This window comes from Nocardia sputorum (genome assembly GCF_027924405.1).
Taxonomy (GTDB): domain Bacteria; phylum Actinomycetota; class Actinomycetes; order Mycobacteriales; family Mycobacteriaceae; genus Nocardia; species Nocardia sputorum.
In genome coordinates, this window is sequence record NZ_AP026978.1 from 1,598,067 (window position 1) to 1,655,737 (window position 57,671).

Annotated in this window: 49 protein-coding genes and 1 riboswitch (2 of these 50 cut by a window edge); of the genes, 33 read left to right on the forward strand and 16 right to left on the reverse strand. The window is 69.6% G+C overall.

Annotation, left to right across the window (positions count from 1 at the left end):
- On the forward strand, positions 1-154 hold the final stretch of the coding sequence (gene recG, locus QMG86_RS07220) for an ATP-dependent DNA helicase RecG (protein WP_281878458.1). It extends 2,129 nt beyond the left edge of the window; the window shows 154 of its 2,283 coding nt (coding positions 2,130-2,283); the start codon falls outside the window, past its left edge; it ends in the stop codon at positions 152-154.
- Between the two features lie 64 nt (positions 155-218).
- On the opposite strand, the gene QMG86_RS07225 is transcribed toward recG, so the two are convergent.
- Positions 219-1,640, reverse strand: coding sequence for a short-chain fatty acyl-CoA regulator family protein (locus QMG86_RS07225; RefSeq protein WP_281878459.1), 1,422 nt, complete (start codon positions 1,638-1,640; stop codon positions 219-221).
- 147 nt (positions 1,641-1,787) lie between these two features.
- Here QMG86_RS07225 and QMG86_RS07230 point away from each other — a divergent pair, with 147 nt between their 5' ends.
- The 4 genes from QMG86_RS07230 (at position 1,788) to QMG86_RS07245 (ending at position 5,839) form a co-directional block, all read left to right on the forward strand.
- The gene (locus QMG86_RS07230; protein ID WP_281878460.1) at positions 1,788-3,311 is read left to right on the forward strand and encodes an MmgE/PrpD family protein; all 1,524 of its coding nucleotides are present in this window, start codon (positions 1,788-1,790) and stop codon (positions 3,309-3,311) included.
- 20 nt (positions 3,312-3,331) lie between these two features.
- Complete coding sequence (gene prpB, locus QMG86_RS07235; protein WP_281880812.1) at positions 3,332-4,240, forward strand: methylisocitrate lyase; 909 nt, start codon at positions 3,332-3,334, stop codon at positions 4,238-4,240.
- A 5-nt stretch (positions 4,241-4,245) separates the two neighbouring features.
- The gene (locus QMG86_RS07240; protein ID WP_281880813.1) at positions 4,246-5,370 is read left to right on the forward strand and encodes a bifunctional 2-methylcitrate synthase/citrate synthase; all 1,125 of its coding nucleotides are present in this window, start codon (positions 4,246-4,248) and stop codon (positions 5,368-5,370) included.
- A gap of 97 nt (positions 5,371-5,467) precedes the next feature.
- Complete coding sequence (locus tag QMG86_RS07245) at positions 5,468-5,839, forward strand: nuclear transport factor 2 family protein (protein WP_281878462.1); 372 nt, start codon at positions 5,468-5,470, stop codon at positions 5,837-5,839.
- Between the two features lie 290 nt (positions 5,840-6,129).
- On the opposite strand, the gene metE is transcribed toward QMG86_RS07245, so the two are convergent.
- Positions 6,130-8,400, reverse strand: a complete 2,271-nt coding sequence (metE, locus tag QMG86_RS07250) for a 5-methyltetrahydropteroyltriglutamate--homocysteine S-methyltransferase (RefSeq protein WP_434086197.1) — start codon at positions 8,398-8,400, stop codon at positions 6,130-6,132.
- Between the two features lie 148 nt (positions 8,401-8,548).
- Positions 8,549-8,778: riboswitch (cobalamin riboswitch) on the reverse strand.
- Positions 8,779-9,041: 263 nt separating this feature from the next.
- Between metE and QMG86_RS07255 the strand changes: the two genes are divergently transcribed.
- From QMG86_RS07255 to coaD, 3 genes are read left to right on the forward strand one after another with little or no spacing between them, the layout of a single operon-like run.
- Positions 9,042-12,446, forward strand: a complete 3,405-nt coding sequence (locus QMG86_RS07255) for a pyruvate carboxylase (RefSeq protein ID WP_281878464.1) — start codon at positions 9,042-9,044, stop codon at positions 12,444-12,446.
- Positions 12,443-13,006, forward strand: coding sequence for a 16S rRNA (guanine(966)-N(2))-methyltransferase RsmD (rsmD, locus tag QMG86_RS07260; RefSeq protein ID WP_281878465.1), 564 nt, complete (start codon positions 12,443-12,445; stop codon positions 13,004-13,006). Before QMG86_RS07255 ends, rsmD begins: the two co-directional genes overlap by 4 nt.
- A gap of 52 nt (positions 13,007-13,058) precedes the next feature.
- The gene (gene coaD, locus QMG86_RS07265; RefSeq protein ID WP_159838696.1) at positions 13,059-13,544 is read left to right on the forward strand and encodes a pantetheine-phosphate adenylyltransferase; all 486 of its coding nucleotides are present in this window, start codon (positions 13,059-13,061) and stop codon (positions 13,542-13,544) included.
- Between the two features lie 28 nt (positions 13,545-13,572).
- On the opposite strand, the gene QMG86_RS07270 is transcribed toward coaD, so the two are convergent.
- Positions 13,573-14,091 carry a GtrA family protein gene (locus tag QMG86_RS07270; protein ID WP_281878467.1) on the reverse strand — a complete coding sequence of 173 codons (519 nt, stop codon included), beginning with the start codon at positions 14,089-14,091 and terminating at the stop codon, positions 13,573-13,575.
- A gap of 381 nt (positions 14,092-14,472) precedes the next feature.
- Between QMG86_RS07270 and QMG86_RS07275 the strand changes: the two genes are divergently transcribed.
- From QMG86_RS07275 to QMG86_RS07320, 10 genes are all read left to right on the forward strand, one after another.
- The gene (locus tag QMG86_RS07275) at positions 14,473-15,219 is read left to right on the forward strand and encodes a DivIVA domain-containing protein (protein WP_159838893.1); all 747 of its coding nucleotides are present in this window, start codon (positions 14,473-14,475) and stop codon (positions 15,217-15,219) included.
- Positions 15,220-15,315: 96 nt separating this feature from the next.
- Entirely contained in the window at positions 15,316-15,945 is a 630-nt protein-coding gene (locus tag QMG86_RS07280) for a YceD family protein (protein WP_281880814.1), read from the forward strand.
- Between the two features lie 52 nt (positions 15,946-15,997).
- Positions 15,998-16,180 carry a 50S ribosomal protein L32 gene (gene rpmF, locus QMG86_RS07285; RefSeq protein ID WP_014987105.1) on the forward strand — a complete coding sequence of 61 codons (183 nt, stop codon included), beginning with the start codon at positions 15,998-16,000 and terminating at the stop codon, positions 16,178-16,180.
- 22 nt (positions 16,181-16,202) lie between these two features.
- Positions 16,203-16,916: a ribonuclease III gene (rnc, locus tag QMG86_RS07290; protein ID WP_281878470.1), complete on the forward strand. Its 714-nt coding sequence runs from the start codon at positions 16,203-16,205 to the stop codon at positions 16,914-16,916.
- A gap of 1 nt (position 16,917) precedes the next feature.
- A complete protein-coding gene (gene mutM / locus QMG86_RS07295) occupies positions 16,918-17,778 on the forward strand; it encodes a bifunctional DNA-formamidopyrimidine glycosylase/DNA-(apurinic or apyrimidinic site) lyase (protein ID WP_281878472.1) in 861 nt (286 codons plus the stop codon).
- A gap of 64 nt (positions 17,779-17,842) precedes the next feature.
- Complete coding sequence (locus QMG86_RS07300; RefSeq protein ID WP_281878473.1) at positions 17,843-18,424, forward strand: dihydrofolate reductase family protein; 582 nt, start codon at positions 17,843-17,845, stop codon at positions 18,422-18,424.
- A gap of 27 nt (positions 18,425-18,451) precedes the next feature.
- A complete protein-coding gene (locus tag QMG86_RS07305) occupies positions 18,452-19,489 on the forward strand; it encodes a PHP domain-containing protein (RefSeq protein ID WP_281878474.1) in 1,038 nt (345 codons plus the stop codon).
- 103 nt (positions 19,490-19,592) lie between these two features.
- Positions 19,593-21,119, forward strand: coding sequence for a PstS family phosphate ABC transporter substrate-binding protein (locus tag QMG86_RS07310; RefSeq protein WP_281878476.1), 1,527 nt, complete (start codon positions 19,593-19,595; stop codon positions 21,117-21,119).
- 737 nt (positions 21,120-21,856) lie between these two features.
- On the forward strand, positions 21,857-23,050 hold the full coding sequence (locus tag QMG86_RS07315) for a glycosyltransferase family 4 protein (protein WP_281880816.1): 1,194 nt from the start codon (positions 21,857-21,859) through the stop codon (positions 23,048-23,050).
- A 2-nt stretch (positions 23,051-23,052) separates the two neighbouring features.
- On the forward strand, positions 23,053-25,182 hold the full coding sequence (locus QMG86_RS07320) for an amylo-alpha-1,6-glucosidase (protein WP_434085552.1): 2,130 nt from the start codon (positions 23,053-23,055) through the stop codon (positions 25,180-25,182).
- A 337-nt stretch (positions 25,183-25,519) separates the two neighbouring features.
- Here the strand turns inward: QMG86_RS07320 and QMG86_RS07325 are convergent, their stop codons facing one another.
- From QMG86_RS07325 to QMG86_RS07355, 7 genes are all read right to left on the reverse strand, one after another.
- On the reverse strand, positions 25,520-25,975 hold the full coding sequence (locus tag QMG86_RS07325; protein ID WP_281878477.1) for a DUF350 domain-containing protein: 456 nt from the start codon (positions 25,973-25,975) through the stop codon (positions 25,520-25,522).
- Positions 25,976-26,039: 64 nt separating this feature from the next.
- Positions 26,040-27,203: a glutathionylspermidine synthase family protein gene (locus QMG86_RS07330; RefSeq protein ID WP_281878478.1), complete on the reverse strand. Its 1,164-nt coding sequence runs from the start codon at positions 27,201-27,203 to the stop codon at positions 26,040-26,042.
- Positions 27,204-28,022: a hypothetical protein gene (locus tag QMG86_RS07335; protein ID WP_281878479.1), complete on the reverse strand. Its 819-nt coding sequence runs from the start codon at positions 28,020-28,022 to the stop codon at positions 27,204-27,206.
- 31 nt (positions 28,023-28,053) lie between these two features.
- Positions 28,054-28,332, reverse strand: a complete 279-nt coding sequence (locus tag QMG86_RS07340; protein ID WP_159838716.1) for an acylphosphatase — start codon at positions 28,330-28,332, stop codon at positions 28,054-28,056.
- Positions 28,332-28,793, reverse strand: coding sequence for an OsmC family protein (locus tag QMG86_RS07345; RefSeq protein ID WP_281878480.1), 462 nt, complete (start codon positions 28,791-28,793; stop codon positions 28,332-28,334). Before QMG86_RS07345 ends, QMG86_RS07340 begins: the two co-directional genes overlap by 1 nt.
- Before the next feature lie 101 nt (positions 28,794-28,894).
- Positions 28,895-29,602, reverse strand: a complete 708-nt coding sequence (locus QMG86_RS07350; protein WP_281878481.1) for a response regulator — start codon at positions 29,600-29,602, stop codon at positions 28,895-28,897.
- A 28-nt stretch (positions 29,603-29,630) separates the two neighbouring features.
- A complete protein-coding gene (locus tag QMG86_RS07355; protein ID WP_281878482.1) occupies positions 29,631-32,177 on the reverse strand; it encodes a sensor histidine kinase in 2,547 nt (848 codons plus the stop codon).
- Positions 32,178-32,648: 471 nt separating this feature from the next.
- Between QMG86_RS07355 and QMG86_RS07360 the strand changes: the two genes are divergently transcribed.
- The 5 genes from QMG86_RS07360 to QMG86_RS07380 all read left to right on the forward strand — a co-directional run bounded on the left by QMG86_RS07360 (position 32,649) and on the right by QMG86_RS07380 (position 37,533).
- Positions 32,649-32,750 carry a potassium-transporting ATPase gene (locus tag QMG86_RS07360; RefSeq protein ID WP_195083923.1) on the forward strand — a complete coding sequence of 34 codons (102 nt, stop codon included), beginning with the start codon at positions 32,649-32,651 and terminating at the stop codon, positions 32,748-32,750.
- Positions 32,747-32,833, forward strand: coding sequence for a K(+)-transporting ATPase subunit F (gene kdpF / locus QMG86_RS07365; protein ID WP_281880820.1), 87 nt, complete (start codon positions 32,747-32,749; stop codon positions 32,831-32,833). The genes QMG86_RS07360 and kdpF overlap by 4 nt, the downstream gene beginning before the upstream one ends.
- Positions 32,834-34,504 carry a potassium-transporting ATPase subunit KdpA gene (gene kdpA, locus QMG86_RS07370; protein WP_281878483.1) on the forward strand — a complete coding sequence of 557 codons (1,671 nt, stop codon included), beginning with the start codon at positions 32,834-32,836 and terminating at the stop codon, positions 34,502-34,504.
- Positions 34,505-34,604: 100 nt separating this feature from the next.
- On the forward strand, positions 34,605-36,662 hold the full coding sequence (gene kdpB / locus QMG86_RS07375; protein WP_281880822.1) for a potassium-transporting ATPase subunit KdpB: 2,058 nt from the start codon (positions 34,605-34,607) through the stop codon (positions 36,660-36,662).
- 1 nt (position 36,663) lies between these two features.
- The gene (locus QMG86_RS07380) at positions 36,664-37,533 is read left to right on the forward strand and encodes a potassium-transporting ATPase subunit C (RefSeq protein WP_281878484.1); all 870 of its coding nucleotides are present in this window, start codon (positions 36,664-36,666) and stop codon (positions 37,531-37,533) included.
- Between the two features lie 32 nt (positions 37,534-37,565).
- Here the strand turns inward: QMG86_RS07380 and QMG86_RS07385 are convergent, their stop codons facing one another.
- Together QMG86_RS07385 and QMG86_RS07390 are read right to left on the reverse strand one after the other, a co-directional pair.
- Complete coding sequence (locus tag QMG86_RS07385) at positions 37,566-38,195, reverse strand: MBL fold metallo-hydrolase (protein WP_434085675.1); 630 nt, start codon at positions 38,193-38,195, stop codon at positions 37,566-37,568.
- The gene (locus QMG86_RS07390) at positions 38,189-39,274 is read right to left on the reverse strand and encodes an S-(hydroxymethyl)mycothiol dehydrogenase (protein ID WP_281878488.1); all 1,086 of its coding nucleotides are present in this window, start codon (positions 39,272-39,274) and stop codon (positions 38,189-38,191) included. The genes QMG86_RS07385 and QMG86_RS07390 overlap by 7 nt, the downstream gene beginning before the upstream one ends.
- A gap of 224 nt (positions 39,275-39,498) precedes the next feature.
- Between QMG86_RS07390 and QMG86_RS07395 the strand changes: the two genes are divergently transcribed.
- A complete protein-coding gene (locus tag QMG86_RS07395) occupies positions 39,499-39,924 on the forward strand; it encodes a DUF1707 SHOCT-like domain-containing protein (protein ID WP_281878491.1) in 426 nt (141 codons plus the stop codon).
- A gap of 52 nt (positions 39,925-39,976) precedes the next feature.
- On the opposite strand, the gene QMG86_RS07400 is transcribed toward QMG86_RS07395, so the two are convergent.
- Entirely contained in the window at positions 39,977-41,581 is a 1,605-nt protein-coding gene (locus QMG86_RS07400) for a hypothetical protein (RefSeq protein WP_281878493.1), read from the reverse strand.
- 432 nt (positions 41,582-42,013) lie between these two features.
- Between QMG86_RS07400 and smc the strand changes: the two genes are divergently transcribed.
- A complete protein-coding gene (gene smc / locus QMG86_RS07405; RefSeq protein WP_281878494.1) occupies positions 42,014-45,625 on the forward strand; it encodes a chromosome segregation protein SMC in 3,612 nt (1,203 codons plus the stop codon).
- Between the two features lie 12 nt (positions 45,626-45,637).
- Here the strand turns inward: smc and QMG86_RS07410 are convergent, their stop codons facing one another.
- Positions 45,638-45,799 (reverse strand): hypothetical protein, encoded by a 162-nt coding sequence (locus QMG86_RS07410; protein WP_281878495.1) that lies wholly within the window; start codon positions 45,797-45,799, stop codon positions 45,638-45,640.
- 368 nt (positions 45,800-46,167) lie between these two features.
- A complete protein-coding gene (locus QMG86_RS07415; protein ID WP_281878496.1) occupies positions 46,168-47,085 on the reverse strand; it encodes an NmrA family NAD(P)-binding protein in 918 nt (305 codons plus the stop codon).
- A gap of 169 nt (positions 47,086-47,254) precedes the next feature.
- Between QMG86_RS07415 and QMG86_RS07420 the strand changes: the two genes are divergently transcribed.
- The gene (locus QMG86_RS07420; RefSeq protein ID WP_281878498.1) at positions 47,255-47,965 is read left to right on the forward strand and encodes a TetR/AcrR family transcriptional regulator; all 711 of its coding nucleotides are present in this window, start codon (positions 47,255-47,257) and stop codon (positions 47,963-47,965) included.
- 118 nt (positions 47,966-48,083) lie between these two features.
- Here QMG86_RS07420 and QMG86_RS07425 read toward each other — a convergent pair whose 3' ends face one another.
- Entirely contained in the window at positions 48,084-48,473 is a 390-nt protein-coding gene (locus QMG86_RS07425) for a DUF2237 family protein (RefSeq protein ID WP_040836797.1), read from the reverse strand.
- A gap of 193 nt (positions 48,474-48,666) precedes the next feature.
- Between QMG86_RS07425 and ftsY the strand changes: the two genes are divergently transcribed.
- The 7 genes from ftsY to QMG86_RS07460 all read left to right on the forward strand — a co-directional run.
- Positions 48,667-50,160: a signal recognition particle-docking protein FtsY gene (gene ftsY / locus QMG86_RS07430; RefSeq protein ID WP_434086161.1), complete on the forward strand. Its 1,494-nt coding sequence runs from the start codon at positions 48,667-48,669 to the stop codon at positions 50,158-50,160.
- A gap of 339 nt (positions 50,161-50,499) precedes the next feature.
- A complete protein-coding gene (locus QMG86_RS07435; RefSeq protein ID WP_281878500.1) occupies positions 50,500-51,879 on the forward strand; it encodes an ammonium transporter in 1,380 nt (459 codons plus the stop codon).
- A gap of 5 nt (positions 51,880-51,884) precedes the next feature.
- A complete protein-coding gene (locus QMG86_RS07440) occupies positions 51,885-52,223 on the forward strand; it encodes a P-II family nitrogen regulator (RefSeq protein WP_159838907.1) in 339 nt (112 codons plus the stop codon).
- 144 nt (positions 52,224-52,367) lie between these two features.
- Positions 52,368-54,782: a [protein-PII] uridylyltransferase gene (locus tag QMG86_RS07445; RefSeq protein WP_281880824.1), complete on the forward strand. Its 2,415-nt coding sequence runs from the start codon at positions 52,368-52,370 to the stop codon at positions 54,780-54,782.
- Positions 54,783-54,903: 121 nt separating this feature from the next.
- Positions 54,904-55,218, forward strand: a complete 315-nt coding sequence (locus QMG86_RS07450; protein WP_236566590.1) for a hypothetical protein — start codon at positions 54,904-54,906, stop codon at positions 55,216-55,218.
- Between the two features lie 104 nt (positions 55,219-55,322).
- The gene (gene ffh / locus QMG86_RS07455; RefSeq protein ID WP_281878501.1) at positions 55,323-56,876 is read left to right on the forward strand and encodes a signal recognition particle protein; all 1,554 of its coding nucleotides are present in this window, start codon (positions 55,323-55,325) and stop codon (positions 56,874-56,876) included.
- Positions 56,877-57,060: 184 nt separating this feature from the next.
- Positions 57,061-57,671 carry the 5' portion of an amidohydrolase family protein gene (locus tag QMG86_RS07460; RefSeq protein WP_281878502.1) on the forward strand. It continues 484 nt past the right edge of the window, so 611 of the gene's 1,095 nt are visible here — the first part of the coding sequence; it begins with the start codon at positions 57,061-57,063; its stop codon lies off the right edge, out of view.

The following is a 57,671-nucleotide window of genomic DNA, read 5'->3' on the forward strand; positions in this document are numbered from 1 at the left end:
GCTGCTGGACGATCTCGAGGTGATCACCGCCGCCCAGGAATTCGCCCGGGCCGTCGTGGCGTCCGACCCGGGCCTGCGCAAGCACCCCGGTCTGGCCGGGATGATGCACGCGGCGGTGGACTCCGAGCGGCTGGAGTACCTGGCGAAGTCCTGACGCCGCTCGACGCGGCCGATCGGGGCGAGCTACACCGTGGACGAGCCCGAGCGCATCGCCACGGTCACCGCCCGAGACGCGGATAGGGCAGGTCGGTGCTGGTGTGCTCGGCGACCGCCAGCGGACTGCCGATGTGTGGGAAGGCCCGCTGCGGGCACGCGGGCCGCTCGCACACCTTGCAGCCGGCCCCGATCGGGACCGAGGCCGCCGGATCGTCCAACTGCAATCCGGCCGAGTACACCAAGCGGTCGGCGTATTCGACATCGCAGCCGAGGCCGATCGCGAAGTTCTTCGCGGCGGTGCCGAATCCGTGCGGGGCGATCGCCGCGGTGCGGGCCACCCACAGGTAGCGGCGGCCGTCGGGCATCTCGGCCACCTGGGTCAGGATGCGGCCGGGGTTGGAGAAGGCCTCGTGCACCACCCACAGCGGGCAACTGCCGCCGACCCGGGAGAAATGGAACGCGGTCGCGGACTGACGCTTGGAGATGTTGCCCGCCCGGTCGGTGCGCACGAAGAAGAACGGGACGCCGCGCTGGCCCTGCCGCTGCAGCGTGCTGAGCCGATGGCAGATGGTCTCGAAGCCGACTTCGAAACGCAGACCGAGCAGGTCGATGTCGTAGTGCAGTTCCTCGGCCGAGCGCAGGAATCGCCCGTACGGCAGGACCAGCGCGCCCGCGAAATAATTGGCCAGCCCGATCCGTGCCAGTGTGCGGGACTCGCCGCTGAGCGACGGGCTCTCGGCCAGCACGGCATCCAGTTCGGCCCCGTACAAGAGGAAGCCGAGCGTGGTGGCGATCTGGAAGGCGCGCTGGCCCGGCCGCAACCGGCGGGCGAGCGTGAGCGTCCGGGTCTCCGGGTCGTAGTGCCGTTTGGGAACGGTGCGGTCGGCGCCGTCGCCGCGCACCAGGACGGTGACCCCGGCGCGTTCCTCGGCGATGCGGGCGAGCTGGCGATCCAACGAGCCGATGGTGAGTCCGGAGTTCTCGAACAACTGTTCCGCGGCGATGTCGAGCTGCGGAATGTGGTTGTGATGGTCGTAGAAGAAGTCGCGCACGTCCTCGTAGGGCATGGGCACGCCGGGCGCGCCCGCCGGGGCGGAGACCCGCGCCGACAGCAGATCGAGCTGATCGGTGGCGGCGCGTAGTCGGCGATGCATCGCCACGACGATCCGGGCGACCTCCGGCTGGCGGGTGGCCAGCTCCTCCACTTCGGTCAGCGGGGCGGTGTGCCCGCCCGCGGCGTCGATGAGCACTTCGTGCAGGTCCGACACGAGACGCGCGTCGGAATCGGCGGCGAAGAACTGGACGTCCAGATCGAAGGTGGAATTGAGTTTCAGCAGTACGGGAATGGTGAGTGGGCGCTGGTCGCGCTCGAGCTGATTGAGGTAGCTCGGCGACAGATCCAGCGATTTCGCCAGAGCCGCCTGAGTCATCCTCCGCTCTTCGCGCAATCGCCGAAGCCGGGCGCCCGCATACATCTTGCGCACGTGCACGATGGTAGCTGCGATGATTCGCAATCATCGCAAAAACACGCGTTATTACCCACGAAAATATGCTTTTGCAAGGTGTTCAGCAATGTATTCGAGCTGCGTAGCGTGCGAAGAGAGGTTTTGCCGCCGTGTCGTGGAGGATGCATGAAAATACACACCGTACGAGCCCGTTCCGCCGCCGAGGAGTTCCCGCGCGCGGAGCATCTCGCGACGAAGATCGCTGAGGTGGCCGTGGACCCGGTCGAAGTCACCACCGAAGTCGCCGCGATGATCGTCAACCGGATCATCGACAACGCCGCGGTAGCCGCCGCGGCGCTGACGCGCCGCCCGGTGGCCGCGGCGCGCGCCCAGGCCACCGCGCAGCCCTACTCGCCGCGCGCAGGCCGCCGAGGCGCGACGGTGTTCGGTTTGCCCGTCCGGCAGCGGGTTTCGCCCGAATGGGCCGCTTGGGCCAACGGCGTCGCGGTGCGGGAGCTGGACTTCCACGACACGTTCCTCGCCGCGGAGTACTCGCATCCCGGGGACAACATCCCACCGATCCTCGCCGTCGCCCAGCATCTCGGCCGCGGCGGCGCCGACCTGATTCGCGGGCTGGCCACCGGCTACGAGATCCAGATCGATCTGGCTCGCGGGATCTGTCTGCACGAGCACAAGATCGACCATGTCGCCCACCTCGGCCCCTCCGTCGCGGCCGGCATCGGAACGCTGCTCGAACTCGACACCGAAACCATCTACCAGGCGCTCGGCCAGACCCTGCACACCACCACGGCGACGCGGCAATCCCGCAAAGGCGAGATCTCCAGCTGGAAGGCGTACGCTCCGGCGTTCGCGGGGAAGACGGCGGTGGAGGCCGTGGATCGCGCGCTGCGGGGCGAGGGTGCGCCCGCGCCGATCTGGGAGGGCGCCGACGGCGTGATCGCCCGGCTGCTCGGCGGGCCGGACGCCGCATACCGGGTGCCGCTGCCCGGGCCGGGCGAGGCCAAACGGGCCATCCTGGACAGCTACACCAAGGAACACTCGGCCGAATATCAGAGCCAGGCGCCGATCGATCTCGCTCGCCGAATGCGCGCGCGGATCGGCGACCTCGAGCAGATCGTCTCCATAGTGCTGCATACCAGTCACCACACACACGTGGTGATCGGCACGGGTTCCGGCGATCCGCAGAAGTTCGATCCGCACGCCAGTCGCGAAACCCTCGACCATTCGGTGCCGTATATCTTCGCGGTCGCGCTGCAAGACGGGAGCTGGCACCACGAGCGGTCCTACGCGCCGGAGCGGGCGCGACGGCCGGACACCGTCGCGCTGTGGCGCAAGATCAGTACGACCGAGGATCCGGACTGGACCCGCCGCTATCACGCCACCGATCCTCGCGAGAAGGCATTCGGCGCACGAGCTGTCGTGACACTGCGGAGCGGGGAGACGATCGTCGACGAACTGGCGGTCGCCGACGCGCATCCGCTGGGAGCGCGCCCCTTCGGCCGGACGCAGTACATCGCCAAGTTCCGGGCCTTGGCCGAGGGTGTGCTCGACGAGGACGAGCAGGAGCGTTTCCTCGACGTGGCGCAGCGGACGCCGGAACTGGCGCCCGGGGAGCTGGACCAGCTGAGTTTCACCGTATCCGAGCAGGTGCTGAGCCGGGCGCCGCGGATTCCGGAAGGAGTCTTCTGATGCGCGCGCCGGTGGGTACGGTGACCGGCCTGCTTTCGTCTGCGGCGAGCGCGGAACACAAGCGCGTGGCGTTCCGGGCCGGTCTGGCCTCCGGACGTATCCAGCGAATGCCGGGTGCCTTCGACCCGTTGGTGGCCCGGGTGATCCAGGAGATCGGGTTCGAAGGCGTATACGTCTCGGGCGCGGTGACAGCGGCCGAGCTGGCCCTGCCCGACATCGGGCTGACCACCCTCGGCGAGGTGACCGCGCGCGGGCAGCAGATCGCACGTGCGACCGAGCTTCCGGTGCTCATCGACGCGGACACCGGCTTCGGCGAGCCGATGAACGCCGCCCGCACCGTGACCCTCTTGGAGGACGCGGGGCTGGCGGGCTGCCACATCGAGGACCAGGTCAACCCGAAGCGTTGCGGGCACCTCGACGGCAAGTCCGTGGTGCCGGTCGAGGATATGGTGCGGCGGTTGCGCGCCGCCGTGTCGGCCCGGCGCGACCCGAACTTCGTCGTCTGCGCCCGCACCGACGCACGCGCGACCGAAGGATTGGCTTCGGCGATCGATCGGGCCAAGGCCTACGCGGACGCCGGTGCGGACCTGATCTTCGCCGAAGCGCTGGCCGACGCCTCGGAGTTCGCGAGATTCCGTGCTGCCGTGCGAGTTCCCTTGCTGGCGAACATGACCGAGTTCGGCAAGTCCGAACTGCTCCCGGCGCGCCTGCTCGAGGAGCTCGGCTACAACGCGGTCATCTATCCGGTGACCACCTTGCGACTGGCCATGCACGCCGTGGAGAACGGGCTACGCGACATCGACCGCACCGGGACCCAGGCCGCGCTGCTCGACCGCATGCAGCATCGGTCCCGCCTCTATGAACTACTGCGCTACCAGCGCTACAGCGAATTCGACGCAGGAATATTCACCTTCACCGTGAGCGAGTGAACGATATGACCGAGATCAAGAAGGGCCTGGCGGGCGTGGTGGTCGACACCACCGCCGTCTCGAAGGTGGTACCGGAGACCAACTCCCTGACCTATCGCGGCTACGCGGTGCCGGATCTGGCCCGGCACTGCGGGTTCGAGGAGGTCGCCTACCTGCTCTGGTACGGCGAACTGCCGGACTCCGCGCAATTGGAGCTGCTGTGCGGGCGCGAGCGCGCCCAGCGCCGGATCGATCGGTCCGTACTGTCGCTGATCGAGAAGATGCCCGACTCGTGTCATCCGATGGACGTGGTGCGGACGGTGGTGAGTTATCTGGGAGCCGAGGACCCGGAGGAGGATCTCACCGGCGCCCCGGCCCGGCGGGCGCTGCTGGCCAAGGCGCTGCGCTTGACGGCGATGCTGCCCACCGTGATCGCGGCCGACATGCGCAGGCGGCGCGGGCTGGATTTCGTCGCGCCGCACTCGCACTTGGGTTTCGCGGAGAACTTCCTGAACATGTGCTTCGGTGCGGTACCCGATCCACGCATCGTCAAGGCGTTCGAGACCTCTTTGATCCTCTACGCGGAACACGGTTTCAACGCCTCGACCTTCGCCGCCCGGGTGGTCACCTCCACCCGATCGGACATCTACAGCGCGGTCACGGCCGCGATCGGCGCGCTGAAAGGCCCGCTGCACGGCGGTGCCAACGAGGCCGTCATGCACGCGCTGCTGGAGATCGGCGAACCGGAACGAGCCCGCGAATGGTTGCGCGGCAAGCTCGCGGACAAGCAGAAAGTGATGGGGTTCGGGCACCGGGTCTATCGGAACGGCGACTCCCGGGTGCCGACCATGCGGGCGCAGTTGGCGCAGGTCGCGGCGGTGACCGGCGGCGAGCGGTGGCTGCGGGTCTGCGCCGCGCTGGAACGCGCGATGGACGAGGCCACCGGTATCAAGCCGAACCTGGATTTCCCGGCCGGTCCCGCCTACTACCTGATGGGCTTCGACATCGCCATGTTCACGCCGATCTTCGTGATGAGCAGGATCACCGGGTGGACCGCGCACATCATCGAGCAGGCGGCGTCGAACGCGCTGATCCGGCCGTTGTCGGAGTACATCGGCGTCCCGCAGCGCGAGCTGGCGGTCAGTCGCTGACCGGAGCCGCCGCCGGGTGCATCCCCTTCCGCGCCGAGCAATTGCTTGGTTGAATGTTGCCGTCCGGCGTCCCGGCAGCAGGAAGTGAGCAGAACCGATGCCCGATCCCGACGAACTCGTGCGTGCGATGTGCCGAAGCTGGTCCGACCCCGATCCGGATCGGATCAGCGCCTACTTCGCCGAGGACGCCGTCTACCACAACATCCCGATGGAACCCATCGTCGGCCGCGCCGCCATCCGCGACTTCATCGCGGGTTTCCTGACCACGTTCGATGCCATCGACTTCGACATCCACCACCAGATCGCCTCCGGCGCCGTGGTGATGAACGAGCGCACCGACACCCTCCGCTCCGCAGGCCGCGAGACCCCGCTCCCGGTCATGGGCTTCTTCGAAGTCGCCGACGGCGAGATCACCGTATGGCGCGATTACTTCGACATGGCCGCCATCAACCGAGCCTTCGGCCTGTAGACCGGCGGAAAATTCCTTCTCTTGCTTGGAACCGAATCAGGGGTGGGCGCGTCGAAAGTAGGCAAGAGGGGAAAGACGGTGTCGTGGTCGACTTGTGAGGAGGGGTAGCCGATGGAGCGTTGTTCCGGGTGTCATACGGCATGGCGACGGGGGATGCGGGCGCGGGCGCGGGAGTTGCCGGTGACGCGGCGGGAGGAACCGTGTGATCGGTACACCCTACGGCGGCGGCAGCCCCCGCGACCCGAGCCGGAATCCGATTGAAGGCGTAGCTGATTCGATCGGCGGTCAGGTCACCGTACCGCTGCCGCCGCGGCGACCATGTTGCGCAGGGAGGCTTCCACCTCGGTGCGTCCTCTGGTCTTGAGCCCGCAGTCGGGATTCACCCAGAGGCGTTCGGCCGGAATGGCTTTCAGCGCCGCCCGCAACGACGTGGTGATCTCCTCCACGCTGGGCACCCGCGGTGAGTGGATGTCGTACACGCCGGGGCCTACCCCGAGGTCGAATCCCGAGGCGTTCAGGTCGTCGAGCACCTCCATGCGGGAACGCGCCGCCTCGATGGACGTGACATCGGCGTCCAGCCCGGCGATCGCTTCGATCACCTCGCCGAATTCCGAGTAGCACAGGTGCGTGTGGATCTGCGTCGCATCGGACACCCCGGAGGTCGCGAGCCGGAACGACAGCACCGACCACTCCAGATAACCGGGCTGCTCGGCCGCACGCAGTGGAAGCAGTTCACGCAAGGCCGGCTCGTCGACCTGGATGATCCGGATGCCCGCCGATTCCAGGTCCACGGTCTCGTCCCGGATGGCCAGCGCCACCTGGCGGGCGGACTCGCTCAACGGTTGGTCGTCGCGCACGAAGGACCACGCCAGAATGGTCACCGGACCGGTCAGCATGCCTTTCACCGGCTTGTCGGTGAGCGACTGCGCGTACCCGATCCAGTCGACGGTCATCGGCTCCCGCCGCGCGACGTCCCCGAACAGGATCGGCGGCCGCACGCAGCGCGTCCCGTAGGACTGCACCCACCCGTGCTCGGTCGCCGCGAACCCCTCGAGATGTTCGGCGAAGTACTGCACCATGTCGTTGCGCTCCGGCTCGCCGTGCACCAGCACGTCGAGCCCCAGTTCCTCCTGCAGCGTGATGACCTCCGCGATCTCCGCGCGCATCCGGCGCACGTACTCCGCCTGGTCGATCTCGCCCTTGCGCAGCGCGGCGCGCGCCAGCCGGATGGCCGAGGTCTGCGGGTAGGAACCGATCGTGGTGGTCGGCAGGGCAGGCAGCCGCAAACGGTCCCGTTGCAGTTCCCGGCGTTGTTCGGCGGGCGCGCGGCGGGCGGCGTCCGGACCGAGCGCCGCCAGGCGCGCGCGTACCCCCGGATCGTTCAGCCGCGGATCCGACTTCCGCGACGCCAGCGCCTCCCGGACCGCGGTCAATTCGGCATCGATCGCCTCCGCGCCCTCGCGCAGGCCGGTCGCGAGCAGCCGGATCTCGGTCACTTTCTCCGCGCCGAACGCCAGCCAGGACCGCAGACGCTCGTCCAACCGCGTCTCGCCGGCCAGTGTGTACGGCACGTGCAGCAACGAGCACGAACTCGAAACCGCCACGTGTCCGGCCGATCCCAGCAACGAACCGAGAGTGGCCACGGCTCGGTCGAGATCGGTGCGCCAGACGTTGCGCCCGTCCACGACACCGGCGACGACCAGCTTGCCGGTCAGCGCGGGCACGGCCGCCACCGCGGCGACGTCGACGCCGGAGGTGAAGTCGAGCGCGACTCCTTCTATCCCGGTGCGCGCCAGCGCCGCGAGTGCGGCGTCCGGCTGTCCGAAGTAGGTCGCGACGAGGATCGCCGGGCGCTCGGTGGCCTCGGCGAGTTCCTCGTAGGTGACCTGGAGCAGGTCGATTTCCGCCGCGGTGAGGTCGGTGACCAGCACCGGCTCATCGATCTGCACCCACTCGGCGCCGGCGACGGCGAGCCTGCGCAGCAGTTCCCGGTAGAGCGGCAGCAGTTCGATCAGCCGGGCGAGTGCTGGGCCGCCGGTCGCCTTCGCCAGCTTCAGGAAGGTGAGCGGGCCGATCACGACCGGCCGCGCGGGCACACCCAGCTCCAGCGCCTCCTCGACTTCCGCCAGCAGCTTCTCCGGGTGCAGCGAGAACGCGGTCTCCGGGCCGATTTCCGGCACCAGGTAGTGGTAGTTGGTGTCGAACCACTTGGTCATCTCCAAGGGCTCGACCGTGTCGGTGCCGCGGGCGGCGGCGAAATACCGGTCCAGCGGATCCGTGATCCCGGCGACCCGGGGCGGCAGCGCGCCCAGCAGCTCGGCGGTGTCGAGCATGTGGTCGTAGTAGGAAAACGTGCCGACGGGGATGGAGTCCAAGCCCGCGGCGCGCATGTCGGCGAACTGGGCCTGCCGCAAGTCGCGCGCCACGGCGTGCAACCGGCCCGCGTCGATCTTGCCCGCCCAATAGGCTTCGATAGCCCGCTTCAGTTCGCGTCGTGGCCCCACTCGTGGAAGCCCGAGAACCGTCGCGGTGAACGGCTTCTGCTGTGCAACAGTCACGATGTTTCTCCATTGCTGAGGACGAAAGCCATCGCCATACGGGCAGGCGGAGAACCTTATGACATGCCGGTGAATGTTCCCGGCCGAGGAGCCCGACACGTCAGCTGGTGATCCGCGCGCCCAATCCACGAGGCGGTGGCCGCCGGGTACGGCGTACCCGGCACGGCTGGCAGGTCTTCGGACTCGCGGGCACCGGCCGTGCGGGCCGGCGTACGCCGGAGTGCTCCCGATGGCCGACCTACTGGCCGTCGCTTCCCGAGTCGCGGAGCCTTCCGGCCCGGTGAACTCAGTGCCTGGTGACGGCGGTCGTTCCTGCATACCGCTGCGGGACAGTCCCGGATTCTCACCGGGTTCCCTCTCACCCGCCGTGACGTCGCCGCACGGACGGGCTCGACTCCGTGGCGCGACGTCGGGGCTCCATCTCGTCGCGCTGCGGTGAACCAGCTGCCTCCTCAGCATAGGACGAGACGGGACGAGCGCGTCGAACCGGACCGGTCGCCCGGCGGCGCATCGGTTGCCGACGCGCCGCATTTGTGTCGGCACGATGAACGCAACTTCGCAACGGTGCTAGTCGGCTTTGTGAAAAAGTTCGCGAAGGGGGATTCCATGTCGGTGCGGTTCACGCAGCCGGGTACCTTAGGTCAATGTTCTCGAAAGTCTTGGTTGCCAACCGTGGCGAGATCGCCATCCGAGCCTTCCGCGCGGCTTACGAACTCGGCATCGGGACGGTCGCCGTGTTCCCTTACGAGGACCGCAATTCGGTCCATCGGTTGAAGGCGGCGGAGTCGTATCAGATCGGCGAGCCCGGCCATCCGGTGCGGGCGTATCTGTCGATCGAGGCGATCATCGAGGCGGCCAAGTCCGCGGGCGCGGACGCCATCTACCCCGGGTACGGATTCCTGTCGGAGAATCCGGATCTGGCGGCGGCGTGTGCCCGGGAGGGCATCACCTTCATCGGCCCGTCGGCCGAGGTGCTCGAACTGGCGGGTAACAAGGCGCGCGCGATCGAGGCGGCCAAGGCGGCCGGCCTGCCGGTGTTGCGTTCGAGCGCACCGTCGTCGGACGTGGAGCAGCTGCTGGCCGCGGCGAACGAGCTGGAATACCCGATCTTCGTCAAGGCCGTCGCGGGTGGCGGCGGGCGCGGAATGCGCCGGGTCGCCGCACCCGAGCAGCTGCGCGAGTCGATCGAGGCGGCTTCCCGGGAGGCGGAGTCGGCGTTCGGCGACCCGACGGTGTTCCTGGAGCAGGCGGTGGTGAATCCCCGTCACATCGAGGTGCAGATCCTGGCCGACCAGCACGGCAATGTGATGCATCTGTTCGAGCGGGACTGCTCGGTGCAGCGCAGGCACCAGAAGGTGATCGAGCTGGCGCCCGCGCCGAATCTGGACCCCGCACTGCGCGAGCGGATCTGCGCCGACGCGGTGGCCTTCGCCCGGCAGATCGGCTACTCGTGCGCGGGCACCGTGGAGTTCCTGCTGGACGAGCGCGGCAACCACGTCTTCATCGAGATGAACCCGCGCATCCAGGTGGAACACACGGTGACCGAGGAGATCACCGACGTCGACCTGGTGCAGTCGCAGCTGCGCATCGCCGCCGGGGAAACGCTCGAGCAGCTGGGTCTGAGCCAGGAGGCCGTGACCATCCGGGGTGCGGCGTTGCAGTGCCGGATCACCACCGAGGACCCGGCCAACGGGTTCCGTCCGGACACCGGCCGGATCACCGCCTACCGCACGCCCGGCGGCGCGGGCATCCGCCTGGACGGCGGGGCCAACCTGGGCGCCGAGATCGGGGCCTACTTCGACTCCATGCTGGTCAAGCTCACCTGCCGGGGCCGCGACTTCGGTGCGGCGGTCGCTCGGGCGAGCCGGGCGCTGGCCGAGTTCCGGATCCGCGGCGTGGCCACCAACATTCCCTTCCTGCTGGCGGTGCTGGACGATCCCGACTTCAAGGCGGGCCGGGTCACCACCTCGTTCATCGACGAGCGCCCGCAGCTGCTGACCTTGCGGCAGTCCGCCGACCGCGGCACCAAGATCCTCGACTACCTGGCCGACGTCACCGTGAACAAGCCGCACGGTGAGCGCCCGACCACGGTGTACCCGCACGACAAGCTGCCCGCGATCGATCCGAGCGTGCCGCCGCCGGACGGCTCCCGGCAGCGGCTGCTGCGGCTGGGTCCGGAAGGTTTCGCGCGGGCGTTGCGTGAGCAGAAGGCGGTCGGCGTCACCGACACCACCTTCCGTGACGCGCACCAGTCGCTGCTGGCCACCCGCGTGCGTACCAACGGCCTGCTCGGGGTGGCGGGGCATGTGGCGCGGTTGACGCCGGAGCTGCTGTCGGTGGAGTGCTGGGGCGGCGCGACCTACGACGTGGGGTTGCGGTTCCTGTACGAGGACCCGTGGGAGCGGCTGGCGGCGTTGCGGGAGGCGATCCCGAACATCTGCCTGCAGATGCTGCTGCGCGGCCGCAACACCGTCGGTTACACCCCGTATCCGGAGGCGGTGACCCGCGCGTTCGTCTCCGAGGCGACCGCGACGGGCATCGACATCTTCCGGATCTTCGACGCGCTCAACAACGTCGACCAGATGCGCCCGGCCATCGACGCGGTCCGCGAGACCGGGACCGCGATCGCGGAGGTCGCGATCAGCTACACCGGGGATCTGTCGAATCCGGACGAGTCGCTCTACACCCTGGACTACTACCTGAAGCTGGCCGAGCAGATCGTCGACGCGGGCGCGCACGTGCTGGCGATCAAGGACATGGCCGGCCTGCTGCGCGCCCCGGCCGCGACCACGCTGGTCACCGCCTTGCGCAGCAATTTCGATCTGCCGGTGCACGTGCACACCCACGACACCCCGGGCGGGCAGCTGGCCACCTATCTGGCCGCCTGGCAGGCGGGCGCCGACGCCGTCGACGGCGCGAGCGCCGCGATGGCCGGGACCACCAGCCAGCCCGCGCTCTCTGCGATCGTCGCCGCGGCCGCCCACAGTGAATACGACACCGGGTTGAACCTGCAGGCCGTGTGCGACCTCGAGCCGTACTGGGAGGCGTTGCGGAAGGTCTACGCGCCGTTCGAGTCCGGGCTGCCCGCGCCCACCGGCCGCGTCTACACCCACGAGATCCCCGGCGGTCAGTTGTCGAACCTGCGCCAGCAGGCGATCGCGCTCGGGTTGGGCGACCGGTTCGAGGAGGTGGAGGCGAAATACGCCGCCGCCGACCGGCTGCTCGGGCGTCTGGTGAAGGTCACGCCGTCCTCGAAGGTCGTCGGCGACCTGGCGCTGGCGCTGGTCGGCACCGGTGTCGAGGTGGAGGACTTCGCCGCCGATCCCGGCCGCTACGACATCCCGGATTCGGTGATCGGGTTCCTGCGCGGTGAACTCGGCACCCCCGCCGGCGGCTGGCCCGAACCGTTCCGCAGCAAAGCGCTGGCCGGGCGCGGCGCGGCCAAGCCCGAGACACCGTTGACGCCCGCCGACGAGAAAGGCCTGGCGGGTAGCTCCGCGGAGCGGCGGGCTACGTTGAACCGGCTGCTGTTCCCCGGCCCCACCGCCGAATTCCTCGCCCACCGCGAGAAGTACGGCGACACCTCCGGGTTGTCGGCCAACCAGTTCTTCTACGGTCTGCGCCGCGGCGAGGAACACCGGGTGCAGCTGGAGAAGGGCGTCACCCTGCTCATCGGCTTGGAAGCCATTTCGGAACCGGACGAGCGCGGCATGCGCACGGTGATGTGCATCCTCAACGGGCAGCTGCGGCCGGTGTCGGTGCGCGACCGGTCGATCGCCAGCGAGATCCCGGCCGCGGAGAAAGCCGACAAAGCCAACCCCGGCCACGTCGCGGCGCCGTTCGCCGGTGTCGTCACTCTCGCGGTGGCCGAAGGCGATTCGGTCGCGGCGGGCGACACCATCGGCACCATCGAGGCGATGAAGATGGAAGCCGCGATCACCGCGCCGCGGGCGGGCACCGTCGGCCGCGTCGCCATCGGCGCCGTGCAACAGGTCGAAGGCGGCGACCTGCTCATCGAGCTGACGGTCCGGGAGTCGTCCGCCGGATGACGCGGATCGTCGCCGGAACGGCGGGCGGGCGGCGCCTCCGGGTGCCGCCCGCGGGCACCAGGCCGACCTCCGACCGGGTGCGGGAGGCGCTGTTCAGCGCGTTGGACGCTCGGCTGGACTTCGCGGGCACGCGGGTGCTGGACCTGTACGCGGGTTCCGGCGCGCTCGGGCTGGAAGCGTTGTCACGCGGTGCGCAGCACGCGCTGCTGGTCGAGTCCGACCGCAAGGCGGCGGCGGTGGTCCGCGGCAATATCGCCGAGCTGGGGCTGCCCGGCGCGGAATTGCGCGTCGCGACCGTGGCCGGTGTGCTGCAACTGGGCGGGGCGGGCGTTTTCGACGTGGTGTTCTCCGACCCGCCCTATGCGCTGGACAACGCCGTGGTGCTCGCCGACCTGCGGTCGCTGACCGAGCACGGCTGGCTGCGCCCCGGTGCGTTCGTCGTGCTGGAGCGTTCGGCGCGCTCGCCCGAAACGGCTTGGCCCGCAGGCTTCGTCCCGGCCAAGCCGCGCCGATACGGCGAAACCCGCATCGATCTGGCGGAGTACGAGCCGGACGCCTAGACGCGGACCGGCCACTCGCGCCCGGCCGGGTGAGTCCTGCTAGCGTCGCCTCATGGCAGGAGCACTGTGCCCCGGATCGTTCGACCCCGTGACCTACGGACACCTCGACGTCTTCACCCGGGCCGCGGCCCAGTTCGACGAGGTCGTCATCACCGTCATGATCAATCCGAAGAAGCAGGGCATGTTCACCGTCGAGGAGCGCATGGAGATGCTGCGCGAGTCGACCGCGCACCTGGGCAACGTGCGGGTGGAGTCGTGGCAGGGCCTGACGGTGGATTTCGCCCGCGAGCAGGGCATCACCGCGATCGTGAAGGGTCTGCGCGACGCGGGCGACTTCGGCTACGAACTGCAGATGGCGCAGATGAACAAGAAGCTCTCGGGGGTGGACACCTTCTTCATCGCCACCAACCCGTCCTTCAGCTTCCTGTCCAGCTCACTGGTCAAGGAGGTCGCCGCGTACGGCGGCGACGTCACCGACATGCTGCCCCCCTCGGTGCACAAGCGCCTCGTCGACCGTCTGGCCGAGCGCAAGAACTGACGGAGAACCCGCCAGCGGCGGGGGAGCCCTAGAAGACCAGCCCACGCAGGGCGAGGAAGCGCATGCCGCCGACCGCGGCGGTGATCGCCAGGATGGCGGCGGCCTGCGCGGTGTCTCCGAGGCCGGGAGCCCAGAGGCCGAGCGCGGCCAGCGCCGCGGTCGTGACGCCGAGGCCGACGAGCGCGAGCCCACCGCCTTCCCACTGGGCGGTGAACCAGCCGACCCGTGCCGCGGCGTGGAAGGTGAGCTGACGGTGCAGTTCGTTGGCGATCATCGTGCTGACGATGGAGCCGACGACGTTGGCGACCAGCGGCCCGACGCCGTGCATGGCGAAGAACAGCAGGACGTAGGCGATGTTGCTGGACCCGCCCACCAGCGCGAAACGGATCAGCTGCGCGAACGCGCGATCGCCGCGCAGATAGCGGGTGAGCTGTCCGAACCTGGTCGCGACCGAGGTCGTCGGCAACACGGGGTATGGGCCCACCCACGGCACGAAGAAGCTGGTGGCGCTCCCTCCACCCGGTCGGGGTAGTTCCAGAACAGTCATCGTCTTTCCGATCGAACACAGGCCATCGGCAGAGACAACGGCGATGGTGATCGCCCGCTTCCCCGTCGACTCTTGGCAGGTTCCGTTCCTCGCGCATGTTCAGCGATCGCTGACGCGTCGGAACCTGTCAACATTCGACGGCAGGTTGCCCGTACCTCCGGCTTCCTGGTCCGCGATCCGGGGACCGCGGTAGGGGTGAAGATCTTGGTCGACCTTCCAGAAGAATGTAACACGAAGCGGAGAGGCGGTCTCCACTTGATTTCTGTGGCGTGCGAGACACTGGCCCGACACACCGGAAAGTGACTCGGCACGAGCGGTGACGACGGGCACACTGGGGCTCGGCGGAAAGTTTCGCCGTGAGTCCGCAGGAGGGTAGTGAGCATGTATCGCGTATTCGAAGCGCTCGACGAACTGGTCGCCATTGTCGAAGAGGCCCGCGGCATCCCGCCGACCCGCAGCTGCATCGTGCCGCGCGGCGACGTGCTCGAGCTACTCGACGACGTCCGCGACGCGCTGCCCGGCGAACTCGACGACGCCCAGGACGTGCTCGACCATCGCGACAAGATCGTCTCCGATGCCAGGACCGCGGCCGAGACCGCCGTGACCGGCGCGAACGAGCAGGCCGAGCGCACCATCGGCTCCGCGCGCGAGGAAGCCGACCGCATCCTGGCCGACGCCAAGGCGCATGCCGACCGCATGGTCGCCGAGGCGAGCGCGCACGCCGATCGTCTCGTCGCCTCCGCTCAGGAGGAAGCCGACCGCGTGGTGGCCGACGGGAATGCCGAATACGAGGCGGTGACCGGACGGGCGCGCGTCGAGTCCGAGCGGATGATCGAGGCGGGCAAGGCCGCCTACGACCGTTCCGTCGCCGAAGGGCTCGCCGAGCAGGAGCGGCTGGTCACGCAGACCGAGGTGGTCCGCGCCGCGCACGCCGAATCGGCCAGGGTGATCGACGCCGCGCATGCCGAAGCCGATCGCCTGCGCGAGGAATGCGACCACTACGTCGACTCCAGGCTGGCCGATTTCGAGGAGACGCTGACCAGCACGCTGCGCACGGTCGGACGGGGGCGGCATCAGCTGCGCAGCGGGGCGGGCGCACCCGACTACGCCGGCGAATTCCGCAGGTAGCGGCGTCGAACGGAGTGGGGCGGGTTTGGGTCCGTCCCGCATGATCGCGTATTGTTGAGTGGTTGCCCGTATCCCTCGATCGTGAGTGAGTTCGTGATGCCCGCCGGTTCCGGTTCCGCGTCGCGTCCGCAGTCGGCCAAGCGCCGGCTGCCGGACGGTGGTTTCGTGCTGGACACCCGCAGCCTCGGTCGCAGGCCGGGGACCATGCGCGAGCTGCGCCGCACCGTCACCACCGAGCAGCGGATCGGCCTGGATCTGATCGCCGTTCCCGTGGGCGCGCAGGTGGAACTCGACCTGCAGTTGCAGGCGGTGTCCGAGGGTGTGCTGGTCACCGGGACGGTGTCCGCGCCGGTCGAAGGCGAGTGCTCGCGCTGCCTCGAGCCGTTCGGCGACGAGATCACCTTGCAAGTGACCGAGTTGTTCGCTTACCCGCACAGCACCACGGAGCAGACCACCGAGGACGACGAGGTCTACCGCATGGTCGACGACCTCATCGATCTGGAGCCCGTGGTGATCGACGCCGTCGGCCTGGAGCTGCCGCTGCAGCCGCTGTGCACGCCCGATTGCGCGGGATTGTGCCCGGAATGCGGCGTACGGATGGCGATTGCGGGATCCGACCACCGGCATGAGATACTTGACCCTCGCTGGGCCGGACTGGCTAAATTCGCCTCCGGATCGCCCGGCACCGGCAGCCCCGACGAGGGTGCGGCCGACCGAGACCACTGAGCAATACCGATCAGCCGAACCGGCAGAGCAATCAGACAGAGGAGAAGTAGTCGTGGCCGTTCCCAAGCGCCGGATGTCCCGTTCCAACACCAGGTCGCGGCGCAGCCAGTGGAAGGCCACCGCGCCGACCCTGATCACCTGCCCGAACCGCGCGTGCGGCGAGAAGACTCTCCCGCACATCGCGTGCCCGTCCTGCGGCACCTACAAGGGCCGCCAGGTCACCGCCGCGGTCTGATCGTTCGACCTGTCGTAGCAACGTGACCGACGAACCCGACTCGTCCGGTGAACACGCGAGCCTGCTCGCCGCGTTGGGCGTCGATGTGCAGCCGGACCTGTTGCGTCTCGCGCTGACCCATCGCTCGTACGCGTACGAGAACGGCGGTCTGCCGACGAACGAGCGTCTCGAGTTCCTCGGCGACTCCGTGCTCGGGCTGAGCATCACCGAACGGCTGTATCACGAACATCCCTCGAAGAGCGAGGGTGAGCTGGCCAAACTGCGCGCGAGCGTGGTGAACATGCGCGCCCTCGCGGAAGTGGCCCGCGGGCTCGGCGAAGGCGGCCTCGGTGTGCACCTGCTGCTCGGCAAAGGTGAGGAACTCACCGGCGGCCGGGACAAGGAGAGCATCCTCGCCGACGGCATGGAGTCGCTGCTCGGCGCCGTGCATCTGCAGCACGGCATCGAAGTGGCTCGCTCCGTGGTGTTGCGGCTGTTCGCGGAGCTGCTCGAGCGTGGACCGCGCATGGGCGCGGGCCTGGACTGGAAGACGAGCCTGCAGGAACTCACCGCCGAGCGTGGTCTCGGCGTGCCCAGCTACGAGATCACCTCGACGGGGCCGGACCACGACAAGGAATTCACCGCCACCACGGTGGTCGGCGGACGAGCCTACGGGCAAGGTGTAGGCCGGTCGAAGAAGGAAGCCGAGCAGAAGGCCGCGGGGGCCGCCTACGAGGCGCTGACCGCCGAAACCTGACGTGCCCGAACTACCCGAGGTCGAGGTCGTGCGACGCGGGCTCGCCGAACATGCGGTGGGCCGGGTCGTCGAATCGGTGGCGATCACCCATCCCCGCTCGGTGCGCCGCCATCTCGAAGGCGCCGCCGATCTCGCCGCCCGGCTGACCGGCCTCGAGGTCGAGTCGGCCGAGCGGCGCGGCAAATTCCTCTGGCTGACCTTCGACGACCCGGAAGCGGCCCTGGTCGTGCATCTCGGCATGAGCGGTCAGATGCTGGTCCAGCCCATGGACGCGCCGTTGGAGAAGCACGCGCATATCCGCGCCACCTTCGGCGACGGCACCCAGCTGCGCTTCGTCGACCAGCGCACTTTCGGCGGCTGGGCGCTCGCCCCGCTGGTCGAGGTGGACGGTACCCTGGTGCCGCAGCCCGTCGCGCACATCGCCCGCGACCCGCTGGACCCGCGTTTCGACGTCGAGTCCGTGGTCGCCGCCATCCGGGGCAAACAGAGTGAGATCAAACGCGTCCTGCTCGATCAAGGCGTCGTCTCCGGGATCGGCAACATCTACGCCGACGAGGCGCTGTGGCGTGCGAAGATCCACGGCGGCCGGCTCGCCTCGGGGCTGTCGCGGCCCGCGGTGCGCGGGTTGCTGGCCGAAGTCGGCGCGGTGATGGGCGAAGCGCTCGCGGCGGGCGGTACCTCGTTCGACGCGCTCTATGTGAACGTCAACGGCCAGTCGGGCTACTTCGAACGCTCGCTCGCCGTATACGGTCGGGAGCACGAACCGTGTCGCCGGTGTGGTGCGCCGATCATTCGGGAGCGGTTCATGAACCGCTCGTCCTACTCCTGCCCGCGCTGCCAGCCGAAGCCTCGTCGTCGGTAGCGCGGGCGAGCTACCGTTTCCTCAGGGCGGTTCGGAATGTCAGCCGACCGTGAGGAAGGGAAGCATGCGCAAGCTCACCTATTACGTCGCGTCGACCATTGACGGATTCATCGCCACCGAGGACGGCTCGGTCGATTTCTTCCCCGTCGGCGGCGATCACGGTCCGTCTATCAACGCGCAGTACCCCGAGACGCTGCCGACCAAGGTGCGCGAGGCGATCGGGTTGGAGGAACGCAATCGCTACTTCGACACGGTGCTGATGGGGCGCAAGACGCACGACTTCGGCGTCCGCACCGGCACCTCGACTCCGTACGCGCACCTGCGGCAGTTCGTGGTCTCGACCACGCTGCCCGAGAGCCCGGATCCGGCCGTCGAGCTGATCTCGGAGAACCCGGTCGAGCGGGTCCGTGCGCTCAAGCGGGAGAGCGGATTGGGCATCTGGCTGTGCGGTGGTGGCGAACTGGCGCAGGTGCTGCTGCCGGAGATCGACCAGATCTTCCTCAAGCTCTACCCGATCGTGCTCGGCCGCGGCCGAGCGCTGTTCGGCGCCGGGTCGCGGCTGCCGGAACCGGCCAAGTTCCGGGTGATCACCAGCACGGTGTTCGAGGACGGGGTGGCGTTCGTCAAATACAGCCGGGTGCCGTAGCGCGTGCCGGACCAGCAACCGAGTGGCATGCCGGACCAGGCCGCGGCGCCCGGTCCGGAGGCGGCGTTGCGGGAGATCGGCTTCTGGCTCGAGCGCTCCCGGGCGGAAACCCATCGGGTGAAGGCGTACCGGCGCGCCGCCGACGTCGTGGCGGGATTGCCCGCCGACGAGCGCGAGGCGCGCCGGGCGGCCCGCAGCTGGACCGAGCTCGCGGGCATCGGACCCAAGACCGCCGCCGTCATCGAACAGGCGTACGCGGGTGAGGTGCCGCGCTACCTGGCCGAGTTGCGCGCGGCCGCGCAGCCGATCGGAGCCCCGGGCAAGCCGTTGCGGGAGCGACTGCGCGGCGATCTGCACACGCACTCGAATTGGTCCGACGGCGGCAGCCCGATCGAGGAGATGATGCGGGTGGCGGCCGCGCTCGGGCACGAATACTGCGCCCTGACCGATCATTCGCCGCGCCTGACCGTGGCCAACGGATTGTCCGCCGACCGGCTGCGCAAGCAGCTGGACGTAGTGGCCGAGCTCAACGAGCGGATGGCGCCGTTCCGCATCCTCACCGGCATCGAAGTGGACATTCTCGACGACGGCGCCCTCGACCAGCAGGCGGATCTGCTGGCCCGGCTGGACATCGTCGTGGCGAGCGTGCATTCGCACCTGCGCGACGACAGCGCCACCATGACCAAACGGATGGCGTACGCGGTCGCCGACCCCAACGTCGACGTGCTCGGCCACTGCACCGGGCGGCTGGTCGCGGGTGGTCGCGGCACCCGGCCGGAGTCGACGTTCGACGCCGAGGTGGTGTTCGAGGCATGCCGCACCTACGGCACCGCCGTGGAGATCAACAGCAGGCCCGAACGACTCGACCCTCCTTCGCGCTTGCTGCGACTCGCGGCCGAGATGGGCTGTCACTTCTCGATCGACACCGACGCGCACGCACCCGGCCAGCTCGACTGGCAGGGTTACGGCTGTGAGCGCGCGGTCGCGAACGGTGTCGCGGCGGAACGGGTGATCAACACCTGGCCGCTGGCGGATCTCCTCGCCTGGACTCGCGCGCAAGGGTGACCGCGGGGTCAACTATTGTCGAATACTCCGACATTGCCTGTGTCGGAACTGGATTGCCGCCGAGAATGAGGGCCACACGGATTGCTGGGGGTGGGATCAACTGGTGGGCGACTTTCCGCTCGAAATCGTACTCGCGCTCATCGGTATCGCCGTGCCCGTCGGGGCGTTCCTGTGGGAGTTCGTCTTCGCAGGCCGTAGGCGACTCGGCTATCGGGTACAGATGGACACCCCGGTCACCGGTGAGATCGAGTCGGTGTTCCCCGGAGTGCTGCCGCAGCTGCGCCCGTCGTCCGACGGAGCCAGTCCGGACCTGAAGGACATCTCGGTCGTGCTGGTGCGCATCGAGAACAGTGGCGTCACGACGATCGATACCCATGACTACAAGGCGCCGGACGCCGCGCGGATCGGCTTGCACCTGCGCTTTCCGCAGCGCAGGGTGATCGGGATGGCGGTGAACGAACTCAGCGATCCCGCGCTGGCCGACAACCTCGACGCCGACTCCGGCATCGCGGTGCGCGAGGACACCGGCGGGCACATCGGCGTGATCGATCTGCCGAAGGTGCCGCTCGGGCCCGGCGATCATTACAAGATCCTGGCGATCCTGCAGCGTTCCGAAGGCGTCGGCGAATATCCGCAACCGGTGCTGCGGGGCGGCATCAAAGGCGGGCGGATCACCGAGACTCGCAGCCGCACCGGGATTCCCCTGATGATGGTCGCGCTCACCGTGTTCTTGGTGCTGGTGATCGTCGTCCAGCTGGTGGTGGCCGCGCTGGAGCCGTCGCCGACGCCACTGAACTGCGCCTCGGGAAAACTGACCGTGGTCGGGTCGTCGGCGTTCGGGCCGGTGCTCGAGGAAGCCGCCCGGCAGTACCGGAAGCGTTGCACCGAGGCGGATTTCGCCTTCGGCTTCGAAGGCACCGAGCGCGGATTGGACCGGCTCGCCGAAGAGGGCGCGGGCAACGCAGGGTTGCTCGCCATCACCGACGGCGCGAAGGGCAGTGGTTATCCGGCGTTGGTGCACCGTCCGCTCGCGTTGTCGCTGTTCGCCCTGGTCGTGCATCCCGGCGTCGGGGTCCGCGGTCTCACCGTCGCCCAGGTCCAGGATCTGTACCGGGGCAAGATCGGCAACTGGCGGGCGGTGGGCGGTCCGGACCTGCCGGTGGTGCTGGTCAACCGCACCCCGGGCTCGGGTTCGCGGAACACGCTCGAGCGCAGGTTGCTCGACGGCTCCCAGCCGGATCGCTCGCACCTGAGCTGCACGGCGCTGAAGGGCACGGTCATCACCGAGCCCGCGCACTGCGAGGTGCAGGTGACCGCCGACATGCGCAAGGCGGTGGCCGAGATCCCCGGCGCCATCGGCTATGCGGAGTTCTCCGAGGCCGTCGACGCGGGTTTGCCGACTCTCGTGATCGACGGTGTGGCCCCCGGCCGCGACGCCGCTGTGCGGCGCACCTATCCCTTCTGGGGAGTCGAGTACGCCTACAGCAACGGCGAGTTGCCCGGGGACTCGCTGGCCGCGAGTTTCCTGCACTTCCTCACCGATCAGACCGGCAAAGAGGTGCTGCGCGCGCACGGCAACGCACCGTGCGCCGACCTGCCCGACCCCGGCCGCTGCCTGCCGGATCGGTGAACTCCGCGCGCTGGGAGCGCCGAGGTGCCGGTGGGCTGGGCGACGATGACCGCATGACGAAAGTCCCTCTGCGCGAGTTGAATCGGACGCTCCTGGTCCACACGACGACTTCGCCGCGCCGCTGCGCGATCGCTCGGTGGTGCGCTCCACCATGATTCGACGGGGCGAACCCCTTTCGCCCGGCGCTTCCCGGGCAGGCACCCGCGCGGACTCGCCGAAACCGGCGAGCTGCTGGTGCCGCTGACGCACGGCCTCGAGCCAGACGTATGGAGCGGTGGCGCGATCGGCACGTCACGGTCGGGCCGGAGCCGAAGCCCTGCTGCGGTTCGTCGTGGCCGGTGGCGACGCCACCCCGGCCGGCCACGATCCGTAGGTCGTCCTCGACGGGTGATGCGCTGCGGTCGACAAGGCGGGGCCTCCGGCTTACCCATCGGTTGCCGAACGAACGCTGGGCGGCGCGATTTTTCCCGAACTGTTTGGTTTGAAGATCCCCGTCTGAGGTACCTCCCTCTCGGCCCCCCTGCTCATGCCGACGGCGTGACCAGGCCAACCAAGCCCCATGGACGGCGGTGCAGCTAGGTCTTCACCCCCGCCGCGGCGGCCACTTAGTTCAGTTCGGCGCCCGGTACTCCGAGTGCTGGGTGAATGCGAGTGAGTGCTATTTGGTTGTCCCTGGAAGGAGGGTCATGAGCGCGCTTTCCGTGCCGATTTCCGCGCAGGCGTCGTCCGATCTGGAGATGCCGTCGTGCGACTACTTGTCGACAGACCGTTCCAGCGGCCCGTTTCGCATCGCGATGGTCGTGCCGCCGTACTTCGACGTGCCGCCCAAGGCGTACGGCGGCGTCGAGGCCGTGGTGGCCGATCTGGTCGACGCGTTGGTGGCCCGTGGCCACGACGTCACGCTGCTGGGCGCGGGGGAGCCGGGGACGAAGGCGAAGTTCGTGCCGGTGTGGGAGCGGGCGCTGCCCGAGCGGCTCGGAGAGCCGTTCCCCGAGGTCGTGCACGCGCTGCGGGTGCGCCGCGCCATCGAGGAGCTGGTGGCCACCTCGGGTATCGATCTGGTGCACGACCACACCTTCGCGGGCCCGCTCAACGCGACCGTCTTCCAGAACATGGGCTTGCCGACGGTGCTCACCGTGCACGGGCCGGTCGAGGACGACATCTACCGCTACTACCAGGATCTGGGCGACGAAGTGGCGCTGGTGGCGATCAGCGACCGCCAGCGCGAACTGGCGCCGGGTCTGAATTGGTCCGGGCGCGTGCACAACGCGCTGCACGTCGACGACTGGCCGTTCCGGGTGGAGAAGGACGACTACGCGCTGTTCCTCGGCCGGTTCAACGAGTGCAAGGCGCCGCACCTCGCGCTGGAGGCCGCGCACGCCGCCGGGATCCCGCTCGTGCTGGCGGGCAAGTGCAGCGAGCGTCCGGAGCAGGCCTATTTCGAGGCCAAGGTGCGGCCGCTGTTGACGGAAAACGATCACGTGTTCGGTCTCGCCGACGCGGCGGCCAAGCGTAAGCTGCTTGCGAATGCGCGTTGCCTGTTGTTCCCAATCCGCTGGGAGGAACCGTTCGGCATGGTGATGATCGAATCCATGGTCTGTGGCACGCCGGTGGTCGCGCTGCGCGGCGGGGCGGTGTCCGAGGTGATCGTCGACGGCGTGACCGGCCGCATCTGCGAGGATCCCGCCGAGTTGCCCGCGGCCATCGAGGAGGTCAGGAGCATCGATCCGTACGCGTGCCGAGCCCACGTGCAGGCGAATTTCGGCTCCGACACGCTCGGCTTCGGTTACGAGCAGGTGTATCGCCGGGTGTTGCGTTCCAAGAAGCGGTTCGGCGCCGCGCCGGTGGACCTCGCGGCGCCTGCTGCCGCGCCGCTCGACGACGCCCCGGCGCCCGGCGCCGCGCCGATCCGGATCGCGGCGAGCGGATAGGCGTGACCGATTCCGCACCGTTGAGCCCCGCCCCCCTGAACTCCGGTGAGCCGACCGGGTTCGGGGGGTGCGGTTCGGTGACCCTGGTCGAAGGCGGCACGTTCTGCCTGTCCAATCGGCTCGGTGACGTCGAACCGGGCAAGCCGCACGGATTGTTCTTCCGGGACGCGCGCGTGCTGTCCCGCTGGGAGTTGCTGGTGAACGGCAAGCCCGCCGAGTCGCTTTCGGTGCTCAGTCCGGAGGCGTTCGCCGCCAGGTTCGTGTTGCGCAGGCCCCCGCAAGCGGGCCTGGCCGACAGCACGCTGCTGGTGGTGCGCGAACGGATCGTGGCCGACGGCATGCACGAGCTGATCACGTTGGAGAACATGGGCCGCGAACCCACCGCGGTGCTGCTGGAACTGCATGTGGATGCCGACTTCGTCGATCTCTTCGCGGTGAAGGAGGGCCGCGCGGGGCACGCGCGGGCCGACGTGACGGTCGCCGACGGCGAACTCGTGCTGCACGATCACGCCGACCGCAGCCGGGGGATCTCGATCTCGGCGACCGTGGAACCGGAAGTTCTCCCGGGTTCGCTGCTGTGGCGGGTGATCGTGCCGGTCGGCGAATGCTGGCAGACCGAGATCATCGCGCAGCCGACGGTGGGCAATCAGCGCTTCCAAGCGATCTCGCCGGGCGAGCACTACGGGGTCAGCGCGCCGGGCCGCAAGATCGAGGCGTGGCGTGACACCGCCACCGACATCGCCGCGTCCGACCCGGCGCTCACCCGGGTGCTGCGCCGCACCGAAAGCGATTTGGGCGCGTTGCAGATGCACGACGAATCCGGCGATGCCCGGCCGTTCGTCGCCGCGGGCGCGCCGTGGTTCATGACCCTGTTCGGGCGCGACAGCCTGCTCACCGCGTGGATGGCGCTGCCGCTGGAGGTCGATCTGGCGCTGGGCACGTTGCAGCAGCTGGCGGAACTGCAAGGCCAGGACGTCAACCCGCTCACCGAAGAGGAACCAGGACGCATCATGCACGAGATGCGCCGCGGCCCGGCTGGCGGGCAGGTCTTCGGCGGCAACATCTACTACGGGACCGCCGACGCCACACCGCTGTTCGTGATGCTGCTCGCCGAATGCCATCGCTGGGGCGCCGACCCGGAGGCGATCCGGCAGATGCTGCCCGCCGCCGACGCCGCGCTGCGCTGGATCACCGACTACGGCGACCGGGACGGGGACGGCTTCGTCGAGTACCGCCGCGCCACCGACCGCGGCCTGATCAACCAGGGCTGGAAGGACAGCTTCGACGGAATCAACGACGCCACCGGCCATATCGCCGAGGCGCCCATCGCGCTGTGCGAGGTACAGGGTTACGTGCACGCCGCGATGCTGGCCAGGGCCGAGCTGGCCGAGGCGTTCGACGACCCGCGGCTGGCCGGCCTGCTGCGCGAACGCGCCGCGGAGTTGCGCGTCAAGTTCGCCGAGCAGTTCTGGCTGCCCGACCGCGGCTGGTACGCCGTGGCGCTGGACGGCGGTAAGCGTCAGGTCGACGCGCTGACCAGCAACGTCGCGCATTGCCTCTGGTCGGGCATCGCCACCGACGAGCACGCGGCGGAAGTCGTGGCGCGCCTGGCCGGTCCGGAGATGGACTCCGGCTTCGGACTGCGCACTTTGGCGTCGAACATGGGCGCCTACAACCCGATGAGCTATCACTGCGGCTCGGTGTGGCCGCACGACACGGCGATCGCGGTGGCGGGCCTGCTGCGCTACCGGCACGTGCCCGGCGCGGTCGAGCTGGCGACGCGGCTGGCCACCGGTCTGCTGGACGCGGCGGCGGTGTTCGACGGGCGCCTGCCGGAGTTGTTCTGCGGCTTTCCCCGGTCGCGATTCGCCACGCCGGTGCCGTACCCGACCTCCTGTTCGCCGCAGGCGTGGGCGAGCGCGGCGCCGCTGCTGCTGGTGCGCGCCTTCCTCGGACTCGACCCCGACGCGCCGACCCGGACGCTCAGCGTCCGGCCGCAGCTGCCGGCGCGGTGGGGGAAGGTCTCGCTGCGCGCATTGCGGCTCGGCGCGACCACTGTCGACCTGGAGGCCGAGGGCGCGCAGATCACCGCGGCGCGCCTGCCCGACGACTGGCGGCTGGTGACCAGATGAGGCGCACCGGTTGCCGCGAGGCACGAGCGGGTATGCCTCCAGCGTAAGGATATTGGCAAGCCCTTCTCGCACTGATCCGCAGCACGGGAGGTGCACGATGCAGACATCACTGGATACGCAAGACCTGTGGCGGGCCCGATACCGGGACTGTTCCGCCGAGCCGTCGACAGATCTCGACATGGATCGCGCATTGTTTATCCGCAGCGTGCACGCCGGTCACGGCCCCGAGTGCCGCCAGTACCTCGCTGCGGCCGCGTATTGTCTCGACCACGGGGACGAGCACTGACCCGACGGCACCGCGGCGACGTAGCGCACTTCCCGCCCGTCGAGGTTCCGGTTACAGAATCGCGAAGGCGACGACCAGCCCGAGCGCGAAATGCGCGGCCGCCACCACGAGCACCTCGGTGGTGTAGGTGTCGGCGTGCAGCGCGGCGCCGATATCGATGCCGAGCGCACGCTCGATGACGCGCACCGAGATGACCTGGGCGACAATGCCGACCAGGCCGAACACCAGCGCGGCGATCAGACCCTCGGACAGCTTGCCACCGCCGCCGACGGCGAAGATGGCGAGCACGACGATGAACGCCATGCTGATCATGCCCGCCGCGGTGACGATGATGGCGTTCGGCTTGCCCGTCACCACCAGCTTGCGCAACTTGCCCGGCGTGGTCAGGTCGATGGCGTAGAAGCCGACGAGCATGAGTACCAAGCCGACGAGGGCGTAGAGGATGATCGCTCCCACACCCTCGCCCAGCGAACTCCAGTACCCCGATTCCAGGGCGACTGCGGTCATCTTGATCCTTCCGAGACGGGTTGGCGTACGGCCGAGACGGATTCGTGTTCGACGGTGGCGATGCTCAATCGGTGATGCGGTGCGGGACGAAGGCCGAGCCGTCGTCGGTGATCAGTCCCGCGGTCTCGCGGATGCCGAGGCCCGCCGCGGCGTCGCCGACGATCCACGCGCCGAGCACCGGGCGCATGTCGTCGAATTCCGGTAGCGGGTCGAGCAGCTGGTACACGTAGCCTTCCTCGCCGTAGACACCGCCGGTCGCGGTTTCCAGACCGGCGCCGACGATCGTCATGTTGGCGCCTTCGCGTCCCAGCTTCGGTTTGCGGATGTACTCGGTGAGCTCGTGCGGCGAGTCGAGGTAGGCGGGCAGCAGATTCGGGTGGCCGGGGTACATTTCCCACAGCACCGCCAGGATCGCCTTGTTGCTCAGCAGCGTCTTCCACAGCGGTTCGATCCACATGGTCTCCGGCAGGCTGTCCACGACGCGCTTGCCGAACTCGTCGTCGAGCACCCACTCCCATGGGTAGAGCTTGAAAATCGCCTCGATCGGGGCCTCCGCCAGATCCACGAAACGTTCCAGCTCCGAATCGAATCCGATTTCCTCGATCGGCAGCGCCACGGTGTCGAACCCGGCCTCGGCCGCGGTCTCCTGCATGTAGGCGGTGGTGACGTTGTCCTCGCCGGTGGCGTCCGCGCCCGACCAGCTGAAGTGCAGTTGCGCGGTGGGCAGCACGTCGCGCAGCTCACCCCACCGCTCGACCAGCTTCTCGTGCAACGAGTTCCACTGGTCGCCGCCCGGGTAGCGGTCGGTCAGCCAGTGCCACTGCACGATCGCCGCCTCCAGCAGCGAGGTGGGCGTGTCCGCGTTGTACTCCAGCAGTTTCGCCGGACGCCGCGCGTCGTAGCGCAGGTCGAAGCGCCCGTACACGTACGGGTCGGAGCGCCGCCAGGATTCCGCGATCGGGCCCCAGCTCCACTCGGGCAGGCCGAAATCGGCGTACCGTTCGGTGAGCACGATGTGCTCCACCGCGTTCAGGCACATCGAATGCAGGAGTTCGACGTCGGCCTCCAACGCGAGGATCTCCGACATCTCGAACTCGTAGTGCACCGACTCGTCCCAGTACGGGCGCGGCTGGCCGCTCGCGTCCCGGCCCGGGGACCCGTAGACCAGGCCCTGGCTTTCGATGGTCTGCTGCCAGCCCGCCCGGGGCGTATCCCGCACGCGTCGCATCTACGACCCTCCGCCGGTGCTCTTGCTGCCCAGGCCGCCGCGCTGGATCGTGGTGCCGCTTTTGGTCTTGATCTCGGCGCCTTTCGGTTTGATCGTGGTGCCGCCCGTCGGCGGTTTGCCTATGGTGCCCGTACCGCCGTAGTAGTAGCGGTACTGCGGGCCACCGCCGAGGATGATCAAGCCCGGGTTGACGCCGGTGTCGCTGATGAAGCCGGGACGGCCGTCGCCGCAGTACGAGTCGTCGACCACGATCTCCTGGCCGTTCTCGGTTCGCACGCACTGCGCCGTCACCCGGTCGGGCGCGGCCAGCGCGCGATAGGCCAGATAGCCGCCGCCGACCAGCGCGGCGACGCCGACGATGGCGACACCGCCGATCATGACTCGCTTGCGGGTGCGCTTTTTGGCTTCCTCGGCCCAGGCGGCCGCGCGCTGTTCCTCCTCGGCGCGCTTGCGGGCCTTCTCCCTCGCTCGCGCCTCGGCCACGGTGGGAGGACGGGGCCGGGTGACGCCTGCTTCCTGGCGCTGGATACTGCCGGGCCGCGGCGGAACGGAGGCTGCCGGACGTTCGCCGCCCGGGCCGCTCGCCTCTCCGGGCGACGGCACCGAAGCCCCCGTGGACCAGTCGTTGCCGGGCTTCTCGGCGTCACCGGGACCTGGCCGTTCGGTGGCCCGGGAGACTGGCGTGGACCGATCCTGTTCGTCGCCGGACGCGGGCGTGGCCGCACTGGCGGGCTGCTCGTCCTCGCTCGGGCGCTGCGGCCCGGACGGCCGCTCGGGCTCGTCCCGGCGCTCGTGCTCACCCGGATTCCGCGTGCTCACCGCTGCGCCCCCCTCGTCGCCCGAACCACCACTACCGCTCCTCGAAACCGGTCAAATCACCCCGCGCGGGCTCCCAGCTTTCCACAACCAACCTCACCTGACCAGGTGTATCGCCGGATCGCAAGTGGGCGAGCAACCGCTCGCACGCGGCTCGCGGCCCCTCGGCGACCACGTGCACGCGGCCGTCCCTGGCATTGGTGGCGTGCCCGACCAGGCCGAGTTCCAGCGCCCGCGACCGGGTCCACCAGCGGAAACCCACACCCTGGACCAGGCCGTGCACCCAGGCGCTCAACCGAACGGCCTCGTCCATCAGGCCTCGACGTCGAACGACAGCGTTACCTTCGATCCCGCCTTCAGCGTTCGTCCGACCGTGCAGACCTTGTCGATCGCGCGCTGCACGGTGACCAGCAACCGTTCGCGGGCCTCGTCGTCGAGTTCGCTGAGGTCGAGCTCGAACACTTCCTCCAGGTGCGGGTACACCTCGTTCTCCCGGTCGGCGTCGCCGGAGACGCGGATGGTCGCGTCGAAGTTGTCGCCGAGTTTGCGCGACAGCGGGAAGTCCGCGCTCAGGCCGGAGCAGGCGGCCAGCGCGATCTTCAGCAGCTCGCCGGGGGTGAACACACCGGGAACGCCCTGCGAACCGATCAGGACTTCGGCGCCACGGGAGCTGCGCCCGGTGTAGGCCCTGGTACCGGTGCGCTCGACCCACAGGGTGGTCGGTTCCGGCGCGCTCGGCGCCGCGGTGGCGGGTGTAGCGGTCTGTTCAGCCATGGGTTCGATCCTGCCATTGTCGTCGCAATCAACTCGCGCGCCTGGCAACGCCGCGCCAGGTCGCGCCATTCCGCGCGGTCGGCGGCCCGTGGCCGGGATTACTACTCCTGGAACCGGTAACCCATGCCCGCCTCGGTGAGCAGGTGCTTGGGGCGCGACGGATCGTCCTCCAGTTTGCGGCGCAATTGCGCCAGATAGACCCGCAGGTAGTGGGTCTCGGTGGCGTAGGAGGGGCCCCATACCTCGCGCAGCAGCTCACGCCGCCCGACCAGCTTGCCTCGGTTGCGCACCAGCATCTCGAGCATGCCCCACTCGGTGGGGGTCAGGTGCACGGTCTCGCCGCGCTTGGTGACCTTCTTGGCGGCCAGGTCGACGGTGAACGAGTCGGTGGTCACGACCGGCGCCGAGGCGTCGGGATCGGTGGCGCCGCGCCGGACCGCGGCGCGCAGCCGGGCCAGCAGCTCGTCCATGCCGAAGGGCTTGGTGACGTAGTCGTCGGCGCCCGCGTCCAGCGCTTCCACCTTGTCGGCGGAATCGGTCCGCGCCGACAGCACGATCACCGGCGCGGAGGTCCAGCCGCGCAATCCGGCGAGCACCTCGATGCCGTCCATGTCGGGCAGGCCGAGGTCGAGAATCACGACGTCCGGGTGCCGGTCGGCGGCCGCGCGCAGGGCCGCCCCGCCGGTCGCGGCGGTGATCACCTCGTAGCCGCGGACGGACAGATTGATCCGCAACGCGCGCACGATCTGCGGTTCGTCGTCGACCACGAGCACCTTCGTCGCCACCGCCTCGGACGTCTTCGGAACCACCGCAGCCTCCTGTGTCGTCACGGACACCTCACTCACCCGCGTTCGTCGTCTCGTGCGCCACGGCCCCGCCCGCGCCGTCGGCTTCCGGCGGCTCGCCGCCGGGCAAGTCGACCAGCATGGTCAATCCTCCCCCCGGGGTCGGCTCGGCATGCACCGTGCCGCCCATCGCTTCGACGAACCCACGCACCACCGACAGGCCGAGCCCGACGCCGGTGGTGTTGTCGCGGTCGCCCAGGCGTTGGAAGGGTTCGAACAGCTGTTCCTCGGTGCCGTGCGGGACACCGGGGCCGGTGTCGACGACGGCGATCGCCACCCGGTCGCCCGCGCGTTCCGCGGTGATCCGGACCGTGCCCGCGCGGGGCGCGTGCCGCAACGCGTTGTCGACGAGGTTCGCCAGCACGCGTTCCAGCAGGCCGCTGTCGGCGCGCACCGAGACGTCGCCCACCTCCACCCGGACCCGGTCCACCGCCGCGCGCCGCAGCCCCCGCGCGCCCATCCCGACGCTCACCAGTGCGCGGTGCACCGCCTCGTCCAGGTAGACCCGCCGCACCTGCGGGGTGACCACGCCGACCGCGAGCCGGGAGGAGTCGAGCAGATTGCCGACCAGCGCGGTGAGTTGATCCACCGATTCCTCGATCGTCTCCAGCAGTTCGGCGGTGTCCTCCGGGGAGAACTCGATGTCGTCGCTGCGCAGGCTGGACACCGCCGCTTTCGCCCCGGCCAGCGGGGTGCGCAGGTCGTGGCTGACCGCCGAGAGCAACGCCCGCCGCAGCCGGTCGGCCTCCAGCAGGGCCGCGGCGGCGCCGGCCTCCTCGGCCAGGCGCGCCTGCCGCACCAGCGCGACGGCCTGGTTGGTGACCGCGTTGAGCACCGGGCGGTCCGCCGCCGCCAGCGGGCGGCCGGACAACAGCAGCCAGTGGTGGGCGTCGCCCGCTTCCACCACGGTGTCGGCGTCGGAGGGCTGGCGCGGCGGGTCTGTGCCCACCTCGGCGAGCACTCGGTCGCCCGCTACCAAGCCGACCGCGCGCTGTGCGAAGACCTCCCTGATCTGTTCGAGCAGCCGGGGCAGATCCGCGCCGTGCAGGATCGCGCCGGAGAACATGGTCAGCAGCTCGGCCTGCCGGGACGCCTTGCGCGCCTGAGCGGTTCGCTTCGCGGCCAGATCGACCAGCGCCGCCACCGCGACGGCGACGATGAGCAGCACCACCACGGTGATGAAGCTGTTCGGCTCGGCGATGGTGAGGCTGTAGCGCGGCGGCGCGAAGAACCAGTTCAGCAACAGGCCCGACAGCAGCGCCGAGAACGACGCGGGCACGACGCCGCCGAGCAGCGCCACCGCCACTACGCCGACCACGAACACGGCGCTGATCCCGCCGAGATCCAGCACGTCGTCGAGGTAGGCGGCGCTGATCGCGCAGACCAGGGCCGGTACCAGAACGGCGGCGAGCCAGGCCGCCACGGGGCGGCGTGGATGCACAGCGGCGTACCGGAATCCGCGGTGGGCCTCCTCGTGCGTCACCATGTGCACGTCGATCTTGCCGGAGCGCTGCACCACCGTGGCGCCGATGCCCTCGTCGAAGACCCGCGCCCAGCGCGAGCGCCGTGAGGTGCCGAGTACGAGCTGGGTGGCGTTCGCCTCGCGGGCGAAGTCGAGCAGCGCGGTGGGCACGTCCGCCCCGGTGACGGTGTGCAGCGAAGCGTTCAGGCTCGCCGCCAGCTCGCGCAACCGCGCCAGCCGCTCGGTGGAGACCCCGGCCAGGCCGTCGCCGCGCACCACGTGCACGACCACCAGATCGGCGCTGGATTTGGTGGCGATCCGGCTCGCGCGCCGCACGATCGTCTCCGATTCGGGGCCGCCGGTCACCGCCACCACGACGCGTTCGCGCGCCTCCCACAATTCGGTGATCGCGTGGTCGGCCCGGTACCTGGCCAGCGCGGCGTCGACCTGGTCGGCCAGCCACAGCAGCGCCAGCTCGCGCAGGGCCGTGAGGTTTCCCGCGCGGAAATAGTTCCGCAGCGCCGCGTCGATCTTCTCGGCGGCGTACACGTTGCCGTGGGAAAGCCTGCGCCGCAACGCTTCCGGGGTGATGTCGACCAATTCCACCTGGTCCGCCCCGCGCACCACCGCGTCGGGCACGGTCTCGCGCTGCTGGATGCCGGTGATCTGCTCGACGACGTCGTTGAGGCTCTCCAAATGCTGCACGTTGACCGTGGAGATCACGTCGATACCCGCGTCGAGCAGCTCCGCCACGTCCTGCCAGCGCTTCTCGTGCTTGCTGCCGGGCGTGTTGGTGTGCGCCAGCTCGTCGACCAGCACCACCGCGGGCGCGCGCCGCAGCACCGCCTCGACGTCGAGTTCCGGGAACCTGCCGCCGCGATAGTCGATCATTTTCGGGGGTACGCGTTCGATGCCCTCGAGCAGTTGCGCGGTCTTCTCCCTGCCGTGCGTTTCGACCACCGCGGCCACCACGTCGCGACCGCGCTCCAGCCGCCGGTGCGCCTCGCCGAGCATGGCGTAGGTCTTGCCGACTCCCGGCGCGGCGCCGAGGTAGATACGCAGCTGCCCGCGTTTCACGCCTTCATCATCGCGCGTCGCGCTGCTCGGGCCGAGCACCCCTCGATCGTCACCGACTCCGTGTCACCGCCGCGCATCATCCGCCTCGATCACGACCGGTATCGGCCGCGGTGCCTGTTCGCGAACCCCGAACGCGCGGATGACCAGCGCGCAGCAGACGAATGCGACGACGACGATCATTGCCGACATTGTGATCCTCTCTTCCCTCCCCGGCTGGACGGCACCGGTCGCGCTGGAATCATCCCGCCCGGCCTGCTCTCCACTTACTACCGCCGCCAGACGGCCGGACCTCGATATTTACGGGGTGTTGACGGTCCGTCCGCGTTCCTTGACGCCATCCTTGCGGGCGGCGCGTGACCGTCAACGAACCGCAAATGCCGAGTATCGAGGCGTCAAGAAGTCGTCAGGAACCGACGGGACGCGCCATAGGCGCGCTTCACTCGCTCTGTCGCGCCGAAGCCCGGCGCGCGGATGGAGGTTGGTCGAGTTATGTCGGTCGTGGTGTTCACCGCGCTCACCGTGGCGGCGTTCGCGCTGCTGGGGTTGATCCAGCGCGGGGTGGAGAAGTTGTGACCGCGAATCTGGTCGGTCTGGTTCTCGCCGTCGGCACAGCGGTCTATCTGGTCGCGGCGCTGCTGTTTCCCGAGAGGTTCTGAGTGAGCACGACAACCGCGGGGATCGTCTTCGTGGCCTCTCTGATCCTTGCGCTCGCGCTGGTGCACGTGCCGCTGGGCGACTACATGTACCGGGTCTACGACGGACGCGAGCATTCGCGCGTCGAACGTCTCGTCTACCGCGCGATCGGAGCGCACCCCGAAGTCGAGCAGCCTTGGCCCGTGTACGCGCGCAGCGTGCTGGCCTTTTCGGCGGTCGGCATTCTCTTCCTGTTCTTCTTCCAGCTCGTACAGGGCCGGTTACCCCTGCACCTGAACGATCCGGGCACCGAGATGACGCCCGCGCTGGCCTGGAACACCGCGGTCAGTTTCGTCACCAACACCAACTGGCAGAACTACTCCGGTGAATCCACCCAGGGGCACCTGGTGCAGATGGCCGGGCTCGCGGTGCAGAACTTCGTCTCGGCGGCGGTGGGCATGGCGGTGGCCGTGGCGCTGGTACGCGGGTTCGCTCGCAGGCACACCGGCGATCTCGGCAACTTCTGGGTGGATCTGGTGCGCGGCACGCTGCGCATCCTGCTGCCGATCGCCTTCGTCTTCGCGCTCGTGCTGGTGGTGGGCGGTGTGATCCAGAATTTCCACTTGCACGACCAAGCGGCGCGGACGCTGAGCGGGACGCGGCAGACCATCACCGGCGGCCCGGTCGCCAGCCAAGAGGTGATCAAGGAACTCGGTACCAACGGCGGGGGCTTCTACAACGCCAACTCGTCGCACCCGTTCGAGAACCCGGCCACCTGGACCAACTGGGTGGAGATCTTCTTGCTGCTGGTGATCAGCTTCTCGCTGCCGCGCACCTTCGGCCGGATGGTGGGCAGCCGCAGGCAGGGCTACGCGATCGTCGCGGTGATGGGGACGATCGCACTGATCAGCGTCACGCTGACGAACCTGTTCCAGCTCCAGCACCACGGCACGGTGCCGACCGCGATCGGCGCATCGATGGAAGGCGTGGAACAGCGTTTCGGCGTGTCGAATTCGGCGACTTTCGCCGCCTCGACCACGCTGACCTCGACAGGCGCCGTCGACTCGTTCCACGACTCCTACACCAGCCTCGGCGGCCTGATGATGATGTTCAACATGCAGCTGGGCGAAGTCGCGCCCGGCGGCACCGGATCGGGGCTGTACGGCATGCTGATCCTGGCGGTGATCACGGTGTTCGTCGCCGGGTTGATGGTCGGCCGCACGCCGGAGTACCTCGGCAAGAAGATCACACCGCGCGAGATCAAGCTGGCCGCGTCGTATTTCCTGATCAGCCCGCTGATCGTGCTGGTCGGCACCGCCGCGGCCATGGCGATGCCAGGCCGGCGCGCGAGCATGCTGAATTCGGGGCCGCACGGTCTGTCGGAGGTGCTGTACGCCTTCACCTCGGCCGCCAACAACAACGGCTCCGCCTTCGCGGGACTGACCGGCAACACCGAGTGGTACAACACCGCGCTGGGCCTGGCCATGCTGTTCGGCCGTTTCCTGCCGATTATCTTCGTGCTCGCCCTGGCCGGTTCGCTGGCTCGGCAGGGCACCACTCCCGCGTCGATCGGCACGCTGCCGACACACCGGCCGCAGTTCGTCGGCATGGTCGTCGGCGTGACGGTGATCCTGGTCGCGCTCACCTTCCTGCCCGCGCTGGCGCTCGGGCCGCTCGCCGAAGGAATCCACTGACATGTCCAGTTCCGCAATCGATGACCTGGTCGCGGCGCGGGCCGAGTCCGATCGGCGGCGGCAGGCCAAGAGTGTCCCGAGCGGGGTTCTCGACCCCAAGATGCTGCTGACCTCGCTGCCGGACGCGGTGCGCAAGCTCGATCCGCGCACCCTGTGGCGCAACCCCGTGATGCTGATCGTCGAACTCGGCGCGGTGTGGTCGACCGTTCTCGCGCTGGTGGACCCGAGCTTCTTCGCCTGGGCGACCGTGGTGTGGCTGTGGCTCACCGTGCTCTTCGCCAACCTGGCCGAGGCCGTCGCGGAGGGGCGCGGCAAGGCGCAGGCCGACACCCTGCGCAAGGCGAAGACCGACACCGTCGCGCGGCGGCTGGTGGAGTGGTCGCCGGGCGCGCGGCCGGTCGAGGAACGCGTCGCCGCCACGGACCTGCGCCGCGGCGATCACGTCGTGGTCGAGGCCGGGCAGGTGATCCCGGGCGACGGCGACGTCGTGGAAGGCATCGCGTCGGTCGACGAGTCGGCGATCACCGGTGAATCCGCGCCGGTGATCCGCGAATCCGGCGGTGACCGCTCGGCCGTGACCGGCGGCACCACCGTGTTGTCGGACCGGATCGTCGTGCGGATCACCCAGGAACCCGGCCGCAGCTTCATCGACAGGATGATCGCGCTCGTGGAGGGCGCGAGCAGGCAGAAGACCCCGAACGAGACCGCGCTGAACATCCTGCTCGCGGCGCTGACGATCATCTTCGTCTTCGCGGTCGTCACGCTGCAGCCGATGGCGATCTTCAGCAAGGCGAACAACCCGGGCGTGCCGGACACCTCGGCGCTGGACGCGCACGGCGTCACCGGCATCGTGCTGGTCTCGCTGCTGGTGTGCCTGATCCCCACGACCATCGGCGCGTTGCTGTCGGCGATCGGCATCGCGGGCATGGACCGCCTGGTGCAGCGCAATGTGCTCGCCATGTCCGGTCGTGCCGTCGAGGCAGCCGGAGACGTGAACACCCTGCTGCTGGACAAGACCGGCACCATCACGCTCGGCAATCGTCAGGCCGCGGACTTCGTCCCGGTGCCCGGCGTGAGCACGGCGGAACTGGCCGACGCCGCACAGCTTTCCAGCTTGGCCGACGAGACGCCGGAGGGACGTTCCATCGTGGTCTACGCCAAACAGGCCTACGGTCTGCGGGAGCGGACGCCCGGCGAGCTGAGTCACGCGCGGTGGGTGGAGTTCACCGCGCAGACCCGGATGTCGGGCGTCGATGTCGAGGACCGCATGCTGCGTAAGGGCGCGGCGAGTGCGGTCACCGAATGGGTGCGGTCTCGGGGCGGTTCGGTGCCCGCTGAACTCGGCGCGACCGTCGACGGCATCTCCGCCGCGGGCGGCACGCCGCTGGTCGTCGGCCAGGTCGACGGCGACGGCGCCCGGGTGCTCGGCGTGATCCACCTCAAAGACGTGGTGAAGCAGGGCATGCGCGAGCGGTTCGACGAGATGCGCAGCATGGGCATCCGCACGGTGATGATCACTGGCGACAACCCGTTGACCGCTCAGGCGATCGCGGACGAAGCGGGTGTCGACGACTTCCTCGCCGAGGCGACGCCGGAGGACAAGCTGGCGCTGATCAAACGGGAACAGGAGGGCGGGCGGCTGGTCGCGATGACCGGCGACGGCACCAACGACGCGCCCGCGCTCGCGCAGGCCGACGTGGGCGTCGCGATGAACACCGGGACGTCGGCCGCCAAAGAGGCGGGCAACATGGTGGATCTGGACTCCGACCCGACCAAGCTGATCGAGATCGTCGAGATCGGCAAACAGTTGCTCATCACGCGCGGGGCGCTGACGACGTTCTCCATCGCCAACGACATCGCCAAGTACTTCGCGATCATTCCCGCGCTGTTCGTGCCGCTGTTCCCCGGTCTGGACCTGCTCAACGTCATGCGGCTGTCCAGCCCGCAGTCGGCGATCCTGTCCGCGGTGATCTTCAACGCCGTCGTCATCGTGGCGTTGATCCCGCTGGCTTTGCGCGGCGTGCGTTACCGGCCGTCGAACGCGTCGAAGTTGCTCAGCCGCAACCTGACCGTCTACGGGCTCGGCGGCATCATCGCGCCGTTCCTCGGCATCAAACTCATCGACCTCGTGGTCCAGTTCCTTCCCGGGATGTCCTGATATGCGCCTTTCAACCTGGATCCGGCAGCATCTCGCCGCCCTGCGCGCATTGCTCGCGCTCACGGCGATCACCGGAATCGTGTATCCCCTGGCGGTTTTCGCGGCAGCCCAGCTCCCCGGCCTGCACGAGAAGGCGGACGGGTCGCTGGTCGAGGTGAACGGAACGACCGTAGGTTCCAGCCTGATCGGGCAATCGTTCACCGCCGCCGACGGTGCGGCTCTGGTGCAGTACTTCCAGAGCCGTCCCTCGGCCGCCGGTGACGGCTACGACCCGATGTCCACCGCCGCGAGCAATCTCGGACCGGAGGACATCGTCGACACACCGGCACGCGCGAGCCTGCTCACCACGGTGTGTGCCCGCAGCAAGGAGGTCGGCGACCGTGAGGGGGTCGACGGCAGCCGTCCGTTCTGCACGAAAGACGGTGTGGGCGCGGTGCTCTCGGTACTCGGACCGCGCGACCGCGATGGCGGCGTCGCGCATCCGGTGCGGGTGGTCAGCGTCAACGAGGCGTGCCCGGCGCGGCCGTTCGTCGCCGCCTACCGCGGCGTCCGGGTCGACTGCGCCGAACCGGGACAGGATTACTCCGCCGGGCGTGTCGTCCCGATCCGGGGCGACGCGCCCGCCGATCCGGCGGTGCCGGCCGATGCTGTCGCCGCGAGCGGGAGTGGACTGGACCCGAACATCTCTCCGGAGTACGCGGCCATCCAGGTTTCCCGCGTCGCGAAGGCGCGCGGGGTTTCCGAAGACCAGGTCCGGGCCCTGGTGGACGAGCACACCAGCGGCCGGACGCTGGGATTCCTCGGTGAGCCGCGCGTGGACGTCCTCCAGGTGAATCTGGATCTGGATCGCCGGTACGCCTACCGCGGGTGAACGCGGGCGGTGCCGTGTGCCGCCCGCGGCGGTCAGTGGCCGCGCGCGATCCAGTCGGCGAGGAAGGGTTTCTCCGCGCCGATGGTGGTGGAATCGCCGTGCCCGGTATGGACCGTGGTCTCCTCCGGGAGCGTCAGCAGGCGTTCGCGAATCGACTCGATGATCGTGCCGAAATCGGAGAACGAGCGGCCGGTCGCGCCGGGCCCACCGGCGAACAACGTGTCGCCGGTGAACACGACCTTCGCGTCGGGCAGATGCAGTGCGACCGATCCGGGGGAGTGGCCGGGCGTGTGCAGCACCTGGATCTCGCTGTCCGCCACGGCGATCCGCGCACCGTCCGCGAGCGGCCGGTACTCGGCTTCCGGATGGGTCATGCGCCACAGCGGCTCGTCCCCAGGATGCAACAGGATCGGGGCGTTCAGCCGCTCGGCCAGCTCGGGAGCGACCGTCACGTGATCGTTGTGCCCGTGGGTGCACACGATCGCGCGGACCGTACGCCCGGCGACCGCCGCGACGATCGGGTCGGCGTCGTGGGCGGCGTCGATGACGACCACCTCGTCGTCGCCGCCGACCAACCAGATGTTGTTGTCCACCGCCCAGGTGCCGCCGTCGAGACAGAAGTCGCCGGAAGTGACGACGCGGTCGATGCGGGCGGTCACCAGACCACCACCGAGCGCAGCACGTCGCCGGCGTGCATCTTGGCGAAGGCCCCCTCCACCTGGTCGAGGCCGATGCGTTCGGTGACGAAGCGGTCCAGCGGCAGCCGTCCCTGGCGGTGCAGGTCGATCAGGGTGGGGAAGTCGCGTTCCGGCAGACAGTCGCCGTACCACGAGGACTTCAGCGCGCCGCCGCGGGAGAACAGGTCCAGCAGCGGCATCTCGATGGTCATCTCCGGCGTCGGCACGCCGACGAGAACCACCGTGCCCGCCAGGTCGCGGCCGTAGAACGCCTGCTTCCAGGTCTCCGGCCGCCCGACGGCGTCGATGACGACGTCGGCGCCCCACCCGTCGGTGTACTCCTGGATCTTCTCGGCCACGTCCTCGGTGGTGGCGTCGACCGTGTGAGTGGCGCCGAAGTCGATGGCCCAGCGCAGTTTCCGGGCGTCGCGGTCGACCGCGATGATGGTCTTCGCCCCGGCCAGCCGGGCCCCGGCGATGGCCGCGTCGCCGACGCCGCCGCAGCCGATCACCGCGACGCTGTCGCCGATCGAGACGTTGCCGGTGTGCAGCGCCGCGCCGATGCCCGCCATCACGCCGCAGCCGAGCAGGCCCGCCACCGCGGGGTCGGCGGCCGGATCCACCTTGGTGCACTGGCCCTCGTGCACGACGGTCTTGTCGACGAACGCGCCGATGCCCAGCGCGGGTGCCAGCTCGGTTCCGTCGGCGAGCGTCATCTTCGCGCTCGCGTTGCGACTGTCGAAGCAGTACCAGGGACGGCCCCGTTTGCACGCCCGGCACTCGCCGCAGACCGCGCGCCAGTTGAGGATCACGTAGTCGCCTTCCGCCACGTGGGTGACCGCGGCGCCGACGGTCTCCACCACACCGGCGGCCTCGTGGCCGAGCAGGAACGGGAAGTCGTCGGTGATCCCGCCGTCGCGATAGTGCAGATCGGTGTGGCAGACACCGCACGCCTGCACCCGCACCACCACGTCGTGCGGGCCCGGATCGGGGATCACGACCTCGGTGATCTCCACCGGTGCGCCCTTGCTGCGGGCCACGACCCCGCGGACGGTCTCCGACACCTGTGCCTCCTGAGCGAGTTCGTCGGGACGCGGATCCGGCCGCTCGGCGGATCCGCGAGCTGAACACCTGTCCATACAGCTGTTCCTGATGGAACCCTACCGCCGGATGGCGCCGAGGCGCGCGTTTCGAGCGGGAATCGGCCCGGAGGTTGACATTCCACTTTGGAGGGTTATGATGGAGTCATATTCCACTATGGAGGGTGGAACCGTCGATAGGACCAAGCATGGACATCTCCACCGGCACCCGCGCCTCGAATGCCGAACGCGACGCCGTGGTGCGCCTGCTCGGCAGGCATATGGCAGACGGGCGGCTGGATCTGCCCGAATACGACCAGCGCGTCGCCCAGGTGTACGCCACCACCGATCGCGAGGACCTGCGCTCGGTGCTGTCCGATCTGCCCGACCTCGGCAAGGACGCCGCCGCACCGGCTGCCGCGCGCCCGCGCATCCCGATCTGGCAGCGGATCGAAGGCAGCACCTGGCTCGGCGTGAGCCTGCTGGTGCTCGTCATCTGGGGCGCGATCTCGCTGAGCGTCGGCGCGTTCACTTACTTCTGGCCGATCTGGGTGATCGGCCCGTGGGGCGCGGTCCTCGCGTTCCGCATGGTGGCCGGCTTCGAGAACGGCCGTTTCACCCAACGGATGAGCTGAGCTTCGCTGCGCTGCCACCCGGTTCGCCGGGTAGCAGCGCCGTTTTCCTCCCCTACCAGCCGCGCCGGGAGGACTCGTGCGAGGTTTCGTAGCGTGATCGCTGATCGCCGCGGTGGCGGCGGCCGGGCGGCGGTTGGTCGTAGGTCCGTTCCGGGCCTCGATCGAAGGGGCCGTCGGAGGGCTCGTGCCGCTCTCGTCGCCTGGTCTTGGGCTCGAGTTCCGTGGGCGTCTGCGGGTTCCCCCTGCGCCCGGTCTGCCGACCCGTTCGCGGCTGCCGGACCTCCGCGTCGTCGTATTCGTCCGGCTGTCCGCCGGCATGGCGCGGGTCGTCGGCGGGCGCTTGATGCCGACGTCTCGGCAGATCAGGACGGCCCGGCGTAGGACGGGCGATCGGGTCCGCTCCGCCGGTCCGGGGGGATCGATGGCCCTGCCGAGCGGGTTCGGGCTCGTCGCGGTGGCGGCGCGCGGGCGAAGCGTAGTCGTCGGACGAGCGGGTCTGTCGTGCGGCGGGCCGGGGAGCGTCCCCGCGAACTCGATCGGCATCGTGACGCCAAGACTGCGAATCGTCCCCTCTGCGCTGGGCGGAGCGCCTTTCGCCCCGCGCGGGCGTTGGTTCGGCGGATCCTTGCCGGCGGGCTCGGGCGTCCACGGCTTCGGTGGGCGTGCGCGCGGCGCCGGACGCGTCGCGCGACGGCTTCCGGGGGGACCTGCCCGCACGGGGTGGCTGCGGGGGACGCCCCGGCTGGAGCACGGGGAGTTCGCGGGTTTCCTGTGTGGCGCTGACGCCCTTCTCCCGATAGGTCGCGGGAATGTCGTGCGCGCGCAACCACGCGCCGGGGTCGTGGCGGGCTCCGGCGTCGAGCCAGGGGATGGTCTCCTCGAGCAGGTCGAGGAGATCGCCGGGCCCGTCGCCGAGTGCGACGCGGATGGCGGGGAATGTGTCTGGCTGGAACGTCCACTTCCACTCGGATCGTGGCGGTGCGCCACTGTGCCCGCGGCCGTGCACGACGAGGTCGCCGGAGCGGGAGATCTTGGCCCGCACCGTTCGCCTGCTCGACTCGATCACGAGTTCGCCCGTCTCGGTGCGAGTGACCTGTTCCATCTCGTCGTGGTCGCCGGGGTCGCTGTCGTCGTCGTGGTCGACGCGGCGCAGCCATTTCGTCATCGCGCCCAGCGGGAACAGTGGCTGCGGTTCGTCCGAGCTACCGGTTCGGGTGATCCGCAATGTCCGCGCTATCCCGGCAACGAAATCGCCGCGCCCGGGTTCGGGCACGTCGTCGTCCTCGGGGTCGGTCACGGGCGCGGGCCGCGCGCCGACGCCGCTGGGCGGGGGTCGTCGGCCGGTGCCGTACGCCGGGTCGGCCGAGCGCCCGGCTCGACCGCGAAAATTCCCAGAACTGGGAGTTTCGTCCTCGTCCTGGTCGTCCCACGGCGGGTCGGCGTCCTGCTCCAGCGCCCGCAGCTTGATCTCGAACCACGCCGCGGCCAGGGCGCCCGCCGCGAGGGCGGCCGCGACCGCCACCTCCACCCGCACATCGCTGAGCAGAGCGCTCTTGCTGCGCTCACAGGCGTGCAGGAACACCAGGCTGCCGAGAACCAGCCCCGTGATCCGGGCAAGGCGGAACCGCGTGCTTGTCCCTGGCGAAGGGGCCGACATCGTGGTGCGCTCCCGAACGTTCCGCTGGCGAATCAGAGGGATCGTATGTGGCCGGAGCGCGCGACGTCAGTGCCAGTTCGAGACCGCCCGGAATCGGCGGACCAGCGAGCCGGGAGCGGGTGGCCGATCGACCGAGCGCGCGGGCGCTTTCCGCGCCGCGGCGCGTCCCGCGCCGGGCCGGCGCAACCGACGTGACCGGGTGCGGCCGACACGGCCGGGAGCCGCGTCGGCAAACCTCGGGCACATCGAAATGCGCGCGAACCGGCGGCGAGTCGATAACCTACGGATGTCGCCGAACCGCCACTCGGCCGCGTGCGCCGTCGGGGCCGGGAAACGCCCGGCACGCGACGGATACCATGACTGGTCGCCGGGATGCGCTGCCTCGACCACGCGGAACGGCCGACCGGGCAGAACACGGAAAGGTCGTCGAACTTGCACCTGAAGAGCCTGACGTTGAAGGGCTTCAAATCCTTCGCGTCCGCGACGACGTTGCGGTTGGAGCCCGGCATCACGTGTGTGGTCGGTCCGAACGGATCGGGCAAATCGAACGTCGTCGACGCGCTCACCTGGGTGATGGGCGAGCAGGGCGCGAAGGCGCTGCGCGGCGGCAAGATGCAGGACGTGATCTTCGCGGGCACCGCCGGACGCGCACCGCTCGGCCGCGCCGAGGTCACGCTGACCATCGACAATTCCGACGGCGCGCTGCCGATCGACTACGCCGAGGTGTCCATCACCCGGCGCATGTTCCGCGACGGCGCGGGCGAATACGAGATCAACGGCAACTCCTGCCGCTTGATGGACGTGCAGGAGCTGCTCAGCGACTCGGGCATCGGCCGGGAGATGCACGTCATCGTCGGGCAGGGTCAGCTGTCGGCCATCCTCGAGTCGCGCCCGGAGGACCGGCGCGCGTTCGTCGAGGAGGCCGCCGGTGTGCTCAAGCACCGCAAACGCAAGGAGAAGGCGGTCCGCAAGCTGGAGGCCATGCAGGCCAACCTGGCCCGGCTGACCGACCTCACCACCGAATTGCGCCGCCAGCTCAAACCGCTCGGCAGGCAGGCCGAAGTGGCCCGCAGGGCGCAGACCGTGCAGGCCGATCTGCGCGACGCCCGGCTGCGCCTGGCGGCCGACGACCTGGTCACCCGCCGCGCGGAACTCGCGAGCCAGCAGAGCAAGGAGGCGTACGCGCGCGAGCAGCAGATCACCGTGCAGACCGAGCTGGACGCGGCCAACGCGGCGCTGGCGCAGCAGGAATTCCAGCTGTCGCGGCTGACGCCGAGCGCCGAGGCCGCCGCCCAGATCTGGTTCCAGCTCTCGGCGCTGGCCGAGCGGGTCAACGCGACCATCCGGATCGCGGGCGACCGGGCGCGGCACCTGGACGCTGCCGCTCCGGTCAGCACCGGCCGCGATCCCGAGCAGCTCGAGGCCGAGGCCGACCGCGTCGAAGCCGAGGAAGCCGAGCTGCGCGAGGCGGTCGAGATGGCCGCCGAGACCCTGGAAGCGGCCAGGGACCAGCTGGCCGAACGTGAACACGCCGCCAAGGCCGCCGAGCAGGCGCATCTGGCCGCCGTGCGGGCGATCGCCGACCGGCGCGAGGGCGTGGCCCGGTTGTCCGGCAAGGTCGACACGCTGCGGGCCAGGGCGCAGTCGGTGGACGCGGAGATCGCGCGCCTGTCGGTCGCCATCGCCGACGCCCGCCACCGCGGCGAGGCGGCGCAGACCGAATTCGACACGGTGCAGGACGAACTGGCCGAACTCGACGCGGGCGAGGCGGGGCTCGACGCCCAGCACGAGCACGCCGTGCAGGCCCTCGAACTGGCCGATCAGCGCGTCACCGAACTGCGTGAGCAGGACCGCGAGGCAAGCAAGCGGGTCGCGTCGCTGAGCGCGCGCATCGAGGCGCTGGGGATGAACCTGGCCCGCCGCGACGGTGTGGCCTGGCTGGTGGAGCACCGCGAACAGGGATTGCTCGGACCGCTGTCGGGCCTGCTGCGCGTGCACGCGGGCTTCGAGGCGGCGGTCGCGGCCGCGCTGGGCCCGCTGGCCGACGCCGTCGCCGCCGATACCGGCGAGTCCGCGCACGCCGCGATCGAAGCGCTCAAGGACGCCGACGGTGGCCGCGCCGCCGTGGTCTTCGGCACCGACAGCGGCGAGCCGCCGAAGCCGGGCGCCTTGCCCGGCGGCGCCCGCTGGCTGGTCGACGTGGTGGAGTGCCCCGACCCGGTGCGCGGCGCGATCGCGGCGCTGACCTCGGGAACCGCCGTGGCCGACGACCTGCCGTCCGCCCGCGCGCTGGTCGCGGCGCGGCCCGAGCTGCGTGTGGTCACCCGCGACGGCGATCTCGCCGGAAACGGCTGGCTGCTCGGTGGTTCGGATCGCGCGCCCAGCCAGCTGGAGATCCAGGCCGACATCGATGCCGCCCGGGCCGAACTGGTCGCCGCGCAGCGCCGCGCCGAGGAACTCGAGGCCGCGCTGTCCGGCGCGCTCGAGGAACAGTCCGACCGCAAGGACGCCGTCGACCAGGCGCTGCTCGCGCTGCACGAATCCGATCAGGCGCTGGTCGCGATCTACGAACGGCTGGGCAGGCTCGGCCAGACCGCCCGCACTGCGCACGCGGAGAGCGAACGGCTCCTCGGCCAGCGCGACGACGCGGAGGCCGGCCGGGAAGAGGCGCTGGCCTCGCTGGCCGAGCTGGAGGATCGCCTGCGGCACGCGGAGCTCGAACAATCCGAGGTGGACGCCGACGGTGCGGGCGCGGCGGGCACCGAATCCGCGGGCCGCGCACGCGAGGAGGCGGCGGCCGCGCTGGCCGAGGCGCGCGCGATGGAGGTCGAGGCCAGGCTTGCCGTGCGCACCGCCGAGGAACGAGCGGAATCCGTACGCGGCAAGGCGGATTCGCTACGCCGCGCCGCGCGCGCCGAACGGGAGAACCGGGCGCGGGCCGAACGCGCCCAGGCCGCGCGCAAGAAGGCGGCGGAGGTGGCCGCCGCGGTCGCCGAATCCGGTGCGAAGATCGCCGCCGAGCTGGAGCGCGTCGTCGGGGAGGCGGGCGCTCGGCGCGACGAACTGGTGCGCAGGCGCTCGGAGTGCGCCGCACAGGTCGAGCAGGTCAAGGAGCGGGTGCGCGCGCTCACCGCGCAGCTGTCCCAGCTCACCGACGCGGTGCACCGGGACGAGGTGGCGAAAGCCCAAGCCGCGCTGCGCATCGAGCAACTGGAGGCGACCATCGCCGAGCAGTTCGGCATCGCTCTGGACGACCTGATCGCCGAATACGGGCCGGATGTGCCGCTGCCGCCCTCGGCGCTGGAGATGCAGGAGTACGAGCAGGCCAAGGAGCGGGGCGAGCAGGTCAGCGAGCCCGCCCCGATGCCGTACGACCGGCAGACCCAGGAGCGCCGTGCCAAGCGCGCGGAGAAGGACCTCGCCACCCTGGGCAAGGTGAATCCCTTGGCGCTGGAGGAATTCGCGGCGCTGGAGGAGCGCTACAACTTCCTCGCCACCCAACTGGAGGACGTCAAGAGCGCGCGCAAGGATCTCCTGGACGTGGTCGCCGAGGTCGATGCCCGCATCCTCCAGGTGTTCACCGAGGCATACGCCGATGTGGAGCGCGAGTTCGTCGAGGTGTTCGCGAAGCTGTTCCCCGGTGGCGAGGGCAGGCTGCTGCTCACCGACCCCTCGGACATGCTCACCACCGGCATCGAGGTGGAGGCCCGGCCGCCGGGCAAGAAGGTCAAGCGGCTGTCCCTGCTGTCCGGCGGCGAGAAGTCGCTGACCGCGGTCGCGTTGCTGGTGGCGATCTTCCGCGCCCGGCCCTCGCCGTTCTATGTGATGGACGAGGTCGAGGCGGCGCTGGACGACACCAACCTGCGCCGCCTGATCGGCCTGTTCGAGCAGTTGCGGGAGAAGAGCCAGCTGATCGTCATCACCCACCAGAAGCCGACGATGGAGATCGCCGACGCGCTCTACGGCGTCAGCATGCGCGGCGACGGCATCACCCAGGTGATCTCTCAGCGGCTGCGCGGGGAGAACCTGGCCCCGGTGGGCTGAGCCGCCACACGGTCATCCGCGGCGTCCGGGGAGGGTGACGGTGCCGGAGTCCAGATCGACCAGCGGATCGTCGCCCGAGATGCGATCGTCGACTTTCGCGATCGCCACCCACTCCTTGCGCTCGTGGATGTGCTTGCGCGACGGCCCGAATATCTCGTCGACTTCGGCGCCCACCGGGTCACGGTGGGCTCGTCTGCGCAGGCGTACCACTATGCCGAGGGTACGCCGCGCCCGCCGCACCACAACGCGACGACGCGGTACCCCGGATGGCCGGCTCGCCACGCGGCGAGCGCGCGTAGCTCGATCAGCTCGGTGAGCAGGCTGATGCGATATCGAGCGGACCTCGTACGCACCAGCCTTCGGCGCCGCCCACCCGGCTCCCACACGGCCTCGGTCGGCCGATCGTCTCCGCCGCGAAGCCCAGCGGCCACGGCGGCCGGCCGGATAGGCATCCCCGCTCACCCGGCCGGATTCACGGGCGACAGCTGCCCGCCACCGTCAACGCGCCCAGGCGGCGTCGGGCCGTGACCGGCCGACGCCGGTCACCGTCCAGCGCCCGCCTTCTCGCTGTCCAGCAGCGCTTTGATCTGCGCCGCACCGGTTTCCGCCAGCCAGGCGTCGAAGGTCCGCAGTCCGGGATGGATCCGGCGGATCTCGTCGACGTCGGCCCTCCATCCGCCGGTGTGCCGCATCAAGCGCCAGGTGTTGCCGATCTCCGCACCGATGGCGTCCGCCTCGGCTTCGGAGACCTCGTGATAGCGGACGGGGTGGCCGGTCGCCGCACTGATCGCCGCGGCGGCCGCGGGCGGAGCCAGTACGTCGCCCGCGAGTTCCAGGACGCGGCCGTGGAATCCGTCTGGATCGGCGAACGCCAGAGCGGCGATGTCGCCGATGTCCGCGAGCGCGATGACCTTCATCGGGCCTTCGGCGGGAAACAGGTGCCGGTGCACGCCGTCGAAGATGCCGTCGACGGGCGACGTACGCAGCAGGTAGTTCTCCATGAAGCGCACAGGGCGCAGCAGCGTGTAGCGGATGCCTGCGGCGACGATAGCCTCTTCGATGCGCTGCTTTCCGGTCGTGCCCCAGGATGTGTTGTCGCCCATCGACGCGATGCCGGTGAACACGATCTGCCGCACACCGGCGTCGAGCGCCGCGCGCACGATCGCCTGTCCGCGTGCGGCTTCCAGGTCGACGTCCCAGCCCTGTGCACGGTAGGCCGCGGGCGGGACCAGGAACAGCCCGGTGGCACCGGCCAGCGCCGCGGGCAAGGTTTCCGGCGAATCGAAATCGCCGACGACGAGTTCCGCACCGGCCGCGGCCAACTCGCGTGCGGCCGGCGCGTGCGCGTCGCGGACCAGCGCGCGCACCGCCCTGCCGTCCGCCAGCAGCTTGCGGGCGGTTACGCCGCCCTGTTTGCCGGTGGCGCCGGTGACCAGGATGAGGGTGTGCTGAAAGGACATGCTTCGCCTTCTCTGCTCGATAGAATCGGGTTGGGTAACCCGGATTCGGACGATACGGGTGCCGCGACCCGATCCACTAGGGAACTTGTCGGAAGGCCGTAACGAAATGACCGCATCGCTCGCTCCCGCCGCGACGTCGCGCGCGGACGCCCGGCGCAATCGAGCCCGCGTGCTCGCGGCCGCGCAGCGCGCCTTCGCCGAGCAGGGCGCCTCGGTGTCACTGGCCGAAGTCGCCCGCAGAGCCGGTGTCGGGGCGGGCACGGTCTACCGGCACTTCCCGACCAAGGCCGATCTGCTGGAAGCCGTTATGCAGCAGCGCATCGACGGGCTGGCGCGGCTTGCCGCCGAGCACGTCGGCGCACCGGACGCCGGGGCCGCCTTCTTCGACTTCTGCGCCACCGTGATCGCCACCACGCCCGGCAACCAGGCCTTGTGCGACTTGGTTCAATCCGACGACGGCTGGCCGCGGGCGCTCTTGCAGAGCGCGGGTGTGCGGTTTCACCGCGCACTGGACGTGCTGCTGCTAGCCGCTCAGCGGCAGGGCGCCGTCCGCGCCGACATCGGGATCGATGACGTGCTCGCGATCTTCACCGGATGTGTTGCGATTCAACAGCTTCGGAAGACCCGGGGCGGCGTCGACCGTACCGCCGCGATCGTGCTCGACGCGCTGCGGGCAGGGCCGGGTGCGGCGATCGTAACGGAACGCGCGAGCGTGGACGAGAGTCGTAACGAAACGACCGAACATAACGAAAACGGGGGCGCGGATTGTCCGGTGTGTCACGCACCGGTGCCCCGCGCCGGGATCGGGCGCAGGGCGAAATACTGCTCGGCGGCATGCCGTCAGAAGGCGCACCGTCGACGTGTCGCGGCGGCGCGCTAGCGGCACTGGCGCAATTGCGCCATGTGGTGCGCTGTTGAGACATGACGCCGATCGCAGAGCGAGGGCAGTGCCTGTCGGCCGCTCCCGCGGCGGCCGATGGGGGAGTGCTAGCGGCGAGTCAGAGCAGATCGCTGACGTCGTCGGGCACGTCGACGGCGTACTTGCGCAGGATGTCCATCGAGATCACTTCCAGGGCGTTCTCATGCGTGGCGGCCAGGATCACGGGGGCGGCGACGCCGTCCTCGTGCGCGTGCAGCCATCGCACGGCCACCACGCACCATCGGTCGCCCGGCTGGAGACCGGGAAAATTGTTCTCTGGGCGCGGCGTGCTCAAATCGTTTCCGATGGACGCCTGATGTTCCAGGAATTCTGCCGTGACGACGGTGCACACGGTGTGGCTGCCCAGATCCTCCGGCCCGGTACTGCAGCAGCCGTCCCGGTAGAAGCCGGTGAGAGGATCGGTGCCGCACTCTTCCAGCGGCCCCCCAAGCACGTTTCGATCGGTCACGTCGCCGATCCTATTGTCCCTTCGCGAGAAGTTCCGCAGGACAAGAAATCTGGAGGGCTGTGTCGGTGCCCGCCCGGGCATGTCCACGGCCCGGGACCTGCGGTGTTCGCCGGACTCGTGCGGCTTGCCGGGGGCGGCGACTCGCGCACCCGGTGCGGCTCGGGGCCGGGTACGTGACGAGCGGTCTGCAAGGATGGTTCGCGTGAGTCCCGAAGTCTGGATCCTGATCGCCGCGGTCGCCGCACTGCTGCTCGTCGTGCTCGTCGCCGGTTTCGTCCGGTACAAGCGCGGCCGCGTGTCGCTGACTCCGCCCACGCAGGACAAGGAGGTGACCGATCGGTCCGGTGGTTACACCGCGTCCGGCGGATTCGCCTTCAGCCGGGGCGGCACGGCGACCGAACCGCAACCGGTCGAGCGCACCGATACCGAAGGACAGCCGCACGTCGGCGACGACGCGGCGATCCCGCGCGACGCGCCCAGACGCGGCATCACCAACGTTCCGTTGCCGGACGCGGACGTCGCCGAGGCGCCGCCGGCCGCCGGGGCCGCGCCGGTCGAACCCGAGACGGCACCCCCCGCCACCGATGCGGTGGCGCCGCCGGAGGGTCCGGTCGCCGACAGCGCGCCCGGCACGGCGGACGAGACCGAGGCCGCGGACACGGCCGCCGAGCCGGTCACCGCGGGCCCGGACACCGCAGCGGCCACCGACCTGGTCGCTCCCGACACGCCCGCGGGCGTCGAGGCGCCCGCCGCGCTGGAGGAGATCGAACCCACGGCCGGCCGCCTGGTCCGGTTGCGCGGACGCCTGTCCCGCTCGCAGAACGCGGTCGGCAAGAGCCTGCTCGGCCTGCTCGGTGGCGGTGACCTCGACGAGGACTCCTGGGAGGAGGTCGAGGACACCCTCGTGCTGGCCGACCTCGGCACCGCCAGCACCACGGCGGTCGTCGCACGGCTGCGTTCGGAGATGGCGGCGCGCAGTGTGCGCACCGCCGACGAGGCCCGTGCGGTGCTGCGCGACGTGCTGATCGAGCAGCTGCGACCGGAGCTGGACCGCTCGGTGCGCGCGCTGCCGCACCCGGACCACCCCTCGATCCTGCTGGTGGTCGGCGTGAACGGCACCGGTAAGACCACCACCACCGGCAAGCTGGCGCGCGTGCTCGTCGCCGACGGCCGCCGCGTGCTGCTCGGCGCGGCCGACACCTTCCGCGCCGCGGCCGCCGACCAGTTGCAGACCTGGGGCGAGCGGGTCGGCGCCGACACCGTCCGCGGCCGCGAAGGCGCCGATCCCGCCGCGGTCGCGTTCGACGCGGTGGCGGCGGGCATCGAGCGCGGCGTGGACGCGGTGCTCATCGACACCGCCGGGCGGCTGCACACCAAGACGGGACTGATGGACGAGCTGGGCAAGGTCAAGCGCGTGGTGGAGAAGAAGGCCGCCGTCGACGAGGTCCTGCTCGTGCTGGACGCGACCGTCGGGCAGAACGGGCTGACCCAGGCCAGGGTGTTCGCCGAAGTGGTCGACATCACCGGCGTCGTGCTGACCAAGCTGGACGGCACGGCCAAGGGCGGCATCGTCTTCCAGGTCCAGCACGAACTGGGCGTGCCGGTGAAGCTGGTCGGGCTCGGCGAGGGCGCCGACGACCTGGCTCCGTTCGAGCCCGCCGCGTTCGTGGACGCACTGCTGGGCTGAGTCTTCCCGCTCGCAGGCTCCTTCGAAAGGGACTGCGGCCCGCGCTGTTCCGGTCGGCGGGCCGCGGTCCATCCCGGGCCCCGGGAATGCGAGGGCGGTCACACCCCGGATGTTTGCCGAGTCCTCCTCCGCGATAACGAATGTCCGATTCCCGGACGACTACCTCACAGCGCCGGAAAACGCCTGGTGTACGTGACGAAACGTAGTGGCAACACAGCTGCGCCATCCGTTCACGTAGGTGAAACACGTCAGCTCTACGGATGAAACACCGAGTAAGGACCCTTCTGTTCAGGTCCATTTGCCGGAATCGGCGGGGCCCGAGATGAGGAGGACATTAAAGTGGCGTTTCCACTTACCGGTGCACCGGATACCGGTGACACCGCATGGATGCTGGCGAGCTCGGCGCTGGTGTTGCTGATGACGCCGGGCCTGGCTTTCTTCTACGGCGGCATGGTCCGGTCGAAGAACGTGCTCAACATGATCATGATGAGCATCAGCGCCATGGGCCTGGTCGGCGTGCTGTGGTCGCTGTACGGATACTCGACGGCCTTCGGTGACAACAAGTTCGGCCTGATCGGTGACCCGACGCAGTTCTTCGGCCTGAAGGGCCTGATCGGCGGCAACTCCGTCGCCGAGGTCAAGGACGCGGCGGGCGCGGTCACCACCGAAGCGGTGAACATCCCGCTCGCGGGCACGATTCCGGCGACCGTCTTCGTCGCCTTCCAGCTGATGTTCGCCATCATCACGGTTGCCCTCATCTCGGGCGCGGTCGCCGACCGCTTGAAGTTCGGCGCGTGGCTGCTCTTCGCGGGCATCTGGTCCACGGTGGTCTACTTCCCGGTCGCGCACTGGGTGTTCGACTTCGACGTGAAGGACGCCGACGGCAACGTCGTGCACGAGGGCGGCTGGATCGCCAACAAACTGCTCGCTGTCGACTTCGCGGGCGGCACGGCGGTGCACATCAACGCCGGTGCGGCCGGTCTGGCCCTGGTGCTGGTGCTCGGCAAGCGCAAGGGCTGGCCGACGACGCCGTTCCGCCCGCACAACCTGCCGTTCGTGATGCTCGGCGCCGGTCTGCTGTGGTTCGGCTGGTTCGGCTTCAACGCAGGTTCCGCGGTGACCTCCGGTGGCCTCGCCGGTTCCACCTTCGTCACCACCACCATCGCGACCTGCGCCGCGATGCTGGCCTGGCTGCTGGTGGAGAAGATCCGCGACGGCAAGCCCACCTCGCTGGGCGCTGCCTCGGGCATCGTGGCGGGTCTGGTCGCCATCACCCCGTCCTGTTCCTCGGTGAACGTGCTCGGCGCGCTCGCCATCGGCGTCGTCGCCGGCGCGCTGTGCGCCCTCGCGGTCGGCCTGAAGTTCAAGTTCGGCTTCGACGACTCGCTCGACGTGGTCGGCGTGCACTTGGTCGGCGGCATCGTCGGCACCCTGATGGTCGGTTTCGTCGCGGCGCCCGAGGCGGGTGCGGCCAAGACCGGTCTGTTCTACGGCGGCGGAGTCGATCAGCTGTGGCGGCAGGCGGTGGGCGCCGGTGTGGTACTTGCGTTCTCCTTCATCGCGACGCTGATCATTGCCTATATCGTGAAGTTCACCATTGGGCTGCGCGTGAGCGAGGAAGCAGAGTCGGTGGGCTTGGACGAGTCCGAGCACGCGGAAACCGCCTACGACTTCGCCGCTCTGGGTAGCACGGCACGTTCGGCCGTCAAGGAGGCATGACGAACATGAAACTGATCACCGCAATCGTCAAACCGTTCACGCTCGAGGACGTCAAGTCCGGGCTCGAGCAGGCGGGTGTGTTGGGCATGACCGTCAGCGAGGTCCAAGGGTACGGCCGGCAGAAGGGCCACACCGAGGTGTACCGCGGCGCGGAGTACTCCGTCGATTTCGTGCCGAAGGTCCGCGTCGAGGTCGTCGTGGACGACGCCTCCGTCGAGAAGGTCGTGGAGGTGATCGTGGAGGCCTCCCGCACCGGCAAGATCGGCGACGGCAAGGTCTGGGTCACTCCGGTGGAGTCCATCATCCGGGTGCGGACCGGCGAACGCGGCACCGACGCGCTGTAGCGGAAAACGAGTCGAGCGGCGGCCCCGCTCCCGCCGGACCTCCCGGTCGGGGCGGGGCCGCGCGCATGAAATGGGCGGTGGGTTGTGGGTAGTCAGTACCAGCACGACGGTGATCCGAAGGTCACCGGAGAAGGCAACGGCAAGGTGTCCAACGGCGCGGCCGACCTGGTCCGTGCGCGAACCCAATTGCTCGACGGCGGCCAGCCGCGCAATCCCCGGCTCGACGCCGAGTCGTTGCGCCAGGCCCTGGTCGACCTCTACGAACTGTGGCTCACCAGCAAGGGCGCCGAGCTGGGCATCGCTCCCGACAGTGGCTTGGCCGTGGTGGCCGTCGGCGGTCTCGGCCGCGGCGAGATGCTGCCGTTCTCCGATCTGGATCTGGTGCTGCTGCACGACGACGTCGACCCGGCCCGGGTGGCCGAGGTCGCCGACCAGCTGTGGTACCCGCTGTGGGACGCCCACATCAAACTCGACCACAGTGTGCGGACCGTTCCGCAGGCGCTGCGGGTGGCCTCGGACGATCTCATCGCCGCGCTGGGCATGCTCGAGGCCAGGCACATCATCGGCGACCAGGAATTGAGCAACCTGCTGATCGGCGGGGTGCGCCGGGAGTGGCGCACCGGCATCCGCTCCCGGTTCGATGAGCTCATCGCCCAGGCCCAGGCCAGATGGGAGCGCAACGGCGAGATCGCGCACCGCGCCGAGCCCGATCTGAAGAACGGGCGCGGCGGGCTGCGCGACATCCAGCTGCTCGACGCGCTGGCCATCGCCCAGCTGACCGACGCGATGCCGGGACTGGGCCCGGACGTGCCGGGCGGCGGATTGAAGCAGGCGCATCGGCGCCTGCTCGACGTGCGCACCGAACTGCACCGCGTGGCGGGCCGGGCCCGCGACCAACTGCGGGCGCAGGACGCCGACGAGATCGGCGCGGCCCTGCGCATCGGCGATCGGTTCGATCTGGCGCGCACCCTGAGCGATTCGGCCCGGACGGTCAGTTACTCCGTGGACGTCGGACTGCGCACCGCGGCCAACGCGCTGCCCCGCCGGGGATTGGCGCGCCTGCGCCGGATGCCGGTACGCAGGCCGCTGGACGAGGGGGTCGTCGAGCACGCGGGCGAAGTCGTGCTGGCCAGGGACGCCCGCCCGCAGCGCGACCCAGGACTGATCCTGCGCGTGGCGGCCGCGTCGGCGCAGACCGGTCTGCCCATGTCGGCCACCACCTTGAACCGGCTATCGGAGGACGCCCCCGAACTACGCGAGCCGTGGCCCAAAGATGCCCTCAACGACCTGCTGGTGCTGTTGGGCGCGGGCCGCGGCACCATCGACGCGATCGAGGCGCTCGATCGCACGGGCTTGTGGGGCAGGCTGCTGCCGGAGTGGGGCGCCGTGCGCGATCTGCCGCCGCGCGACGTCCAGCACATCTGGACCGTCGACCGCCATCTCATGGAGACCGTCGCCTACGCGGGCGGGCTGAGCACCCGGGTGGCGCGCCCGGACCTGCTCGCCCTGGGCGCGCTGCTGCACGACATAGGCAAGGGCCGCGCGGGCGATCACAGCGCGGTCGGCGCGGAACTGGCCACCCACATCGGCCGCCGCCTCGGTCTGTGGCCGTCGGACGTCCGCACCCTCAGCGCGGTCGTGCGTCATCACCTGCTGCTGCCGGAAACCGCGACCCGGCGCGATCTGTCCGATCCGGAAACGGTGCGGTACGTCGTCGACGCGCTCGACGGTGATCCGCAACTGCTGGAACTGCTGCACACCCTGGCGGAGGCGGATTCGCAGGCGACCGGTCCCGGCGTGTGGGGCGATTGGAAGGCGTCGCTGATCGGCGAACTGGTCCGGCGCTGCCGGTTGGTCATGGCGGGCGACCAGCTGCCGACGCCGGAGCCGATCGCACCGGACTTGATCGAGCGGGCCCGGGCGGGCGGGGTGCACGTCGATCTGAAGCCAGGGGAGAGCAAGCACACCTATGTCGTCACCGTCATCGCGCCCGACAGCTCCGGGCTGCTCTCCGACGCCGCGGGCGTGCTGGCGCTGCATTCGCTGCGCGTGCTGTCGGCCGCGCTCGGCGTCGAAGGCTCCTCCGCGGTGGACACTTTCGTCGTCGCGCCCAAGTTCGGCGATCCGCCGGATCCGGGACTGCTGCGCCAGGAACTGATCCGCGCCACGGCCGGGGACCTGGACGTCTCCGCGGCGCTGGCCAAACGCGAGCGCGAGGCGAGCACCATCGGCCGCAGCCGCTACGCGCAGGCGCAGCCCCGCCTGATCTGGTCGGACACCTCGGTGCCCGGTCAGGTGATCCTGGAATTGCGCGCTGAGGACCGGGTCGGCTTGCTCAGCCGCCTCGCCGCGGAGCTGGCCGAGTGCGGAGCCGATGTCCGCTGGGCCAAGGTGGTCACGATGGGCTCGGCCGTGGTCGACAGCTTCTGCTTGGATCTGGGCCCCGAGGACGGTCCCGCGCGCCGGGAAACGATCGAGAAAGCGCTTCTGGCGGTGGTTCCCAGAACTGCGCCGAAGCCTCCTCCGGAAGGTCTCGCGAATGCCGAAAAAGGCATTTAGCAGCAGATTTATCCGGTGATCAATCCGTTGCGAGATATTTGCTGCATCCGAACTCCCGCCTCGTGACCCGCCCCTACGATCTAGATCGTCTGGCTATCGCGAGCACGAGGGGAGCAGGTCGGTGGCAATTGAAGTCGTTTCGGCGTCCACGATGACGAGTGACGAGACCACGCACATGGCACGCTGCGTCGGCGGCGACCGCTGGGTGGTCTCCTGGCTTCCGGGTCGCACCCTGACCGGGCGACAGGCGGTGACCGCGATGACGATCGCCTCGACCGTCGCCACCTCGCCCATCCCGAGCACGGCGGAGTGGGCCGTCCTCGACGGCCTGGCCCTGCAGCTGGGCCTGACCGCCAACGAGGCGGTCTTCATGGTGGCCGAGGAGAATCACGACTACCGCAAAACGGCCAAGCCGCGCCGTCGCGTGCTCGACTAGCGGCCTCGCTCCGCGCGGAAGGACGCACCGCCTGCGCGAACATGCGGGCGATCCCATTACCCTGGGAGAGAATGTGACGTCCCCCGAGATCAGGAGCGCGATCGGTGTTCGAATCCCTGTCCGACCGGCTTACCGGTGCCCTCAAGGATCTGCGCGGTAAGGGGCGTCTGTCACCGGCCGACATCGACGCCACCTGCCGCGAGATCCGCCTGGCCCTGCTGGAGGCCGACGTCGCGCTGCCCGTGGTCCGCGGATTCATCGGGCGGATCAAGGAGCGCGCCAAGGGCGCCGAGGTCAGCGCGGCGCTGAACCCGGCGCAGCAGGTCGTGAAGATCGTCAACGAGGAACTGATCGGCATCCTCGGCGGCGAGACCAGGCGGCTGAACCTGGCCAAGAACCCGCCGACCGTGGTCATGCTGGCCGGTCTGCAGGGTTCCGGTAAGACCACGCTCGCGGGCAAGCTGGCGAAACTGCTGAAGGGGCAAGGCCACCAGCCACTGCTGGTGGCGTGTGACCTGCAGCGTCCCGGCGCCGTCACCCAGCTGCAAGTGGTCGGCGAGCGTGCGGGCGTACCCGTCTACGCGCCGCACCCCGGCACGTCCGTCGGCGGCGGGGAGAACCCGCTGGGCATCTCGGCCGCCGATCCGGTGAACGTGGCGCGCGGCGGCGTCGAGGAGGCTCGGCAGAAGCAGTACGACGTCGTCATCGTCGACACCGCGGGCCGTCTCGGTATCGACGAGGAGCTGATGCGCCAGGCGGCGGGCATCCGCGACGCCGTGCAACCGGACGAGACTCTGTTCGTCCTCGACGCGATGATCGGCCAGGACGCGGTCAACACCGCCGAGGCGTTCCGCGACGGCGTCGGCTTCACCGGCGTCGTGCTCACCAAACTCGACGGCGACGCCCGCGGCGGTGCGGCGCTGAGTGTCCGCGAGGTCACCGGTGTGCCGATCCTGTTCGCCTCGACCGGTGAGAAGCTCGAGGACTTCGACGTCTTCCACCCGGATCGCATGGCCAGCCGCATCCTCGGCATGGGTGACGTGCTCACCCTGATCGAGCAGGCCGAACAGGTCTACGACGCCAAGCAGGCCGAGGAGGCCGCCCGTAAGATCGGCAGCGGCGAGCTGACGCTCGAGGACTTCCTCGACCAGATGCTGGCCATCCGCAAGATGGGCCCGATCGGCAACCTGCTCGGCATGCTGCCGGGCGCCGGTCAGATGAAGGACGTGCTCGCCCAGGTCGACGACAAGCAGCTCGACCGCGTGCAGGCGATCATCCGCGGCATGACCCCGGCCGAACGGGCCAACCCGAAGATCATCAACGCCTCGCGCCGCCTGCGCATCGCCAACGGTTCCGGAGTCCAGGTCTCCGAGGTCAACCAGCTCGTCGACCGCTTCTTCGAGGCCAAGAAGATGATGGCGATGATGGGCCGCCAGATGGGCCTGCCCGGCTCCCGCCGCGGCAACGCGAAGAAGGGCAAGAAGGGCAAGAAGGGCGGTCGTGGCCCCACGCCGCCGAAGGTACGCGGCGGCTTCCCGGGGATGGGCGGCATGCCCGCCGGGATGCCCGACCTGTCCAACATGCCCGCCGGTCTCGACCAGCTGCCGCCCGGGTTGGAAGGATTCGACCTCAGCAAGCTGAAGTTCCCGAAGAAGTAGGACACTCGCGCCGCCCGCGCTCTTCGTGGGCGGCGCCGGTCCGTGTCGCGCCGCGCTCTGCTTCGCGGCTCGGTCATGCGGCGCGCGCGGGAAAGCCGGACGGCCTTCGCGGCCGAGCCTCACTCGGAGGACCGATCGGGGAATCGGACAGTAGGTTGGAGGCCGACGAGTTCAGGAGGTCACTGTGCATCTACGCGGTGTGGTTCTGCCCGAAGGCGAGGTGCGCGACCTCTGGGTGCGCGACGGCCTGGTGTCGTTCGAGCCGGTGCCCGGAGCCGAAACGCTCTGCGACTCGGGGTGGATCGTGCCGGGATTGGTCGACGCCCACTGCCACGTCGGGATCCGGTACGGCGGGGGTCATGAGGACCGAGCGGGCGCGATCGCGCAGGCCGAGACCGAACGCGACGCCGGGGCCCTGCTGCTGCGCGACGCGGGCTCGCCCATCGACACCCGGTTCATCGATGACCACGAGGAACTGCCCCGAATCATCCGCGCGGGCCGCCACATCGCCCGCCCGAAGCGCTACATCCGCGAACTGGGCATCGAACTCGACGACGAACGCGACCTGCCGGAGATCGTGGCCGAGCAGGCCCGCCGCGGCGACGGCTGGGTGAAGATCGTCGGCGATTGGATCGACCGCTCCGTCGGCGACCTGCGCCCGCTGTGGAGCGACGCGATCCTGAAAGAGGCCATCGACGCCGCGCATGCCAACGGCGCGCGGGTCACCGCGCACGTCTTCGGGGAGGACGCGCTACCCGGCCTGATCAACGCCGGTATCGATTGCCTGGAGCACGG

What these genes read in the sequence shown, in the direction of transcription:
- QMG86_RS07245 (WP_281878462.1), top strand. Translation starts at nt 5,468, where the DNA reads ATGCCCGATCCCGACGAACTCGTGCGTGCGATGTGCCGAAGCTGGTCC.
- QMG86_RS07280 (WP_281880814.1), top strand. Translation starts at nt 15,316, where the DNA reads ATGCCCGCCGGTTCCGGTTCCGCGTCGCGTCCGCAGTCGGCCAAGCGC.
- QMG86_RS07315 (WP_281880816.1), top strand. Translation starts at nt 21,857, where the DNA reads ATGCCGTCGTGCGACTACTTGTCGACAGACCGTTCCAGCGGCCCGTTT.
- ftsY (WP_434086161.1), top strand. Translation starts at nt 48,667, where the DNA reads ATGGTTCGCGTGAGTCCCGAAGTCTGGATCCTGATCGCCGCGGTCGCC.
- QMG86_RS07400 (WP_281878493.1), bottom strand. Translation starts at nt 41,581, where the DNA reads ATGTCGGCCCCTTCGCCAGGGACAAGCACGCGGTTCCGCCTTGCCCGG.
- QMG86_RS07275 (WP_159838893.1), top strand. Translation starts at nt 14,473, where the DNA reads ATGTATCGCGTATTCGAAGCGCTCGACGAACTGGTCGCCATTGTCGAA.
- QMG86_RS07360 (WP_195083923.1), top strand. Translation starts at nt 32,649, where the DNA reads ATGGAGGTTGGTCGAGTTATGTCGGTCGTGGTGTTCACCGCGCTCACC.
- QMG86_RS07305 (WP_281878474.1), top strand. Translation starts at nt 18,452, where the DNA reads ATGCCGGACCAGGCCGCGGCGCCCGGTCCGGAGGCGGCGTTGCGGGAG.
- QMG86_RS07340 (WP_159838716.1), bottom strand. Translation starts at nt 28,332, where the DNA reads ATGGACGAGGCCGTTCGGTTGAGCGCCTGGGTGCACGGCCTGGTCCAG.
- QMG86_RS07255 (WP_281878464.1), top strand. Translation starts at nt 9,042, where the DNA reads ATGTTCTCGAAAGTCTTGGTTGCCAACCGTGGCGAGATCGCCATCCGA.
- rsmD (WP_281878465.1), top strand. Translation starts at nt 12,443, where the DNA reads ATGACGCGGATCGTCGCCGGAACGGCGGGCGGGCGGCGCCTCCGGGTG.
- QMG86_RS07270 (WP_281878467.1), bottom strand. Translation starts at nt 14,091, where the DNA reads ATGACTGTTCTGGAACTACCCCGACCGGGTGGAGGGAGCGCCACCAGC.
- QMG86_RS07240 (WP_281880813.1), top strand. Translation starts at nt 4,246, where the DNA reads ATGACCGAGATCAAGAAGGGCCTGGCGGGCGTGGTGGTCGACACCACC.
- QMG86_RS07345 (WP_281878480.1), bottom strand. Translation starts at nt 28,793, where the DNA reads ATGGCTGAACAGACCGCTACACCCGCCACCGCGGCGCCGAGCGCGCCG.
- QMG86_RS07415 (WP_281878496.1), bottom strand. Translation starts at nt 47,085, where the DNA reads ATGTCCTTTCAGCACACCCTCATCCTGGTCACCGGCGCCACCGGCAAA.
- QMG86_RS07230 (WP_281878460.1), top strand. Translation starts at nt 1,788, where the DNA reads ATGAAAATACACACCGTACGAGCCCGTTCCGCCGCCGAGGAGTTCCCG.
- QMG86_RS07440 (WP_159838907.1), top strand. Translation starts at nt 51,885, where the DNA reads ATGAAACTGATCACCGCAATCGTCAAACCGTTCACGCTCGAGGACGTC.
- QMG86_RS07330 (WP_281878478.1), bottom strand. Translation starts at nt 27,203, where the DNA reads ATGCGACGCGTGCGGGATACGCCCCGGGCGGGCTGGCAGCAGACCATC.
- QMG86_RS07300 (WP_281878473.1), top strand. Translation starts at nt 17,843, where the DNA reads ATGCGCAAGCTCACCTATTACGTCGCGTCGACCATTGACGGATTCATC.
- kdpB (WP_281880822.1), top strand. Translation starts at nt 34,605, where the DNA reads ATGCTGCTGACCTCGCTGCCGGACGCGGTGCGCAAGCTCGATCCGCGC.
- QMG86_RS07395 (WP_281878491.1), top strand. Translation starts at nt 39,499, where the DNA reads ATGGACATCTCCACCGGCACCCGCGCCTCGAATGCCGAACGCGACGCC.
- coaD (WP_159838696.1), top strand. Translation starts at nt 13,059, where the DNA reads ATGGCAGGAGCACTGTGCCCCGGATCGTTCGACCCCGTGACCTACGGA.
- QMG86_RS07325 (WP_281878477.1), bottom strand. Translation starts at nt 25,975, where the DNA reads ATGACCGCAGTCGCCCTGGAATCGGGGTACTGGAGTTCGCTGGGCGAG.
- QMG86_RS07380 (WP_281878484.1), top strand. Translation starts at nt 36,664, where the DNA reads ATGCGCCTTTCAACCTGGATCCGGCAGCATCTCGCCGCCCTGCGCGCA.